Here is a 56,577-nt window from a genome sequence, read left to right as displayed (position 1 = left end):
TCGACGGCGCTCTCGGGATGGCCTATGGCGTCATTTCTTCGACAGTGCTCCTCGCCTTCGGAGTTCCGCCGGCGCAGGCATCCGCCTCAGCACACGCTGCTGAATTGTTCACCACCGCCGCTTCGGGTTCGGCTCATCTTTATCACCGCAATATCGACTGGAAACTCTTCTGGCGGCTGATCCCCTTTGGCATCGCCGGCGGTGCGCTTGGCGCGTTTGTGCTCACCTCGTTCGACGGCGATCAGGCCAAGCCCTTTGTGACAGCCTATCTGGCGGTCATCGGTAGTTGGCTGCTGTATCGTTCCTTTCATCGTATCCCCACCAATCCTGTGAAGCTGAAAATCGTGGCGCCTCTGGGTGCGATCGCCGGCTTTCTGGACGCCGCAGGCGGAGGCGGCTGGGGTCCTGTTGCCACGACCGGCCTGCTCGGCGCCGGTGGACGACCCCGGTTCGTGATCGGCACCGTCAATGCGAGCGAATTCCTGATTGCGCTTTCGGTATCGCTCAGCTTCCTTGCCGCGATTTTGACTGGCCACTGGGAGGAAGCCGGAGAACTGCGGCAGTACCTGACATCTGTTGCTGGATTGATCGTTGGCGGCGTTTTTGCCGCGCCGATGGCGGGATGGGTGGTCAAGGCGTTGAAGGAAAGGACACTGCTTCGATTGGTCGGATCTTTGATCACCGCGTTGGCAGGCTACCAGACACTCGAACTCGCTGGAGCGTTCTGAAGCGGCTTGGGTGACCGATCTGGATGCAGACCTCGGACTTACGGAGCGTCCTCGCCGGGTGCTGCTGATCCTAGAGCGAGCAGCAACTAACGTGGAGGCCGCGGTGAGCAATGCCTATATCCAGTGTATCGCTTAACCAGACAATCACCGGGTGATGCAATCACTGGCTTCCGTCACTTTCGAAGGATCGCGCTGCCGACCGGCTTGCGGAAGATATCCGCAGGCATCGTCAGAGCCATCTTTCACCCGCAGAACCGCAGGGCTTCGGCTATGAGCACTTCGCGCTCCCTGAGTGCCGAGTGGCCCATATCGCCCGCTGCAACCCTTGGATCTTCGGTGCGCACGAAAGGGATCGAACGGGAGGCGCGCGCCCGCTTGCCCTGGGCTGTAAGGAAATATCTCAAGGCCGAGACGGGCCGCCTCCTTTTGCGAATGCCGGAAGAAGAGGCCGAAGCGTTCCAACTCGCTTCCGAGAAGATTTCGAAAACCGTTGAAACCATCGAAGCGCTGCCCGTGCTCCCGCGCGAGGTTGAGGACATTCTCGCCCTATCATCGCGCGAACGGCACAAGTGGCTGAAGGACGGCCGGCTGCAAAGCATCGGCACGCGCACCTTGAAAATGCGCGGGCGCTCGAAAGCCGTTACCTTTCACGTTTTCGATCCCAAACACATCGAGGACGTGCTTGACCGCGATCTGCCGAACATCTGGCGGGAGCAGGATGCGGAGGAGGCCGCCCGCAACCGCCGACGCGGTGCGAACAAGGCTGCGCGGACCCGCGCAGACAAGCTTTCGCAAAGGCGCGGCAAAACTGGTACCGATGGCACCAAGTTGGATGGATGGGACGCCTTCGAGGACGAAGGTCTGCTGCGCTGACTTCGTTCTCCCGACACTATCGTTCGTGTCGGGCGCATCTGTCGAACAACACACGACGTCTCGGCAAGCGGACGCTTCCCAATGCCCGCCCTTGTAGAACCCGCGGAGATCGGAGGGGCCAGCGGTGCATGACGCAGCACTCCACCTACATCGCGGATCAGGGGCTTCTTTAGGCGAGACTGAGGCGCGGAGTGTGGACCTGTCGTTATTGGTCTGAACCAATTCGTCGAACAGATGTTTACGCATTGGCCGGGAACATTGCGGAGGCCGCGATCAGGCGCTGGCTCGCCTAAGTAGCCAGGCGACTGACATTGCTCCGCCAAATCACAGCCAGACGAAGTGATTTCTGGACACGCTTCCAGATCGCAAGATTGGTTGGGTACCTCCGGCGTGAGCGCGAGAAGCCTGAAGCGGGGCGGAAAGAGAGCAAAGATGTTCACACCGTTCAAGGTGGAATGGACGGGTGCGGCCGTCGATGCATTGAGGGCGCAGATCCGGTCGTATCGTTTCCCCGATCAGCCGGACGATGGCGGCTGGTCCTACGGATGTGACCCCCAGATGCTGCGCGATCTTTGTACCTATTGGACTGATCACTTCGACTTTGATGCGGCTGTCGGAGAGCTCAACCGCTTTGCGCAATTCACGGCGAAAGTCGACGGGCTAACACTCCACTTCGTCCACATTCAGGGAGAGGCTCTCGGCAAGCGCCCACTGCTTCTGATCCATGGCTGGCCGGGCTCCACTTACGAGTTCTGGCCTGCAGTGGAAGCCCTGGCATTTCCATCGCGCAATGGTGGTCGTGCCGAGGATGCGTTCGACGTGGTCATCCCTTCATTGCCGGGATATGGCTTCTCCGCCAAGCCGAAACGGCCGATCGGCCCACAGCGCATCGGCACGTTGTTCGACAAGCTGATGCGCGATGTTCTGGGATATCATCACTATCTCGTCCACGGAACCGACTGGGGCGTCCTGATTGGTGCATGGATGGCGCTGAACCAGTCGCAATCGGTCCGCGGCCTACACATTGATTATCTGGGGACCGTCCCCGAAGACGCGCCGCAAGATGAAGCCGAACTGCGCTGGATGCAGGCTTATGCCGAGCGCGAGAAGTCGCTTGGAGCCTATTCACACCTTCAGTCCACCCGAGTGCAATCGCTCGCCTATGCGATGCATGGCCAGCCCGTCGCCCAGGCCGCCTGGATCCTCGAGCGTTTCCACGATTGGGCGGACCTGGGCGGACAATCGCTCATCGAGTCATTCGGTCGCGACAGATTGCTCACCAGCATCATGCTTTATGTGATGACCGATACGTTCGTGACATCGACCTGGCTGTATACCGCATCGGAAGAAGAGAAGAGCAAGGTGCTGCCGAAGGGCCGACGGATCGAGGTGCCCACGGGCTATGCCTCCTGGCCCGACCCGCGGCACCCGGCCCCGCCACGCTCCCTTGTCGAGCGCGCTTGCGATCTGATCCACTGGAGCGAGCAACCGCGCGGCGGCCACTTCCCTCCCACCGAGGAGCCTGATGCCTTCGTCACCGATTTGCGGGCATGGGCAAGGATCGTCCCGTGAACGGCATCATGCCCGTTGCGCCGCTTTTATCCCCTGCGAGCCATAGCGAAACCCCATTTGCCATCGGATAGGTCACTTTCAACGATACCTTGCGCGGAGCTTCCAGCTCACCACGCGCTCTCATTGTTTGGCCCCATTCGATCGTCCGATCAGATCGCGTCACACCTGTTACTCACGCCTCCTCCCGTGCGGCAGTAAATTTGTCTCAGGGTCAACGCCCAATCAGAAGAGCCACATGCGGCCAACCGCCGTGGCAACCGCGATTAGGAGGATAGGATGTCCGCAACCCTTTCAAATAGAAGCTCTTGGTCCCTGTCGACCTGGCTATCGATCGCCTCGCTTACTTTCGGCAGCTTTGCGCTCATCAGCAGCGAACTGCTGCCCATGGCGGTCCTAACCCCAATGGCAGCCGATCTCGGTGTCACGGAGGGCGCCGCCGGTCAGGCGGTAACCCTGACCGCTCTGTTTGCCGGCGTCGCAGCGCCCACAGTGGCGCTCATCATCGGTCGTATAGACCGTAAGTTGATCAATCTGGCCCTCTGCGTTCTGGTGATCGCGTCCAACACCGCAGTGGCCTTCACATCCGATTATTTCGTGCTGCTGACCGCGCGCATGCTCCTGGGCATTGCCATTGGTGGGTTCTTCGCCCTGGCCGGCGCGACTGTCGTCCGGCTTGTCACCCTTGAGGACATGGGGAAAGGCATGTCGATCGTCTTCATGGGGCTCTCAGCGGGGCTCGTTGTCGCTCCAGCGCTTGCTACCTTGATCGGAGAAACGTTCGGCTGGAGAATGGCGTTCATGACAGCGGCCGGGTGCGGTTTGCTCGCGCTGCTTTTGCAGAGCGTTTGCCTGCCAAGCGTGCCGGCCACGAGCGCGACAAGCCTTTCTAGCCTGTCGGGGCTGCTGAAACGGCGGCCCGTACGGGTGGGGTTGGTCGTTGGGCTGCTCTTCTTCGGAGGTGAAGTAAGCGGGTTCACCTTCATGCGACCCTATCTTGAGACCAATGGCGGGCTCAGTGCGGCGTCCATCGCTCCCGTCCTGTTGGTACTGGGTCTCGCCAGTTTGCTGGGGAGCGCGGTCGCCGGAGTGTTTGCAGATCGTATGCTGCGCGAAGGATTTGGCGCCACGTTCCTGATGTTGGCGATCGCCACTATCGGTCTGTTGGCGTTCAGCAGCGTCTACGTTGCGATCTTCGTCTTTGCCGCGGCCTGGGGGCTTGCCATAGGCGCCGGACCGGTAATGACCCAGACGTGGATGGGGCGTTCCGCGCCCGATGAGCTTGAGGGTGTCGGTGGACTCTTTCTGGCTGTCATTCAGTTCGGTATCACTATGGGCGCGATCGCTGGCGGTATCGCTGTGGATCTCGTCGGGACGAGCGCTCCGCTCTACGTGACTGCCACCTGTGCCATTCTCGCGGCCGTGCTGATCGCAACGCGACAGGTCCCCGACGGGGTATCGCAAAAAACTGCGTCAGCTTTGGCCCCTGCCGAGTGAGCAAGGATGCGGCCAGCATCGTAGCCGCGCCTCCTCATCCATTCAAACCGGTAGGAGGCCGAGGCATTCGGCCTCGCTCCCGAGAAGATTTCGTGCTGTCGGAACCATCGAAGCACTGCCTGGGCACCCGCGGGGTTGAGCACATCCTCGCGTTGTCGTCACGCGTGCTTTGACCGCGATGGCAAAGGCCGTGGCCGATGTTTGGGCAGCTGTCGGGTTTGCGGCGAGCATCGCAAAGCACGACGGACCTCGGAAACCAGCACACATCTGGCGGGTGTGCGGATCTCCCACCTCTTACGCCACGACCCTGAGCAGAGCGGCGTTCCTTCTCAGACGCTTGTACTCGCGCTGAGCCCCGAGAAATGTCTTCTCAATGCGTGGAAGCTGCCTCACCGTTATTTGCAGATTTTCCGGAGGCTGCCGACACATGCTGTGCTGCAAGAAACATCAGCGTCGATGCAGCTGTGCGCCGATTCCAGCCGGCGGTCTCGGCCATGTCCAGCAAACTGGTCAACAGCGGTTTCAGCGCGCTTCTGCATTCCGTTTCATAGGCAAGGAATTCATTCGCCGCACGGGTCGGCGGCGGCACGGATCCGATACTGGTCATCTTGTTCATGGGAACTCTCGAGCTGTAGCGAAAGCCCGCTCCCGTTGAGGGGAGCGGGCCCTTTGTCGAAGCGCTAGAAATCCATACCGGCGCCGGCAGGAACGGCGGGTGCCGCTTCCTTCTTCGGCTTCTCGGCCACCATCGCCTCGGTGGTCACCAGCAAGCCTGCGACGGATGCGGCGTCCTGCAACGCGGTGCGAACAACCTTGGCAGGGTCGATCACACCGTGCTTGTAGAGGTCGCCATATTCGCCGGTCTGAGCGTTCCATCCCCAGGCGAATTCCGTCTTTTCGCGCAGCTTGCCGACGACAATCGAGCCTTCCGCACCAGCATTCTCAGCAATCTGGCGAGCCGGCGCCTCGATGGCACGACGAATGATGTCGATGCCATATTTCTGGTCGGCGTTGTCAGCCACCAAAGTGTCGAGCGCCTTGACGGCCCTCAGCAGCGCGACGCCGCCGCCAGGTAGTATGCCCTCTTCCACTGCGGCGCGGGTGGCATGCAAGGCGTCGTCGACGCGATCCTTTTTCTCCTTGACCTCGACTTCCGTCGCGCCGCCGACGCGGATCACTGCGACGCCGCCGGCCAGCTTGGCAAGCCGTTCCTGGAGTTTCTCGCGGTCGTAGTCGGACGTGGTCTCTTCGATCTGTGCTTTGATCTGAGCCACACGACCCTGGATTTCTTCCTTCCGACCCGCGCCGTCGACGATGGTGGTGTTTTCCTTCTCGATCGTCACCTTCTTGGCGCGGCCGAGCATCTGAAGCGTGACATTCTCGAGCTTGATGCCCAGGTCCTCGCTGATCGCCGTGCCGCCGGTAAGGATCGCTATGTCTTCCAGCATGGCTTTGCGACGATCGCCGAAGCCAGGCGCTTTGACGGCAGCGACTTTCAGGCCGCCGCGCAGCTTGTTCACGACGAGAGTCGCCAACGCCTCGCCTTCGACGTCCTCGGCGACAATGACCAGCGGCTTCCCGGACTGGACCACGGCCTCGAGCACGGGGAGCATCGCCTGCAGATTGCCCAGCTTCTTCTCATGGATGAGCACATAAGGCTCCTCCAGTTCGACCCGCATCTTGTCCTGGTTGGTGACGAAATAAGGGCTGAGATAGCCGCGATCGAACTGCATGCCTTCGACCACTTCCAGCTCAGTCTCGGCGGTCTTGGCTTCCTCGACGGTGATGACACCTTCGTTGCCAACCTTCTGCATGGCCTCGGCCAGGAAGCGGCCAATCTCTGCATCGCCGTTGGCCGAGATCGTGCCGACCTGGGCAATTTCATCATTCTTGGTGATCTTGCGGGCATTGGACTTCAATTCGGCGACGACGGCGTCGACTGCCTTGTCGATGCCGCGCTTGAGATCCATGGGATTCATACCGGAAGCCACTGCCTTGGCGCCCTCTCGGACGATAGCCTGGGCCAACACAGTGGCGGTCGTGGTGCCGTCGCCGGCCAGGTCGTTGGTCTTGGAGGCAACTTCGCGCACCATCTGCGCGCCCATGTTCTCGAACTTGTCCTCCAGTTCGATCTCCTTGGCGACGGTGACGCCGTCCTTGGTGATGCGAGGGGCCCCAAACGATTTGTCAATGACGACGTTACGGCCCTTGGGACCGAGGGTCACCTTCACCGCGTTGGCGAGGATATCGACGCCGCGCAGCATGCGTTCACGCGCATCGGAATTGAATTTAACTTCCTTGGCAGCCATTGGATAACTCCTTCAATAGGCAGCTGTCGTTGACTGGTTGGTTTTGAGATCGCAGCCCGGTCTCAGGCTGCTTTCTTCAGCGCGGCGGCGTTCTCGATGACGCCCATCACATCGCTTTCCTTCATGATGATGAGATCCTCGCCATTCAGCTTGATCTCGGTGCCCGACCACTTCCCAAACAGGATGCGGTCGCCGACTTTGACGTCGAGCTCAACGAGCTTGCCGCTTTCGTCGCGGGCGCCGGGGCCAACGGCGATGACTTCGCCTTCCTGCGGTTTTTCCTTGGCGGTATCGGGGATGATGATTCCGCCGGCCGTTTTTTCGTCGGCCTCGATGCGGCGGACCAGGACGCGGTCATGCAATGGACGGAACGTCATTTCGTTCTCCTTCTGGACAAACAGATCTTGAGGTTCCTCCACACCGGACCGGCAATATCGGGCCGGTGCGGGGTGCCGCGACCCTTCCGGCATCGCGTGCGCATATCGAGCTAGTTTTGCGATTTTGCGGTTTCAAGAGGGCGCTTGAAAAATTTTAGCACTCGCATCGACAGAGTGCTAGCACACTGAAAACATAGGATTAACTGAACCGTAGCCTGAAATTTCGGCTTGAAAATTCTGAGCGGTTTAACAAAATTATTCGCACCTCGCTTCGGCGGGGCGATGAAGCTGGGAACCCGCATAAGGAGCTTTGGAAGACGGAGGATCACGATGAACCGACACGTATCAACGCAGATCATTCCTTCTCTTGTCCCCAGGACGTCCGACCTCGCGTTTGACAGGCTGTTGTCGCCGGCGAGGCATTTCAAGCACCCTATTGACGTCCTGAGGGACGACACACTCGATTTACAAGAAAAGAAAGCGATTCTGTCGTCCTGGGCTTCTGATGCCTGTGCCGTCGAATCCGCCCCGGCTTTACGACGTCTCCCGGGGGCTGATCAGCCGGTCTCCTTCGACCTGATCATGGACGCGTTAAGTCGGCTCGACATGGCGACTTCAGTGAACTCGGCGGGAACACAACACCCCGCCTTCGATCGACTGGATGCGTAACGCTAAGGAGAGACAGATGACCAAAGCGGTCAGCAGGGAATTTCGCCTGCAGATGGAGGGATACGGTCTGACGACCGCCGAAATCCACTACCGTCTTCCCGACCACCCCAGTATTCTGCAGCTTTATGTCTGGCAGGAATACGATCTGGCGCCCCACTTTCCGGAGCTGAAGGGCTTCCTCGGATATTGGGAAAGCGCGTTGGAGGGCGCCTTACACTCCGTGCGGGTCGCCCATCACCGCCTCATCAGGCCATCGGAATGGCGCGCCGTCGACGGCGTCATCGGGCTGCATTGAACGTCACTTCTGTCCACGGCGCGGCGATCGGCCTGATGAGGCGTCGCCTGCGGATGGGGCGCGATTCTCGCGCGAGCAATCCGGCCCGGTGAGCGGCCTTTGCGAAAGCCCTATGTGCATCACGCGCACTACGCCAGCCATCCAGTGCATCGCGACAGGCACGTTCCGCCGCACGCCAGCTTCGTCCGCGCGCCCATTCGGGCCATTGCTGCTCCAGGCACTCAAGCGCCTCGAAGCTGCTGGCCACATTGCGTGACGCCTTGGGAAGATTGAGGCTAATTGGTTCAGGAAACCAAACGTCGTTCATCACTTCCTCCGTCTTTTTCAACGTCTTTTGCGAGCAAGCAATCGTCTGGCGTCATCGACGCCGTCTACTCTGCAGATGGGAAGCCTGCGCTGAACGTCAAGACTGCAACTGTCTGCCAAGCGCAGGTCCCGTGCAGGGCTTCGCAGTAAATATTCAAGGGACCGGGTATCGGCTTGAACATTTTGACTGCCAGGGCGGATCGGCAGGCAATCGGACGACGGTCGGGTATGCTTCTTGATCATCGTCCAGCGCTCATCTGATGACCCAGCGCAGGTCCGGTATGAAGATGGCAGCCTAACGAAGATCGCTCTGGCAGCCTCCGGCGACCAGGATACGCGACACTCATCCGATCTTATCTTTTTAGTCTTGCGTGATCTCTCATCACTCGCTCGCACACTGCGTCCCTGATCTGGTGGGTGGACGCAGTTCCCTTGAGGTCGGCGCTGAGCAGACCATCCGCAAGGCAGGCTTCCGTAACGCTCCGAATATGATCGGCCGCACGGCTGAGTCTTTCATCTTCGTGCTTATGCCCCAACCATTCGAGCATTGCCGCCGCAGAGAGGATCGTTCCATAGGGATTGGCGATGCCTTTTCCCGCGATATCCGGTGCGGATCCATGCGCAGCCTGGAAGAACCCCTTTGCCTCCCCGATCTCGGCCGACGGTGCCATACCCATGCCGCCGACCGTCGCAGCCGCCAGGTCCGACAAGATATCCCCGAACATGTTCTCGGTGACGATTACGTTGAAATGCGCGGGCCTCAGGACAAGATGCATGGCCATGGCGTCGACCAGCACATGCTCCGTTGCAACGTCAGGATAGTCCGCAGCCACTTCATCGAACACCGCCCTGAAGAACGCATAGCTACGAAGGACGTTTGCCTTGTCGCAACAGGTCACCCGGCGCACGCCGTCCTCCGGCGCGCCCTTGGATTGCCGGGCCAGTTCGAAGCCTTTGCGGACAATGCGTTCTATGCCCTTACGCGTCTGCACGAGCGTGTCGACCGCGACTTCCCCGCGCAACAGCGCTCCTGCCCCGCGGGCGGCGTAAAGACCTTCGCTGTTTTCACGCAGGATGATGTAGTCGATATCGCCAGCCCCGACGCCGCGCAGCGGGCTGGTCACGCCTTTGAAGAGGCGAACGGGGCGAATGTTGGCGTAAAGATCGAGCTCGAAACGCAGCCTCAGCGTAAAATCCAATCCAGCTTCCGTTCCATCCGCACGCACCACACCCGGAATACCGCCGGCTCCATGAAGGATGGCATCCGCGTCCCGACATGCCTGGAAGGTCGACGCCGGAAAACTGTCACCGGTCCTCATGAAATGTTCGGCTCCAGCGGGATATTCGGTGAAGCGCAAGGGGCCGTCCGACCCAAGCGCCGCCCTCACGACCTCGACAGCAGCGCCACAGACTTCCGGACCGATACCGTCGCCATGAACGACAGCAATTTCGTAGACATCTTTCATTGCCGAGCCACACTAGAGTTCAGATGCACTTGCCGCCGTCCACGTTGAGATCGACACCGGTAATCATGCTGGCTTCATCGGAGCAAAGGAAAGCGGCTGCGTTGCCCATGTCCTGCGGCGTCGAAAGCCGGCCGATTGGAATGGTGGCAACCACACGCGCACGGTTCTCTTCTCCGGAGCCAATGAAGGTGGACAGGAGCGGCGTATCGCCCGCAACCGGGTTGATGGCGTTGACGCGAATGCCGAAGGGCGCGAGTTCCACCGCCATCGCCCGGGTCGCGGCGATCGCCCATCCTTTCGAGGCATTGTACCAGGTCAGGTTCGGCCGAGGTGAAACGCCGCCGGTCGAGGCAACATTGAGAATGACGCCGGCTTTGACCGACTTGAAATGCGGCACCACGGCGCGGGCGCCATTGTAGATCGAGCGCATGTTGACGCTGGCGATGCGGTCGAACAAGCCTTCGTCCATTGTCTCCAGCGGCAGCGGTGGCTGTGCGACACCGGCATTGTTGACCAAAATGTCGAGACCACCGAAGGCGGAGCGGGCCAGATCGGCTGCCATCGCGAAGCTCTCGAGCGTCGAGACATCGCCTGTGATCGGTCGCACCTTGTCGCGGGCCTCGCGGGCCACACGAGCTGCAGCGTCCTCATCGCGGTCCATCAACACCACCGACGCACCCTCGGCGACGAACTTCATGACGATGCCTTCGCCAAATCCCGAACCGCCACCCGTCACGATGGCGACCTTGCCAGCAAGCCTCATATTCGATCCTCCGTTGCCGGCAACATCGGGGAAGACGTGCGCGTTGCACAGTTTGATTATCTGAACGCCCTTTTAGCTTTCCTTGTTTGAGCTCCTGCACCTGCGGGGGAATAGTCGCTGTAGTTGCGAGGAGAAGCAGATGACCCTGAACTTCGATCCGGGAGCGATGGCCAAGGCTCTCTACCATGGCGAGTTCCGGCCAATGTTCATCGGCGGCAAATGGGTCGCGGCTCAGTCCGAGCAGGAAATGCAGGCGTTGAACCCTGCCACCGGCGAAGTGCTGGGCACCGTGCCGCGCGGCGGAGCCGCGGATGTCGATGCGGCGGTGGCTGCGGCGCGTGCGGCTTTCGAAGGCCCGTGGTCCAAATTCTCACCTTACGAGCGACAATGCGTACTGCTCAAGATCGCCGACCTGTTCGAGAAGCACTGGGAAGAGCTCAGCGTTTCCGACACGCTCGACATGGGGCTGCCAATCACCCGGACTGTCGCCAACCGGCGTCGCGTGATTGGCATGCTGCGTTTCTATGCCGGCATGGCGACGGCACTGCATGGCGAAACGGTCGACAACTCCATTCCCGGCGAAATCGTCACATTCACGCGGCGCGAACCGGTCGGCGTGGTTGGTGCGATCATTCCCTGGAACGCTCCGACAGCTGCCTCGATCTGGAAAATCGCGCCAGCATTGGCCACCGGCTGCACCGTCGTGCTGAAACCCTCGGAGGACGCTTCGCTCACACCGCTTCTGATTGCTCGCTTGATGCAGGAAGCAGGTGTGCCGGATGGTGTAGTCAATGTAGTGACCGGGACAGGCGCAGAGGCGGGCGCTCGGCTTGCCGAACACCCCGACGTCAACAAGATCGTCTTCACCGGCTCGACACTGACAGGGCAGGCGATCGCGCGCGCCGGTGTAACCAACCTCAAGCGCGTTTCGCTCGAACTTGGCGGAAAGTCCCCGATCATCGTCTGCCGTGACGCCGATATCGACAAAGCAGTTCCGATTGCAGCGATGGCGGTGTTCGTGCATTCCGGCCAGATTTGCATCGCCGGTTCACGCTTGTTCGTGGCGCGAGAGATCCATGATGAATTCGTGCGGCGGGTCGCCGAATTTGCCGGCAGGCTGCGCATCGGCCACGGCATCGAGGCGGATACCGAAATCGGCCCCCTGATCAATGCGAGGCAGGCCGACAAGGTGGCAGGCTACATAAAGGCCGGCAACGAAGAGGGCGCCAGACTGGTTGCCGGCGGTTCACGCTTGGAAGGCACGGTTTATGACGGCGGCAACTTCATCGCACCTACCGTGTTTGGTTCCGTGTCCGACCAGATGACGATCGCTCGGGAAGAGATTTTTGGCCCTGTGATCTCGGCCATGCCGTTCGACACGATCGATGAAGCAGTCATGCGGGCCAATGCAACGCCTTATGGCCTCGCTGCGGGGATTTTCACGAACAATCTCGGAACCGCCCATAAACTCTCCCGCCGCATCAAGGCGGGATCGGTCTGGATCAACATGTATCATGCGCTGGATCCGGCTGTGCCGTTCGGCGGAATGAAGATGTCCGGCTACGGCCGCGAGGGCGGCACCGAACATCTTCATGAATATCTCGAAACAAAATCGGTCTGGATCCAGACCGATTAGAGCCGAAGAGTCATTGGGCAAGTTCGCGCAGATTGGTGCGGATCAGGTTCATCAACTGTTCGGAGAAGGAATGGTGCACATAGCCCCGAGCCGTGATGATGCCTACCGCACGGTGCGCATCGCTGTGATCGATCGGCACCACGCGCATGCGCTCGTCGTTGCGCGATATGGCGATGCCGGGCACCACGCAGACGCCTAGACCCGACGACACCAGCGCCACCGCTGTTTGTGCGCTCTCGACTTCATATTGCGGCTTGAGTTCGATGCCTTCCGCTGCCGTCAGCCGGTCGACGAGACCTCGCACGGCGGTCTTGCGATTCAGCAGGATCAGCGGGAAGCGCAGAAGATCGGACAGAGGCAGCTTCTGCTCACCGCCATATATTTCCGTCGGGATGCAGGCCATCAATGGATCGTCCAGGATCGACTCGAACTGGAAGTCGTTGAGGTTCGGCAGCTCCGGGCCGATATAGAACTCGACTTCTTGCTGCTGCAAGAGCCCGAGGGCGCCCTGCGGCGGGGTCTCGATCACCTCGACGACCGAGCGTGGATAACGCAGCTTGAAGGTTGCCAGAATGTCTCCCAGCCGGCTCGCAGCGAGCGTCGGAGCGCAGGCAATCTGGACCTTGCCCTTGCGTCGAGCTGCAATTTCGGTCAGCCGGTCGAGGCTCCCCTGGACCTGCGACATCGCATTGGCGATCTGTTCGAAGAGCACCTGCCCCTCGGGCGTCAGGCTTGCGCGCTGGGCAGTGCGGATGAACAGGCTGATGCCGATCTGCTCTTCGAGATCGCGTATCTGCATGCTGACGGCCGATGGGGACCGGTTGCTCTCCTCGGCAGCACGGCGGAAGCTTCCGTTTTCTGCTGCGAGCAGAAACGTCTGCAGAAGTTTCAGATTGATGCTCGACATGTCCGCCCGGTAATGATCTCGCCCTGAACCATTGAGACCCGCGAATGGTTGAAAGGCAATAGGCCTGCCCGAGGGACGACCATAGGCTGCGTTCGGATCGATAGGCCGTCCGGCCTACGCCGATCAATGGACGGCAGCGAACATGACACGTTCTTCGCTGGCGTCCGAAAGCATCATCTCCTCGACGACGCGGCCCCGCTTGACGACGAGGATTCGATCCGAAACCGCAAGGATTTCCGGCAGATAAGATGAGATGACGACGACGGCCATGCCTTGATCGGCGAGTTCGCTGATGAGTTGGTGGATCTCGACGATGGCGCCGACATCGACGCCACGTGTCGGCTCATCGAAGATCACCAGCTTGGGCTGCTGGATTAGCGATTTGGCGATCACCACCTTTTGCTGATTGCCGCCGGAAAGCTCGATCATCTTGGCTCGGTCGCTGATCTGCTTCAGTCTGAGCCGCTCGCCCCATTCCTTGGCGAGCTCCTTGGCGCGCGCCATGGAAACCATCGCTACCGGGTTCGACTTGTCTGTCAGTTCGCCGATCTGCAGGTTCTCACCCGCCGTCATCGTCTCGAAGAAGCCATCGACCTTGCGGTCCTCCGTCACATAGACGATGCCGTCACGCACCGCAGGCCTCGGCACGCGGTAGCGCACCGATTTGCCGAGCAAGCGGATTTCACCGCCGTGGAAGATGTTGCGCTTCAAGAGCCCGGCAACGACCTTTGCCATTTCGGTGCGTCCGGCGCCGACCAATCCGAACATGCCGGTGACTTGTCCGGAAAACACGGAGAAGGACGAGTTGCGCACGAGGCCGGCGCAAGAGAGGTTCTCCACCGACAGCACCTTGTCGCCATAAGGACGCGCGCTGCGCTTCACGTCGCCATGCAGTGTTTCGGTGAGCGTCCGCCCGACCATGGCCTGGACGATCGAGGCGCGGGTGAAGCCCTTGGCGTCTCCCGATGCGACGATCTCGCCGTCGCGCATGACGGTGATGCGGTTGGCAACGGCGAGCGCTTCCTCAAGCGCATGGGTGATGAAGATGATGGCGATCCCCTCTTTGACCAACCGCTGTAAGAGGTTGAAGAAATGTCGTTTCTCTTCTGGCGTCAGCGTCGCGGTCGGCTCGTCGAAGATGATGACTCGAGCCTTGTGGTGGACCGCACGCGCGATTTCCACCATCTGCTTGTGCGCCGCACCGAGCGTGCTGACTTGCGCGGTCGGATCGACCTGGAAGCCCATTCCCGCGAGGAATTGGCGGGCCTGGATGTGGAGACCCCGGAGGCGGTTGAACATTTTCTCTTCGCCGAGATAGAGGTTCTGCGCCACGGTCATGGCTGGCACCAGATTGGTCTCCTGGAACACCATGGCGATGCCGGCGCGTAGCGCCTCTGCAGGGGTCGCGAAAGACACTTCCTTGCCATCAAAGAGAAGTTTGCCCTCGGTCAGCTTAAACACGCCGGCCATGACCTTGGTCAGTGTCGACTTGCCGGCTCCGTTTTCACCGAGGAGCGCATGGATTTCGCCGCGATGCAGATCGAAATCGACGTTCTTGAAAGCCGGAATGCGCGAGAAAGCCTTGGTCGCAGCCCTGAGTTCGATGATGTTGGCGTCCGACATCGTTTAACCCCGCTTGCCGCTTGCGACCTTTGACAGGCGCACGATCCTGGCCCCTCCACGAGAGGCGACAAAGAGATCGTCGCCCCATTCGCATGCACTAAGCGTCCCATGCACGACGCCATCGGCTCGCGAATGGAAGCTCGACAGCGGTTTCATATTCTGGTCGCAATGGACCACAAGGCCGTAGGACCTGGTGACCGCGTAAGGCTTCAAGACGTTCATCTGCTTGAGCTGGCTGCCTTGCATCGGCTCGCGGTAGTCTCGCCACGAACTGAGCGATGGCGCCATCCAGTAAGCTTCCGGTACTTCGGCCAGCATGCGTTTGCGGTATTTCTCCTCGCGCAGGATGAATTCCACCAGCTGGTTGCGTACGGAATAGAATGTCAGCCAATAGCCGGCATTGAAGGCGGGCGCGATGCGGGCCGGATAGGCCGGAAGATGGTCGAGCACAGGAACCGTTGACCTGGTGGCGAGGTCGACCGCCAGCACGCGATGGCGCCAGGCTTCGGTGATATAGATGCGATTGGAGCCGGTGGTTGCGATGCCGGCAGGCCAGGCGAGACTGTCACGGATCAATTCCAGCTTTCCGCTCTTCAGGTCGAGCCGCCAGATCGACCCGGAAGCACCTTTCTGCATAAGGTCGCGGCGCCACGCATTCGCTGGCAACGAGGCTGCCCCATTCGCCGCCAACACGGTATTGCTGTCGAGGAAAGTGAGGGCAGTGACGCAGGTCAGCCTGCCAGCTTCATCGCCCGTCGCCACTCGTCCGTCATGGAGGCCGCCGCGAATGACAACGCCGCTGCCATCCACGGCCAGCGCGGTCATGCCGCGGGCATGGGCGAGCGCGGTGATCTCGCCCGAAAATTCCTGCAGCACTTCCGCTTTGCCTGCAATGTCGAAACGCAGCAGCCGGTTCGCGCTGCTCGCCAGCATGCCCTTTTCGGTGTGAACGAGGTTGTCAGCCTCCGCGAGGCTGGCCAATAACTGTGCCTCCTCCAGTTCCTGGTTGGGCAGCAGCGGTCCGTCAAGCGTGGGCACGGTCACAGCCCAGTCGCCCCGGCCGAGGAAGCGGTCAAAAAACCGGCTTACGGCGTTCATGACTTCTCACCCCAATAGGAATCCGAACTGAACCAGTCCGGGTCGGCGCCCTGCGATGGCAGTGTTCCCATGCGGTTGTTGAAGATGCCGCAGAGATACAGGACGCCCTTGTGTTCACGCATCGAGGTGATCATCGGATGTTTCTCGCCGGCTTGATCCCATAGGCTTTCGAGGATCTGGCCCGTCTCGTCGAAGCGCAGCACGCAGCCGGTATTGAGGTTCGGCATCAGCCAGGCATCCTCCGATACGCGTCTCGCCATCCGACGGCGGAAACCCGGCATCTCCAGCGAGAGATCCAGCGCCGGCGTGCGCATGCCCATCAGTGCCAGCCAATAGGTTCCGTCCGAGGCCCGGTTGATGTTATCCGGATAGCCGGGCAACCCCTCGATGACCCGTTCGACTGTGCCTTTCTTCGGGCCGTCGAAATAGTAGCGGCTGATACGACAGGCCCAGCTTTCGGCAAACAGCACGGACTGCCCGTCGAAGGCAGTGCAGATGCCATTGGGGAAGACCAGGTTCGACAACAGTGTCCGCGTCGAGCCGGAGCGGGGATCGTGGACGATGATGCGCCCATTGCCGCGACTCTCGAGCGCATCGGCATACCAGTCGTGCATCTCGAAGCGCACGGTGGCTTCGGAAAAGACGATGCGTCCGTCGGGCAGGATGTCACAATCGTCGGCGAGTTTCATGGTGGAGTCGTCGACGACCGAGGTCAGCGAGCGGTTGGTCTCGGCGGTCAGCAGCTTGACCTCTCCCTCCGGAGAGACCTGATAGAGCCCCATGCCGGCAACGCAGATAACCAGGTTGTCGTCACGGTCAAAGGCCATGCCGAGCGGGGACCCGCCGATATGGGCGAACACCTCGCTCTCGGTATAATGCGGCGGCTTGAAGCGCAGGATGTCGCCCTGGCGGCTGCCGGTATAGAGGCGATCCTGGCGGTCGAAGATCACGTCCTCGGCGCCGTCCAGGAAACCGAGGCCGATGACGCCGACATCCTTCAGCCGGTCGTTCACTGCCATCGGAGCGCCAGGTTCGGTGGAGATCGCCTGCGGCATCTTGGCGAAGGTCGGCGAGATATAAACGCTGCGCAGGATCTTGTGTCGGTTCTTCACCCAACGCACGTCGAGAAGCACCGACAGCAGCAGCACCAGACCAAGGATCAGATAGTTCACGGGGCCAGGCACAGCGAGCGCGAGCAGGCTGTTCGACAGCACGAGCACAAAGATCGTTCCCATCAACGCCTTGGCAACCGAGCCGCGACCGCCGCCCAGTGAGATACCGCCAAGCACAGTCGCCGTCAGCACCTGCAATTCGAGCCCGGTGCCGATATCGGAAGCCGCACTGCCGATGCGGGCCGAGAAGAAGAAACCGGAAAGCGCGACGAGCACCGAGCAGAGAACATACGCGCTGAACAGAGTGAAACGCACATTGATGCCGGCATTGTAGGCGGAACGGCGCGCGCCACCGACCGCAAACAGGCGCCAGCCATAGCGGGTGCGCGAAAGGACCAGGTGAAGCAGCAGCGCAATCAGCGCGAACACGACGAACGAAGCCGGCATTCCCCAGATCGTACCGAAACCGAGAAAATCATATGCGGGTGAATCCGGCCCGCTGGTGACAATGGCGGTTGAAACCTGCGGAAAAACGATATCGAAGGTCGACCGGTAGATGATTAGCGTGACGAGCGTGGTCAGGAATGCGCGCATGCGCAGGAAACCGACCAGGAGGCCGTTGATGGCGCCACAGACCAGCCCCAGGCCGAGGCAAGCCAGCAGCCCGGTCCCAAAGCTCCATTGTTCGACATTCATGCCGAAGAGCGTAACAAGCACGGCCAGTGCGAAGGTCGAGCCGACGGACAGATCGATACCGCCAGACACCATGACGATGGTCATGCCGAGCACGACCAGGCCGAGTTCCGCTGTCTGGCCACTGAGATTGGTCAAAGTCGCGAGATCGAAGAAACCCGGCACGATCGAACCGAAAATCGCGCACAAAATCACCAACGCCGTGAACGGGATGACGCTGTCGATCCACTTCTTGGTCAAGATCTCCCCGACCACGTGGTCGGGGAGCACGCGATAGCGCCAGCGCACAAGGCTTTCGGCCATGCTCATCAAGAAAATCCGTTACTTGAGGTCGTCCAGCTTCCAGCAGTTCCTGCCGACGGCGTTGTCCTTGTCGACGCGCGTGATGGGGCCGAAGAATATGGTCTTCTCGCTTCCTGCCTGCCGTTCGGGGCGCTGCAGCAACTCGGAGATCTGCTGTGCAGCGATCTCGCCCTGGATAGGTGCGTTGAAATTGAAGATTACGTCGAGCAGGCCGTTCTTGATGCTTTCGCAGCCCGTTGCGCTGCCTGCGCCGTTTGTGACGATCGTCACCTGGTCCTGCTTTCCGGCAGCCGCGACGGCGGCTCCCGCGCCAACTTCGGCATTGTCCCAGATGCCCATGATGCCGCAAAGATCCGGATGCTGCTGAAGAACGGTCTCGGTGATCTGACGAGCTTTTTCGCTCATGTAATCGGCCGGCTGGTCGGAGACGAGCTGCAGTTCGGGATTGGCCTTCAGCACCTCGTCGATGCCGGTGCGCATGTAGATGTTGGCAGCGCCTGTCTGAACTCCGGCGAGCCAGACCACTTTATGCGACACTGCGTTCGGCCCGGTGCAATGCTTGGCCAGTTCGCCCATTTCCAGGCGTCCCATCTCGATCCAGTCGTTGCCGACATAACTGTCGGTCTGCGTCGCCGACTGCATGTTGACCTGCAGCACCTTGATGCCGCTGGCCTGCGCCTGCTTGAGTAGACGTGCATAAGTCTGCACATCCGGGTTCTGCACGATGATGAGGTCCGGCTTCTCGGCAATAGCGCCCTGCATGGCGCGGATGCCGGCATTGGTGTCGCCGTTGGGATCACGCACTTCGAGGGTGAAACCATAGCGGGCGGCATGGCGCTGCCACACCGTCACCCAGGCTTGATTGAGGTCCATCCCCTGCGAGATCGGCACGAAGATGACCTTCTTGCCCTTCACCGCCTCAAGATACGCCGCGCGACCGACCTGATCTGTTTCCTGGGCGGTGGCAAGCTTTGCTCCACCGAGGAGTGTTAGCGCCGTCAGGCACGCCAACAGGCCATTCTTGAAAAGCATCGTGATTCCTCCCTGGTTTCTTGATGTTCTTGGTCAGATGTCGCCGCTCTGCGAGGTCTGCTCGTCGCGCGGGTTGATAATGGCGTCGATGGCAAGGGCGCTCAGAAGGATCACGCTCTTGATCAGATTCTGGCTGGTATAGCTGAAGTTGAGGATCGTCATTCCGTTGGTGAGGATGCCGACCAGGATGGTCCCGGCGATGACATTGCGAACGCCGCCCTGCCCTCCTGAAAGGCCGATTCCTCCAAGGACGACCACCAGGAGCACGTCATAGATCAGGCTTGAATTGTAGAGACGTGTGTCGATGCCGGTGACCAGGCCGGTCATGATGATGCCGGCGGTAAAGGCGATGAGCGCGCTGATGACATATTGTGTCACGATGATCGGGCGCGTCGGCAGCCCAGTTGTGCGGGCCGCGTTCGGGTTGTCGCCCGTGGCATAAACCAATCGGCCAAAGCGCGTTTTTCTCAGGAAGAAAGCCATCAGCGCCGCTACACATGCGAACATGACGACGGACATCGGTATGCCGAAGACGCTTCCGTTGCCGACGAATTTGAGCCAGGCGATGTTGGGCGGCGCATAGAGGACGTCGGAGGCGAAGACGATGCGTCCGGACCCATAAACCGATGACGCGATCGCCAGGGTCGCGAAGATCGGGGGTATTTCTGCAACAGCCACCATGATCCCGGTGAACAGACCGATCGCGGCCGCGAGGAGAGCGCCGCAAATCACCGCCAAGGTGAAGTCGACGCCCCAGCTGGAGACCCAGATGCTGAAGGCAACGCCGACGACCATCACGGCCACCATGGTCAGATCGATACCCCGACCGACCACGATAAAGCCCATTCCAACGGCCAGCGTACCGAGGATGGACACGTTCTTGAGGATGGCGATGACATTTCCCTGGCTAAGGAAATTGTTCAGGGTCGCCGAGAAGACGGCGAAGAGAATGACTGAGATCGCAATGACGACGAGTTCCTGGGAGATCTGCACGCTCCCAATCCTGCCGCCGGGTTTGCCCCTGCCAGCCAATTCGATCCTCCCTTCCCCGGCACCGCGCCGCAGCTCATCCGAGCCGCCTTGGCGCTTTTTGGTCTTTACCCTGGAGCCGGACTACCTCCGGAAGAACCATTGCGGGTAGAAGAGGCTGGAGCAATTTCGATTTTCTGACACGCTGTGCAGTTCGTGATCAGACGGAGGACGGCATCGATTGGGATCCACCAATGACCCGCCGCCGCGCTGCGAAACGGCGGTCAAAGACGCAGGACAACCTGCGGTCAGGTTCAAGGCTGTTCCAACAGCGCAGGATCGCCACCGGCGACGGACGCGCTTCATTTGGAGCGGCACGCTGCAACCGGATCGCGCTCCGCTCCAAATGTTCTCCCTTTTCTAGCCGTGCCGGATTTCCGTGCCGAGCACCTTCAGACATTCGCGGATGAAAGCTGCGAGAGCGGTCCAGCCTTTGGCCGACACCATCGTGCCGTCAACATATGCCTCGGTCGGCGACAGGTCGACATAAGTGCCGCCTGCGAGTGTGACTTCCGGCTCGCAGGCCCCCAGCGCTGCAACCTTCTTGCCGCGCACCACGCCGTCGACTGCGATCAGTATCTGCACCCCGTGGCAAATGGTGAAGATCGGCTTCCTGGTCTCGTGGAAATGACGCACGATGGCCTGAACACGCTTGTCGGTGCGGATATATTCCGGCCCCCGCCCGCCGGCACAATAGACAGCGTCATACTGATCGAGTTGTTTCTCCGCATCGGAGAATGTCTTGTTGATCAACGCATAGTGGCCAAGCTTCTCGGTGTAGGTCTGATCGCCCTCGAAATCGTGCAGCGAAGTCTTGATCAGATCGCCAGCATTCTTGTCGGGGCAAACGACATGGACGGTGTGGCCGACCGCCTCCATTGCCTGCTGATAGACGTAGATCTCATACTCCTCGGTGAATTCACCGGTCAGCATCAATATCTTCTTGGCTGGCATGACTTATCCTTTTGATTTTTGGGATGCCAAGGCGCACGAACGCGCCCTGGCTGTCGCGAACTGGATCACCGGGCTCAGAATGGAGAGTCCGGGAAGTAGTATTCCTTGGCGTTGGCTTGGGTTATCAGCGGCGCGTCGAGTTTGACGTGGCCGCGGACCGGCGCCTGACCGACAAGATTGGCCACCGTCATGTATACGGCCGTCTTGATCATCGAAGGCGGGTAAGGCGTCTCGACCGGCGTCATGGCATCGCCATCGATCACTTTCTTGACGATGTCCTTCATCCCGTTGCCGCCAAGCGCCAGCTTGATGTCTGTCCGCCCGGACTGCTTGACCGCCTCCAGAACGCCGAGAAGCATGTCGTCGTCATTGGCCCATACTGCGTCGATGTGCGGATGTTTGGCGAGATAATCCTGCATCAGCTTGAAAGCCTGGTCACTGTTCCAATGCGCATACTGGATATCGAGCACCTTCAGATCGGTTCCCTTGATGGTGTCCTCGAAACCTTTGATGCGCTCGTCGTCGATAACGGTTGGAATCCCGCGAAGCACCACCACGTTACCCTTCCCGCCAAGCTTTTCGATCATGAACTTCGCGGTATTGGCGCCGACGGCAATGTTGTCGCCGGCAAGGTAAAGATCCTGGATCGAGGCATCGGTCAGACCGCGATCGACCACGGTGATGAAGGTCCCCATATCCTTGATGGCCTTGACCGGCTGAGTCAGCTCTTCGGAGGTGTAAGGCAGGATGACCAACGCATTCAGTTTGCGGCTCGCGGAAAGATCCTCCAGCGCACTGACCTGGTCGGCCGCTGACGGCGAGGTCTTCACGACAACCTCGACATCCGGAAACGCGGCGTTGATTTCCTTGGCGGCCGCCTGCGCGTGGTAGACCACACCGGCCGTCCAGCCGTGGTCTGCGGCAGGAATGGAAACGGCGATCACCTTTTTATCCGCCGCCAGCGCCTGGCTGGCGACCATCAAGGCGCCGACCGCCACGGCCGCAATCCATTTTCTATTAAACATTACTACCTCCCAGAATGGACCGATCAACTTTGGCGCCCGCCCGGTCCCGAGACGGGCTATCTGGAAAATCGCTGCACGAGCATGGCGATGATGATGATGACGCCCTGGACCGCAGCAACGAGGTATTCGGAGACGAAATCCGACAACACCATCAGGTTGGCGATCAACTCAAGGATCACGGCACCGGCGATGGTGCCCCATATGCGCCCCTTGCCGCCGCGCAGGGCTGTCCCGCCAATGACGACTGCGGTGATGACCTGCAGTTCCCAGAGCTGGCCGGTTGTCGGAGTGGCGGCGCCGAGTCGGGGCACATAGCAGACGGCTGCAATCGCCACGCATGCTCCCTGGATGACATAGGCCACGGTGCGTGTCTTGATGACGGAGATGCCCGAATAGCGGGCGACATCCTCATTCGCCCCCACGGCAGCGCATTTGCGTCCATATTTGGTCTTGTAGAGGACAAACGCGCCGAGCAAGGCGACGACAGCGGAGATCAGGATCGGCACCGGAATGCCGCCCAGCGTTCCGAAATAAACCGGTCTGTAGGCCTCCCGCAGCGACCGGTCGATCGGGATCGTGCCTCCGTCGGTCATGTAGGTGATCAGTGCCCGGAAGATGCCCATGGTGCCGAGCGTGGCGATGAATGGCTCGATCCTGCCTACCGTAACGATGAGACCATTGGCCAGGCCGCACAGCAGCCCCGCCAGCAGGGCGATCGCCATCCCCACCGGAATGGCCCAGAGACCAAGTCCCGGCACCATCATGTTCATGAACATGATGGTGATGCCTGCGATGAAGGCAACCATCGAACCGACGGATAGGTCCAGCCCGCCAGATGAAATCACGAATGTCGCACCAACGGCGATGATGGCGACATAGGCGCTGCGCGTAATCACGTTGCCGAGGTTGGTCGTGGAGAGGAAATCCGGATTGACCGCGAACCCGACCACCAGCAGCACCGCAAGAGCGAGGAACGGACCGGCGTCCGTCCATGAGAATTGGAATTGCCGATCGTTTCTCGCCGGCGCGGACTGGGTAAGCGCTGTCACTGTGTTCCTCCCTGGGCGACGTGCGCCCGCTCGCTCGTCGCAAGCAGCGCGATGTTGCTCTCGGTCATCGTCTCGCCCCAGACCTCGCCGCTGATGACCCCTTCGCGCATGACCAGGACGCGGTCGCATATCCCGATCAGTTCCTGCATCTCCGAAGAGATGACGATGCAGGCTTTGCCCTGCCCCACGAGGTCTTGAATGAAGCTGTAGATCTGCGCCTTGTTGGCAATATCGATGCCGCGCGTCGGCTCGTCGATGATAACGACGGACGGATTGGTCAGAAGCACCTTGGCAAGCAACAATTTCTGCTGGTTGCCGCCGGAGAGTTGCCCTGCCTTGACGCCGAGGCTCTTCAGCCGGATGTCGTAGTCGGCCACTGCCTGCGTCAGCGCCTCCGCTTCGCGGGCACGCCGCAGGATGATGCCGGGATGGAAGCTGGCGAGCGCCGACAGCGTGAGATTTGGCCCGAGCCGCTCCTGAAGGAGCAATCCTTTGCCTTTGCGGTCCTCGGTGAGATAGCCGATGCCGGCGTCTACGGCTTCGCGCTGCGAATGTATCTGGATCGGAGAGCCGTTGAGTTCGATCACCGCCGTTCCCGGCCGAAGTCCCAGAATGCCTTCGAAGAGCTCCGTCCGGCCGGCCCCGATCATGCCGGCGAAGCCAAGGATCTCGCCCTTGTGCACCGTGAACGACACGTCCTGTGCGAAGCCTGGAACCACAGCGTTTCGAACGCTCAACATCGGCTGGTCGGTGCGCACCGCCTGCCTTTGAGGGTAGAGAGCGGCAAGTTCGCGGCCCACCATCACCCGCGCCATCTCGGTCTGGGTCAGCATGTGGCCTGGATATGTGCCGACCATCTTGCCGTCGCGTAGCACCGTGACCTTGTCAGCGAGGCGCTGCACCTCGTCGAGACGATGGCTGATATAAAGGACCGCGATGCCCCGCGCCTTGAGTTCGAAAATAACAGCGAGGAGGCGCTCGACTTCTTCGCCGGTCAGCACCGCCGTGGGTTCGTCGAAGATGACCACTTTGTGCTCATCGAGGAGGGCTCGTGCAATCTGCACGAGTTGGCGATCCGCCAGTGAGATGGCGCCGACAAGAGCCGTAGGCGATACTTCGCAGCCAAGTTCGGCCAGCTTTGCCGCTGCGACACGACGCATGCGCACGTCATCGACGATGCCGCCTCTGGTGAGTTCGCGGCCGAGAAAGAGGTTGTCGGTGACGGTGAGCGCCTCGGCCAGCAATATTTCCTGATGCACAAGGGCAATGCCCGCCGCCTGGGCCTGGTCGGGCTTGGTAAAGTGCACCCGGCCTCCCGCCATCGACAATGTGCCTTCGGTCGGCTCGACATAGCCGGAAAGCAGCCGCATGAATGTCGACTTGCCCGCGCCGTTCTCACCGATGATCGCGTGGATTTCGCCCGGCAGAATATCCAGCGTGACGTCCGACAATACGGTAACGGTGCCGTATCGCTTGGAAATGCCTTCAGCGCGGAGCACCGCCGGACCGACCGGAACTCCGGCGACCGGCGCGACAGCGTGATCTCCTTCGAGGCGAGCGGCAATGGACATCGGCGCGATTACTCGAAAGCAGGCAGGAGCCGGTCCCGCGAATTCTCGATGTGCACACGCATCGCCTTCTCGGCGGCGCGCGCATCGCCTGCGGCGAAAGCGGCAAGAATCGCCTCGTGTTCGTCCAGCGCTTCTTCGGTAACGCGCGCGTGGAACATCAGGCGGAAGATGTGGAAATGGGTATGCTGATGGTTCAGCGTTTCACGGATGAGTTCGTTCTGCGCGAACTCCATGATCTTGTCGTGGAAGATCGCATCCTGCCGCGCAAAATTCGAGTAGCGCAGCCGCTCGTCCTTGCCGACCCGCCTGGCCATGACGCCTGCTGCTTCTCGTAGAACGGCAAGACGTTCGTCATCCAGCGCAGCCGTGGCCTTGGCTGCGGCGGCAGGCTCGAGCAGAAGTCGCAGTTCGTAAAGCTCGTCGAACCGGCGCCGTGTGATTTGCGGAGCGGCGCGATAGCCGATCAGGTGGGTCTTCAGCACCAACCCCTCGCCCTCGAGCCGGCCGAGTGCTTCGCGGATAGGCGTGTGAGAGACGCTGAATTCCTTGACCAGATTATCGACAGTGATCCGCGACCCTGGAGCGATCTTCAACGACATGAGCTGCGCGAAGATTGCCTCATAGACATCCTCGGCCAGGCTGTTGGCCCGCTGGATGCGGCCGCCCATGCGACCGTCGCCATCAACCGCCAGATCGGAATTTTGCATCGTTATTACCTCTTGACAGAAGCGAGCCCTAACACGATGCTCCGACCAATTCAATACTATATCCTATACGATTTTATAGAGGATATGAGAATGCGATAGTACCCGCAGGGCAACCCGTCGGCTTGAATATCGAAGGCACGGCCCCTGGCAGAGCAAACCTGCCTGCCACCAAGAGAAGCTCCGCAACGAGCTCGTTACTTATCTTTTCGAAGGACACCGGTTCATGACTATGTTTGCCGCCGCGCGCCTGCCACGCGAGATCCTGTTCGGCAAAGGCCAGCGCCATGCGCTGCCTGCCATTGCCGCCCGATATGGCGGCCGTGCATTCATCTGCACCGATGAGCGTCTCTCGAAGACGGCCGAGTTCGCCGAACTGCTCGCCGGATTGGCGGCTGCCCGGGTGGAGACGCTCGTCTATGACAAAACCCTGCCTGACGTGCCCCGCGACAGCGTCGCCGACTGCATTGCGGAGACGAAGAACTTCAAGCCGGACATGGTGATTGGTATCGGCGGCGGTAGTTGCCTGGATATGGCCAAATGCGCCGCGCTTTTGCTCAGCCACGGCGGAAAGCTGCAGGACTATTACGGCGAGTTCAAGGTGCCAGGCCCCACCCTCCCCGTGATTGCGGTGCCGACCACGGCCGGTACCGGATCGGAGGTGACCCCGGTCGCCGTGATTTCGGATCCGGAGCGAACGCTCAAGGTAGGCATCTCCAGCCCTCACCTGATCGCCGCGGTGGCGCTTTGCGACCCGGATCTGACGGCAACGTGTCCGCCGTCTCTGATAGCCGTCGCCGGTGCCGACGCGCTGACGCATGCGATCGAAGCCTTCACCGCCGCAAAACGCGGCGCTGACGCCAGCCTGCCGCAACAACATGTCTTCATCGGCAAGAGCACGTTGACGGATCATTTCTCCCTGCTGGCAATCAGGCTTTTGGGACGCAGCCTGGAAGCAGCCTATCGCGACGGATCGAACGAGAATGCGCGCGCCGATGTCATGATGGGAGCGCTGGCCGCCGGCTGCGCTTTCGGCACGGCGGGGACCGCCGCTGCCCATGCCGTGCAATATCCGGTCGGCGCACTCACGCATACGCCGCACGGGCTGGGTGTCGCAACGATGCTGCCTTATGTGATGCGCTATAACCTCGCCGCCGCAGCCGCCGAAATCGCCGAGGTCGGCGCCGCCCTCGGCCTTCCTCGCCAGGACGGCAACATCAACGGATTGGCAGAAGCGGCGATCCAGGAAGTTGCCCGGCTGTTCAATGCCATAGGCATCACTCGGACGCTGGCTGAGCTCGGCCTCTCCGAGGACCATATCGATTGGACGGCTGAACAGGCGCTCGGCATCGACCGACTGATCAAGAACAACCCCCGTTCATTCGACATCGTGGCGATGCGGCGCTTGGTCAGAGCGGCCTACGAGGGCGACATGGCCGCCAGCGCGATGTGAAACCTACAACCATCGCCCCGTAAACACTTTTCCGAACCATTCGATCAGGGTCCCGAACATGTCCGACTACACCACGCTCTCCCATGGCCTCTATATCGGTGGAAAATGGCGGCCCTCATCGGATGGCCGTGTCATCGAAGTGGTCAACCCTTCCACCGAAGCGGTGATCGCGACCGTTCCCGACGCCACGCTTGCCGACGCGGACGCGGCCGTGGACGCAGCCGCCGCCGCAGCAACGAGTTGGCAGGCGACCCCGCCGCGCAGACGATCCGAAATCCTGCGGCGCTGCTTCGAACTGATGACCGAACGGGCAGAAACATTGGCCGCGTTGATTTCCCTGGAAAACGGCAAGGCTCTGCGCGACGCGCGCGGCGAAGTCGCCTATGCGGCCGAGTTTTTCCGCTGGAATGCCGAGGAAGCGGTTCGCATCAGCGGCGAGTTCGGTCTTGCGCCGTCGGGCGCGAACCGGATCGTCGTCGATTACCAGCCTATAGGCATCTGTGTTTTGACAACACCCTGGAATTTTCCGGCTGCCATGGCAACACGCAAGATTGCCCCGGCGCTCGCCGCAGGCTGCACCGTGATCCTCAAGCCTGCCAGCGAGACACCGCTGACAGCCTATGCGCTCGCAGCGATCTATGAAGAGGCTGGCGTACCCCCCGGCGTTGTCAACGTGCTCTCGACCTCGAACCCGGGCCCGGTGACGGCAGCCATGCTGGCCGATCCGCGCGTGCGGAAATTATCGTTCACCGGCTCAACCGGCGTGGGCCGGATCCTTCTTGCCGAGGCAGCAAAACATGTCATTTCCTGCTCGATGGAACTGGGCGGGAATGCGCCGTTCATCGTCTTTGACGACGCCGATCTCGAAGCAGCGCTTGACGGCGCAATGGTCGCCAAGATGCGTAACGCCGGCGAGGCCTGCACGGCGGCCAATCGTTTCTACGTGCAGGCCGGCATCCACGATGCTTTCGCTGAAGGGCTTCGCAAACGCATGGCCGCGCTCAACATCGGTCCGGGTACGGATTCGGAGACCGAATGCGGCCCGATGATCACCCGAAAGGCGGTGGACAAGATCGACCGGCTCGTCCAGGACGCCGTTGCCCGGGGGGCGAAAATCCTCTGCGGCGGAATCCGGCCTGGAGGCGCGGGTTATTTCTATCCGCCCACGGTGCTCAGCGATGTCCCGGCCGACGCGGTCATGGCTCACGAGGAGATCTTTGGCCCCGTGGCTCCCATCAGTCGTTTCGAAGCCGAATCCGAAGCGATCGCAAAAGCGAACGAGACCGAATACGGGCTTGCCGCCTACATCTATACACGCGACCTGTCGAAAGGGATGCGCGTGGCATCGAAGATCGAGTCAGGCATGATAGCCCTCAATCGCGGCCTGATGTCGGACCCGGCCGCACCCTTCGGCGGTGTCAAGCAGAGCGGACTGGGACGTGAAGGCGGACAGAAGCACGGCATAGCCGAGTTCATGGAGGCCAAGTATATCGCCGTGACAATGTGAGCAAACAGATGCCGAAAGATCCGTTCCGCATTCGCGATCATGTCGCCGAGTTCGATGACATTGTCGCCGAAATCGTGCGCCGGAGCGCAGAGACCAGGGCGAAAACCCCAATGACCGCCGATATCTCCTATGGCCCGGATCGCACCGAAACGGTCGACCTGTTTTTTCCGAAGAACAGACGCGATGGCCTGCCGGTGCATTTGTTCATTCACGGCGGCTACTGGCGGATGTTCTCGAAGGGCGACTATTCCTATGTCGCCGACACCATCACAGATGCGGGAGCGATCGCGGTCATTGTGGACTATGCGTTGATGCCGTCGGTGAGGATGGCCAGGATCGTCGACCAGATCCGGCGCGCCCGCCTCTGGATAGCCGACCATATTGCGGATTACGGTGGCGACCCCCGCCAGCTCACCGTGAGCGGTCACTCGGCCGGAGCGCATCTTGCGACGATGCTTTTTGACGACGAGGAACGGCCATCCGGCATCAAAGGCGCTCTTCTGCTTGGCGGGATTTACGATTTGAAGCCCTTACAGACCTCGTTTCTGGCCGCTGAGATCGCCATCACCGACGAAGAGGTCGATCGCTTCTCGCCCATCAATCATCGCTTCGATCGCAGCGTTGCTCCCATGGTCTTGGTCGGTGCCGACGAAACGGAGCCCTTCCACCAGCAAGCAAATGTGTTTGCAGACCATTTGACGGGTCAGGGCCTGGCTGTTTCCCGTGGCACTCTCGCCGCCGCAAATCACATGAGTAGCGTGCGGGATCTCGGCTTGGCGGGTACAGAAGCTTCGACTGCCTTGATCCGGTTGTTGGACGGATGATGTCGCCCTTGCCAGCTGGTTTCATATCCGGCGATGGCAGGCCCTTCGTCAGCCCAAAGAGCCAATTCAAACTTCGATGTATCTGCGTGCCATCGCTCTCATATGTCACAGGCTGGCCGAACCACCTGCCCACCTGCGTATAGTCACGCCGGGCTTCGCATTCCTGACCGCCCACCACAGGCAGCTAATAAAGCGTTCTTTTATATTCATCTTCCAGATCTTCATCGATTTTGCGCATCTCGTCGTTGTCGATTGGCGCTCCGGTTGTTTCGTCGAGGATTATTTTAATAAGAGACGGCATTTCCGTCCGGTTCTGGAAATGATCCGGGTTCCACAAATGAGAGCGCCGGAATGCTTTGGCGCAATGCATGAACACCTCGGTCACCTCCACCACAATCGCAAGCTTGGGAGCGCGGCCATTGACGCTCATGCTGTTCATGAGTTCGGGGTCCGTCACCAAAGTGGCGCGTCCGTTCACGCGCAATGTGTCATCAAACCCTGGAACGATGAACAGCAATCCAACGTTCGGATTGGCCAGGATGTTTACCAGGCTGTCGAGACGATTGTTGCCGGGCCGGTCTGGAATAGCCAGCGTGCGCTCGTCAAGAATCTTGACAAAGCCGACAGGATCGCCGCGAGGGCTGACATCGGCTTTGCCATCAAGATCCTGTGTGCCGATGCACAGGAACGGCGACCGCCTTATGAACTCTTGCGCATGGGGTCCCAGGGTCTTCTGGAATTTCTGTTTGGCCAGGGCATGCGTCGCTTCAAACAAGCCTCGAAGAGACGTTTCATCTGTTATGATGAATTCCGGTTTGAAAGCCGAATCCTTCATTATTTCCCCCTCTAATTCTGCGAACTCATCCGGCCGCCACCCAGGCGGCAAAAGTGTTTCTACAGCCATACTGAGGTACGTACATCATAGTCGATATGAGATTTTGATTGCGGTCAAGACGCCTGCACCTTCCCTGCAGACGCCCCGCGAACTATTCGTGCATCGACCCGGAAGCATGCGGGCCCTGTTAAATCGCGGCGAAGCCCGACATATGGCCTCACGAACAATGATGGATGTGAGCAGTTGGAAGCAACCGCCAAGCTCGCATTGGGAACTCGAGCAGATCTGTTGCCTGGCAGCGCGTGAAAAGTCGTGCGCGCCAATCCTAGAGCGTTTCCGTTTTTCACGGAAACGCGGAAACGCTCTAAGTTTTTGTTTTCGTCGCATTATTGTAACGCCAAGTGATTCTACTTGGCTACAAAATGCTCTAGACCACGGCCGTCGAACGGGCGCGTCTCTGCAATTCCGCTTGCACAGCGGACTGCAGACCGAGGATCTCTGTTCGGATCGCTTCGTCGGCGACACCGTCCGCGCGCAAGCCGGCGACGATGCCGGCAATGCGCTCTCGCCAGAACGTATTGGCGTTCGGACCGTGCACGACCTCCAAATCATCAGCGAGCGAGCGGACCAAGGTGGCGCGCGAGTGGAGCGGGAAAGGAATCAGTTCAGCCATATCCGCACCATTGGCGAATGATGGTTTACCGATGGTGAACCGACCAAGAAGATCTGACCGTACGAAGGCGAACAGCTTTCGCCTCCGTGTATGCGTAACGATCTTTCAGACGCTCCCAGGTGATCTGGAGTGCCTTGCACTCAGCCACGTTCGCATGCGAGCGCCCGTCGCATCGCGGCAGACCTAGAGCGTTTCCGCGTTTCCGTACTGTAGGAAACGCGGAATGCTCTAAGGTTTTGTTTTCGCGGCATTTTTGTAACGCCAAGTGATTCCACTTGGCTACAAAATGTTCTAATGCCGGACCATGCCGGCATCGACGTTGAGTGTCTGCCCGGTGATCCAGCGTGCGTCGTCGGAGGCGAGGAAGGACACCACGTCGGCGATATGCTCGGGCTGGCCCTTGCCTTTCATGGCCTGCAGCATCTCCACGAAACCGAACGCCTCATTGTGCGGGCTTGCCTTGACGCCGTCGCTTTCGATCAGGCCCGGCGTCACCGCATTGGCGGTGATGTTGTATTTGCCGAGTTCCGTCGCCAGCGCCCGGGTGAAACCGATGACGCCGCCCTTGGCCGCCACATAGGCTGCCATGTTGGGTGTGCCGGCGAAGAAGGTGTTTGAGGCGATGCTGATCACGCGCCCGGCCTTGTTAGCGGCCCGCATCTGGTCGGTCGCCGCGCGGCTGACGATGAAGGTCCCCGTCAAATTGACGTCGATGATCTTACGCCAGTGGTCGAGGTCGACGTCGTCCCATGCAATGAACGGCACGATGCTGGCGTTGTTGACCAGAATGTCGACGCCGTCGGACAACGCCTGGATCTCGGCAAAGAGCGCCTTTACCGACGCCGGATCCGAGATGTCGGCGGCGATGGCTTTGGCCTTTCCGCCGATTGCGGCGGCGGCAGCCTTGGCGCCCTCGGCGTTGACATCGCTGACGATGACGGTCGCGCCGTCCGCTGCCAGCCGCGCCGCGATCGCCTTGCCGATGCCCTGTGCGGCACCTGTCACCAGCGCCGTCTTTCCCGCAAGCCGTTCAGTCATGAAATCTCTCCCTTATGCCCATTCCGATGATGTTCAGGCGTCGGCGTCGATAACGGCCAGCGCCGCATCGATGCCCTTGCCGATTGCAAGCTTCTGGCCGGCCGCGTTCATGGCGCCGCCCAGCGCTGTCAGCGCCGCAATCGCATAGATCGGCTGCGCCGTCGGGCCCATATGGCCGATGCGCGTCAGCTTCCCCAGCGTCTCACCGCGACCCGACGAGAACACCACGCCGTAGCGGGCGCGTGCGGCTTGCCGCAGCGCTTTCTCGTCGACACCGTCCGGAGTGCGCACGGCGGTCGTGGTGGGCGATGCGATCTCCTCGCTGGCAGCCCAGATCGACAGGCCCATCGCGGCGACGCCCGCACGCATGGCCTTTGCCGTCAGCGCGTGGCGCGCCCACACCGCTTCCGGCCCCTCTTCGAGATAGAGGTCGAGCGCGGCATCGAGCCCGTTGATCTCCGCGACCGAGGGCGTGAAGGGAAAAGGTTGTTCGCGCGACCAGGCGTTCTCCCAGTCGACGATACTGAGCATCGAGGCGCGCGGCGCCGCCTGATTGGCCTTCATCTTGGCCCAGCCGCGCTGGCTGATGCCCATCAGCGTCAGACCGGGAGGTGCTCCAAGGCATTTGTTCGGGCCGGTGACATAGATGTCGGCCTTGCAGTCTTCCGGATGCGTCTTCATCCCGCCGAAAGATGAGACGGCGTCGACAATCAGATAGGCGCCATGCGCCGAGACCAGCGCACCGATGGCATCTATGGGGTTGATGGTGCCCGACGGCGTGTCGTGGTGGCAGACCGACACGACGGTGATCTCGGGATGCTTCTTCAGCATGTCGGCAACTGCCTGCGGGTCGATCGCCTCGTTATAAGGCACTTCGATTTCGAGCAGGTTGGGCGAGTAACGTTTCGCCCAGTAGCCGAAGCCCTTGCCGTAGACGCCTGAAGCCAGGTTCAGCACGACGTCGTCGGGCGTGATCAGCGATGCTGCCGCGGCTTCCAGGCCGAGGACCGGTTCGCCGTGCAGGATCACCGGCTTGGTCGACAGCCGCATCGCCTTCTGTGCCTTGTCGACCACTTGCTCGTAGAAGAGCTGGAACGCCGGGTCGTAGTCGTAGAGCACCGTGCGGCCAAGGCTGCGCAGCACCTTTGCATAAGCATCTACCGGCCCCGCGGTCAGGGTGATCACAGGATCGGCGTGTTCGGGATAACGCATTTCTCTCTCTCCGGATCTGCGTAAAAACAAAAGTGAGAGCAGTTCCGCGTTTCCGCGAAAACGGAAACGCTCCAGTGGCGGTCAGCCGTAGAACTGCGTGCCGGTCTTGTAGGTTTTGAAGTTCTCCATGTCGTGCGAGTACATCAGCTCAGCACCGTGATCCTCGGCCAGCTTCTTGACCTTGCGCATCGAATTGACGCCGGCGACCGGGTCGATATGGAAAGCTGCCTGGCACAGAGTCTCCAGGCTCTTCTGCGTATAGGCGGCGTCGATCGTGAATAGGATCGGCTGACGCTTGGGGAACTCGACGAGAAGGCTGTAGTGGCCGATCGAATGGCCGGGCGTCGAGATCAGCTTGACGCCCTTGGCGAGTTCGACGTCGCCGTCGATCCCTTCGAAGGTCGAGTTGGCGCGTGTGGTGCCTTCCAGGAGCTGTGCGGTGGCGCCGCGTGCCTCCGCCGCTTCGGCCGAGAAGCTCAGGTCCGAATAACCGAGATGTTCGAACGGCTGCGGATTGCAGGCTTGCGGTACCTCCGTACGGTGGCAGATCTTCTTGGCGTGCGGGAAATATTTGTTGCCGCCGCAATGGTCGAAATGGAAATGCGAATTGACGACGACGTCGATGTCCTTCGGCTCCAGCCCGAGCAACGCCAGCGCGCCCGGGATCGTCTGGTGCTTTTCCTGGATCGGCTTCTCGAAGGGCAACACCTTCATGACATGGTCGTAGTCGAAGCCGGTGTCGATGAGGAAGCGGCCTTCCGCATGTTCGATCAGGATCGAATAGACCGGAAAGCGGACTTCGCCGCCCGGACCACGATTCCAGAACACGTGATAGCCGTCGAGGACGAGCGAGCCGCCGTCGAGCAGGTAGACCTTGGTATCCGACATTCTTGCCTCCTGTGTTGGCGCGGCTCCCGTCCGCGCATCCGTTATCGTCAGCGCGCGCCGCGCTCGTAGGGAATTCCCAGGGCCGCCGGCAGGCTTGCCCGCCGCCCGAACAGCACCAGCATGATCATCACCGCCAGGAACGGCAGCATCTGGATGACGTCGGTCGGGATGTTGATGCCTGCCACCTGCATGGCTGTCGTCAGCGACAGGCAGACGCCGAACAGCAGCGCGCCGAACAGCACCCAGACCGGCCGTCCACGCGCCAGCATAGCCAGAACGATGCCGAGGAAGCCGGCGCCGTTGGTGATGAAGGGAATGAACAGGCCCGCGCCGACATTGGCGAGATAGGCGCCGCCGAGCCCCGCCAATGCGCCAGTCGACAGCACGGCGATGGTTCGCGTCTTGACCACATCGATACCGGCGACGTCGAGCGCAGCCGGCTTGTCGCCGGCGGCTTGCAGATTAAGGCCGAGCTGGGTGCGCCGGTAGAGGTAGCGCATGGCAAACACCAGCGCGACGGCCAGGTAGACGATCAAGTGATGTTTGAAAAATGCCGGCCCGATCACGGGAATATCCGCCAACGTCGGAATTACCGTGGGGTTCGGAGCCGGCAAACGGGGATAGCTGCGCGAGAACTGGAAGTGGTGCAGTAGCGCCGTCAGGCCTTCGAGGCCGAGCGTCAGCGCGATGCCGATGACGATCTGGTTCAGCCCGATGCGCACGCACAACAGCGCCATGACCAGCGCCACCGCCATGCCGCCGGCAACACCTGTGAGGAAGCCCAGCCACAGCGAGCCGGAATAGAAAGCGCCGACGAAGCCGAGATACGCGCCGGCCAGCATCATGCCTTCGATGCCGATGTTGAGCACACCGGCCTTTTCCGACATCTGCTCGCCGAGCCCTGCGAGCAGAAGCGGGATGGCCGCCGTGACGGCACCGAACAGCAGCGCACTGAGAAAGACTTCGCTGAGCAGCCCGGTCATGCGTCAAGCCTTTCTCGACTGGTTGTAGCGGTGGTCGACATATTCGGCGAGCGCGAGCACGATCAGCACGATGGAGACCAGCACGAGCGTGAAATGATTGGGCACGCCGAGCCGCCGCGCCGCGCTCTCGCCGCCGATCGACAGCACCGAAAGCAGGAACACGAAGCCGATCGCCGCAAAGCCGTTCATCCGGGCGAGGAACACGGCCGGAATGACCGCCAGTCCGTAGGCGGGGTTCCAGTCGGCGCGGACATTGCCTTGCACGCCGATGATGTCGACAGCGCCGGCAAGCCCGGCAAGCCCGGCCGAAATGGCGAAGACGGCAATGGTCAGGCCAGGCACACCGAGCCCGGCGTGAACCGCCGCTCGCGGATTGGCGCCGACGACCCTCAGCTTCAGTCCGAAAGCCGTCCGCGTCATCACCAGATGCACGATGATGATCGCCGCCAGTCCGAGCACCAGGCCGCTGGTGATCGTGGTGTCGAACAGCCGCGGCAGCCGGTCTTCCACCGGCAGCGTGCGGGTCTGCGGCACGGTCGTGCCAGGATCGCGGAACACCAGCTTGACCAGCACATTGGCGAGCGACGTGCCGAGGAACGTCATCATCAGCGTGGTGATGATCTCGTTGACGCCTTGGTAGGCGCGCAGCAGCGCCGGCACCAGCGACCAGATCATCGCGACGAGTGTGGCGGCGAGGAACGCGCAGAACAACGCCAGCCAGGCCGGCATGATCTCGACGAAGAACGGCGCGCTAGCCGCCGCCGTGACGGCGCCAAGCAGGAACTGGCCGTCGCCGCCGAGGTTCCACATGCCGGCGCGGAAGGCCACGATCAGGCCGGCGGCAAGAAACAGGAGCGGCGCCATGCGCGTCAGCGTCTGCTGGATACCGAGTGGCGAGAGCAGCCCTTTCTCCAGCACGTAGCCGTAATAAGCGAGAGGATCGACGCCAACGACGAGAAGGATACAGCCAGCAAGGACGAGCGCCACGAGGATCGGGCCGACCGTCATCATGAGCCGGCGCAGCATGTCGCGGCGCGTGCCGACGTTGCTGGTGGCATCGAGGGCCGTGGCGCCAGCGGAGGGTGCGGTGTCGATACTCATGCGGCTAGTCCGATCATCAGGCGGCCGACCCTGGTGCGGGCATCCTCGGCATTGGCGACAGTACCGACCAGCGAACCATTGGCCATCACGGCAATGCGGTTGCAGATGCTGAGCAATTCCTCGAGGTCGGTGGAGATCAGCAGCACGGCGAGGCCGCGTTGGGCGGCATCGCCGATGCGTTGGCGCGACGCCAGCGTATTGGCGAGGTCGAGCCCATAGGTGGGCTTGTTGAAGATCACCACCTTGGCGCCCTCGGCCAGTTCGCGTGCCAGGAGAACCTTCTGGATGTTGCCGCCCGAGAGCCGCGCGACGGGCGTCTTCAGGCTCGGCGTGCGCACGTCATATTCGCGGACCAGCTCGCCGGCGCGCCTGTCGATCTCGGTGCGCTGTTCGACGCCGTTGCGCCAGAATGGTGCCGCGCCGACCTGCTTGAGGAAGAAGTTGATCGAGACTGGGAACGTGCCGACGGTGCCTTCGCCCAGCCGGTCGTCGGTCAGGTAGCGCAGGCCCAGCCGACTGCGTTCGCTCACGCTCAGCGTCTCGATGGCGGCGCCTGCCAGCCGCACCGAACCGCCGGTCGCGGCTCGTTGGCCGGCCAATGCTTCGGCCAGTTGCTTCTGGCCATTGCCGTCGATGCCGGCGATGCCGAGTATCTCGCCCGGACGGATATCGAAGGAGATCGCCGACAGGCCCGGCGCATTCTCTGTCGCCGCCACTTCCAGATCGGCGACCTGAAGCAGCGGGGCCGCCTCGGCGCGGACCGAGCCAAGGGGACGTTCAGCGGCTTCCGGGTCGTCCTTCCGCTTGCCGAACATCAGTTCGACGATCTCGGAGATGATCTCCTGCTCGCCGAGTGCGCGAAAACGTTCCGGCGGGATCTCGCCGACCTTGCGGCCTAGCTTCAGCACCGAGATGCGGTCGCCGAAGGCGGCTGCTTCCTTGAGCTTGTGGGTGATGAAGACGATCGCCAGTCCCTGTTCGACGAGGCGTCGCATCAGCGCCCCAAGTTCCTCGATGCCTTGCGGTGTCAACATCGAGGTGGATTCGTCGAGGATGAGCAGCCGGCTGTTGCGCACCATGGCGCGCACGATCTCGACCTGCTGCTGTTCGCCGAGCGAAAGCTCCGAAACCCTGGCATGCAGTTTCACGACTATGCCGAGGCTCTTGCTGATCTCGGCGACGCGCGCCTCGAGTTCCTCGGTCCTGGGGCGTTGCCACCAGGGTCCGCCAAGCAGAAGGTTTTCCGCCACTGTCAATGTCGGCACCAGCATCATGTGCTGGAACACGGTGCCGATTCCGAGCGCCAGCGCCTGGCGCGGCGAGGTGATCGGCGTTGGCTTGCCGTCGACCAGGATGCGTCCTTCATCAGGCTGCTGCAGGCCGGACAGCATGCCGATCAGTGTGGATTTGCCCGCCCCGTTCTCGCCGAGCAGCACATGCACTTCGCCGGGACGGATCGACAGGTCGATGCTGTCATTGGCGACGATGCCCGGAAAGCGTTTGGTCACGCCTTCGAGTGCGACGATGTCGCCGACGGGCGACGGAGTGGTATTGCTCATCTAAGCCCAGCCCTGAAAAAGGGGAATCGTCCGAAGGGGCGACCGGCCGCCCCTTCGGCAACTGACTTCTCGCCGCCTTACTGGGCGACGCTTGTCATCAGCGCCCTGACGGCGGCGGCGTCGTAGATCGGTTCGACCTTGATCTTGCCGGAGATGACGTCCTCGCGCACGGCCTGGATCTCGGACCAGACATTGTCCGGGATCGCGGCGGTCTTCAGCAGTTTCACGGAATCGTCCTTGAGGCCAATCGTGTAGTGCTTGCTGCCGAAGCTGTCGGCCTTGAGGTCGGCGATCATCGCGGCGTAGACCGGCTCGATGTTCCACACCACCGAGGACAGCAGGAAGCCCTTGTCGATCGGTGACTTGTCGCCGATGACGTCGATGAAATAGACCTTGCCGCCATCTGCGGCCTTGGTCGTCTCGACCGCCTGCAGCATGCCGAAGCTCGAACCGTTGCCCTGGCCGAAGATGATGTCGGCGCCCGAGGCGATCACGCTTTCAGCGACGCGCTTGCCGCCGGCCGCATCGCTGTAGGCGGCGGGCCCGATCACTGCATAGGTGATCTTGACGTCCGGGTTCTCCGCCTTCACGCCCTGTGCGAAAGCCGCCGACTGCGAGTTCCAGGATGGCGGCTCGCCGGAGACCACGATGCCGACCGACTTCGAACGCGACATCTTTGCGGCGAGACGGCCGGCGAGATAAGCGCCTTCATGGCCACTCAGCGTGTAGTCGGCGACGAGGCCCTTCTCCAGGCCGTTCGGCGTATCCACGATCGCCACCGGAACCTTGGTCTCCTTGGCGATCTCGGGCGCGGAAGTATTGTAGCCACTGGCATGCGCGATCAGCAGACTGGCGCCGTCGGCGGCGAGTTCCCGCAGCGTCGGACGGACGTCGCCATAGCCGAGGCCCTGGGCCACGACCACTTCGACCCCGGCGGCCTTGCCGGCCGCCTTGGCGGCATCGATGCCCTGCTGGTTCCAGCCGTAATCCGTACCCTCTTCGGGCGTCAGGATGGCAATCGACTTGACTTCACCGGCAAGTGCGCCGCCTATCAATACGCCACCAAGTATAATTGCACTTACGCTGCTTTTCAGAAGCTTTAACATGTTACCCTCTTTTGTTGTCTTCCCATGGATATTCTTATTGTCATTACGAAGAAGAGAGATAGACTTCGAAATAAATTGCATCCGGAGCCTATTCGAAGTGAAGATCCGTTATGTCCTCCCGTTAGCGCTGGCGTTCACGTCCTTTGCCAACGCGGTTGAATTGCACCATGTCACCGTCCGCACCGGTACCGATGGGCTCGCCATGGTGCCGTTGACGATCTCGAATTCGGGCAAGGACGGCCTGTCTTGCAACGCCGACTTCGCCCACTGGTATTCGGCCGAGATTGCGACGGTCGAACCGGGCGGGAGCACCCGTGTCGAACTCTGGTTCGACGCCGCGACCGGCACCTTCGCCATCCTTAACGACAAGCGCGAAAACCTTCCGGTCGAGCGCTTGTGGTGTGGCCTGTCGGGTCGCGCATATGCGACCCGCATGCAGATCGCACTCGACCGCACGGATGCAGAGAAGGGCACGCGCACCGTATCCTGCGGTTTGGAGCAGGACGATGTAGTGTGTCGATGATCCGCGCCCCGGGACATCCCGCCTAGTCCTTCGCCAGGAATTTGTCGGTGAAGACATCGTCCGCCGACAGCGCTTCCTTGAGCACGCCCTGATCGCTGAGCGTCTTCAGCGTCTCTTCCCACTGCGTCTTGCTCATCCAGCCGAGCCCGTGTTCTTTGGTCTCAGTGCTGGTGAAGGTCGAAGCGATGTCGGCATTGATCTGTGCCAGCAGCACGTCCTTCTTCTCGGCGTAGCCGGGCGCCGCCTTGGCTGTGATCTCGGCGGCCTCTTCCGGATGGGCAACGACATAGTCGAAGGCTTCCCGGTAGGCCTTGACGAAGCGACGGACGACGTCGGGCTTGTCCTTGATCATCTTTTCCGAGGTGAACAGGCCGGAGCCGTAGGCCTTCCAGCCATGGTCGGCGCCCATCATGATGCTGAGCGAACCGGGGCCGCCTGCCTTGGCTTCCAGTTCGGGAACTTCGGCATCGACATAGCCGACCACCGTCTGCACCCGTCCGAGCAGCAGGTAGCTCTCATAGGGCGGCGACACGCTGTTCAGCGTCATGTCCTTCTCGGTCAGCCCGTTGGCGGCCAGGAACCCCCTGAAGAAGATGTAGGTCGATCCGGCCGGATGGATGCCGATGGTCAGCCCCTTGAGGTCTTCCGGTTTGGTGAGCTTCAACGTCTTGGCGAGCGAGATGATCGCCAGCGGCGAGCGTTGGTTGACGGCAGCGAGCGCCACCACCGGCACCTTTTGCGAGCGCGCGACGGCGAGCGTCGGCAGATCGCCGAAACCGAAGTCGGCGTTCTCGTTGCCCACCAGCCGCATGGCGTCCGGCGAACCCGAGCCCTTGCGGATCTCGGCGAGATCGATGTCGTTCTTGGCGAAGAAGCCCTTTTCCTTGCCCACGAAGAACATTGCGTGGTTGCCGCGCACCACCCAGTCGAGCTGGACGTTGACGGTGTCGGCGGCAAGTGCGGCGCCGGAGAAGCCAAGCGCGCCGGTAAAAGCCGCAAGCGTGGCTGCCTTGATGAGCGAGCGTCTCAGCATTGTTCGATCCTTCCCTTTTCTGCCCCTAGGCGTGACTGAATTTCGGTGCCCACGGCACCACGATGCGTTCGAGGATCTCGGCCGCGTAGTAGAAGGCGATGCCGAGCACGGAAACGAGCAGCAGCGCCGCAAAGACCAGTGCGGTGTCGAGCTGGGTCGAGGCGAACTGGATGACGTAGCCCAGCCCGTCCGAGGCGCCGGCGAATTCACCGACGATGGCGCCGATTACGCTGAGCGTGGCGGCGATCTTGGTGCCCGCCATCAGGTTCGGCAGCGAATGCGGGACGCGGATCCTGAACAGGATCTGGGTGCGGCTGGCGCCGACCGAGTTCATCAGCGACAGCAGGGAGCGGTCCACCGACTGCATGCCCGCCAGCATCGACAGCGTCACCGGGAAGAAGGCGATGACCAGGATCAGGCCGATCTTGGGCGCCAGCCCGTAGCCGAACCAGAGGATGAAGATCGGCGCGAGCGCCACCTTCGGCACGTTCTGGAACAGCACCACCAGCGGATAGAGTGCCCGGCCCAGCCAGTCGAAACGCACGATGACCAGCGCGATGGCGACGCCGACCACGACCGAGACCACGAAGCCGAGCAGGATCTCGGCCGCGGTCACCAGAGTGGCCTGCATCAGCGTTCCCCATTGCGCGACCAGCGATCGCCCGATCTCCGACGGAGCCGGGATGATGAAGGGCGATATGGCAAAAATCCGCACGATCGCTTCCCAGGCCACGATCGTGCCCACAAGGAGAATGACCGCCGGCAGCCAGCTGCTCGTCGCGGCGGCAAGACTGGATGCCAGCCGGGGTTCGGAGGTGATGGTTTGATCGCTCATGACGCGTCTCCCGGTTGATGGCCGGCGCGCAGCATCGTGCGCAGTTGCACGACCAGCCGGACGAATTCCGGATCTTCCGTTACCGCCAGGTCGCGCGGGTAAGGCAGGTCGATGTCGATGCTGCCGGTGATGCGTCCGGGCTTGATGCCGAGCGCGTGGACATGGCGCGAGAGGTGGATGGCTTCATCGATCGAGTGGGTCACGAGCACGATCGTCTTGCCGGTGCGCTGCCAGATTTCCAGCAGCGACTGGCCCATCGAGTCGCGGGTGATGGCATCGAGCGCGCCGAAGGGCTCGTCCATCAAGAGCACTGCCGGGTCAAGCGCGAGCGCACGGGCGATGGCCACGCGCTGCCGCATGCCGCCCGACAGTTCGTTCGGACGCTTGTGGGCGGCATCGCCGAGGCCCACCAGTTCCAACATTTCCTGTCCCCGTGCCCGAAGCTCGGCGCGCGAGAGCGACTTGTCGGCGATGGAAAGCAGCATCGACGCATTGTCGACGGCGTTCTTCCACGGCAGCAGATTGGCGTCCTGGAAGACGACGCCGATCATACGCTTACGCGCGGCCTCGACCGGCGAAAGCCCGTCGATCGATACGCTGCCGCTGGTCGGTTGCTCCAGCCCGGCCAGAACCTTGAGCAAGGTGCTCTTGCCGCAGCCGGAGGGCCCGATCAGCGAGACGAAGAACCCCTTCGGCACCGACAAATCGATGTTCTGGAGCACCAGTTGCCGGGCGTAGACCACCGAGACGCCTTTGACGGAGATGAGGTCGTCATGGCGGATATGGGCCGGCTTGCCGCCAGCTGCCCGGATCGTGTCAATGCGCATGACGTCTACCTCCGTGCGTTGCGGCGTGCCGCGCACGCATCATCCCGGTTGTCTGTGGGTCGTGGACCATCGGCTACTCCCGGCCTTCCAGGATACGCCGCACGGCGACGAGCTTGCGTGCCCGCTCAGCCTGCAGTGCCTTTGTCTGCTCGGGCGTGTAGGAGAACATGCCTTCGCCCGACTTGATGCCGAGCTTCGACGCGCCAGTCTTCTCCAGCACCATCGGGGCGACATCGCCACGATTGGAAAGATCGGCATTCAGGAAAGACGAGACGGATTTGTAGATATCCAATCCCGCCATATCGAGCAGAGCCATCGGCCCGACGACGGCGATCTTGTAGCCGATGCCCCAGGACACGCAGGTGTCGAGGTCTTCCGGCTCGATCACGCCGCGTTCGACCAGATCGACCGCTTCGCGCAGTAGCGCATAGAGCACGCGGTTCTCGACAAAGCCCGGCACATCCTTCTTCACCACCACCGGCAGCAGGCCGATAGAGCGGATGAGGTCGCGGATGGTCTCCACGATCTGCGGCGCCGTCTTCTCGCCGCCGATCACCTCGATCATCGGGATGATGTGCGGCGGATTCGACCAGTGCATACCCACCATCCGTTCGGGATGTGAGATATGCGCCTGCAGCTGGGTGATCGGAATGCCGGACGTATCCGATGCCACGATCGTGTCCGATGCGATCAGGCCGTCGATGGCGCGATAGACCTCGGCCTTGATCGCGATGTTCTCAGGAACGTTCTCGATGACGAGGTCAACGCCTGCGACTGCCTCGGCGATATCGTCGGTGAAGCGAACGGTTCCGGCACCGGCGGCCGCGATGCCGAGAGCATCGAGAACACCTTCGGCGGTGCCCAGCATGGTGCGCGCGCGCTCGATCGCTGCCGGGGCGACGTCATAGGCTGTCACCTGCAGGCCGCCCCTGGCGAGCCTGGCGGCCATGCCCGGCCCCATGGTGCCCAGACCGATGATGGCGATACGTTGGATCATCACGCTGCCCTGCTTTCGATTGTTGCTTTCGATGCCGCGATGAGGTCGGCAGCCTTCTCGGCGATCATGATCACCGCCGCATTGATGTTGCCGCAGACCAGGTCGGGCATGACCGAAGCGTCAACCACGCGCAGGCCGTCGACGCCGCGGATGCGCAGTTCCGGGTCGACGACAGAGGCTTCGTCGACGCCCATCCGGCAAGTTCCGGCCGGGTGATGCACGGTGATGGAGGTCTTGCGGATATGTTCGTCGATCTCGTCGTCGCTCTGGCACTTCGGGCCGGGAAAGAATTCAGCTTCGACGAAGGGCTGCATGGAAGGCTGGGCCGCCAGGTTCCTTGCCACCCGAAAGCCGGCCCGCAACGATTGCCAGTCCTTCGGCGAGGCCAGGAAATTCTGGTGGATCAGCGGCGCCGCGGCAGGATCGGCCGAGGCCAGTTTCACGGTTCCCCGGCTTTCGGGCTGCGTTGCCACGATGCGTGTCGCGAAGCCATCCGCAAACGGCGCCTTGAACGGCTGCAAATATGGCCATGCGGCGAGCGGGGCTGCGGTGAACAGCAATTGCACATCCGGCAGCGGCCGTTCCGGATCGCTTTTCAGGAAGGCCACGACTCCGCCCGGCACATCCCCGGAAAAGCCGCTCCCCGTCAGATAAGTCTTGAGGAAATCCAGCCCAATCCGGTCGGCGCGCATATTGTGCAGGAACGGGCCCGGGGTCTTGCGACGGTACATCAGGATGACCGAGACGTGATCCTGCAGGTTCTTGCCGACCGAAGGCAGGTTGACCCGCGTCTGGATGCCATGTGCCGAAAGCTCGTCCGATGCCCCGATTCCGGACAGCATCAGCAACTGCGGCGTGTTGATGACGCCGCCCGAGAGCAGGACTTCCCTGCGGGCGATGACCGTCCGTTCGGCGCCGCGATGCCTTATCGTCACCCCTTTGGCGCGCGTGCCTTCCAGAACGATCTTCGTCGCCATCGCTTCGGTCAGCACGGTCAGGTTGGGCCGCTTCAGGGCCGGCCGCAGATAGGCGGACGCGGCCGAGCTGCGCCGGCCCTTGGCGATCGTCATCTGCAGGCGTCCGAAACCTTCCTGCTGCTCGCCATTGTAGTCGCTGGTCTGCGCATAGCCGGCCTGTACGCTGGCCTGCGCGAAGGCCTCGATCAGCGTGTCCTTATAGCGGCAGAACTGCGTGCTGAGCGGCCCGCTGCCGCCACGGAAGCGGCTCTCGCCGCCCTCCCAGCTTTCCTGCTTGCGGAAATAGGGCAAAACCTTCTCATACGACCAGTCGCTGAGCCCACTGGCGGCCCAGCGGTCGTAGTCGCCGCGGTTTCCCCGTACATAGGCCATGGCGTTGGTCGACGACGATCCGCCGATGACCTTGCCGCGCGCACATTCGACCCGGCGCCCGCCGACATTGTCTTCCGGTTCACAGAAATACATCCAGTCATGGCGGCGCTCGGTCAGGATCTTGCCCCATCCGAGCGGGATATGGATCATCGGGTCACGATCCCAGCCGCCGGCCTCGATCAGCAGGACGGTACATTGCGGGTCGGCGCTCAGCCGGTTGGCGAGCACGCAACCGGCCGATCCGGCCCCAACGATGATGTAGTCGTAGCTTTGTGCGTGCGGCATGGTTCTACTGCTTTCGCCTGACGCTTCTTGCCCCGGAGCGTTGTTCAAGAACGGGGCTGGATACACTGGCAGGGCCCTTATCCTGCCAGGGTGTTCAAAGACCTGCTGGCGCTAGGCCAGGCCCTTTTCCTTGAGGCGCTGCGACCAGTGATCCCATCCCCGGTCGATCTGTTTGCCGACAAGAGCCCCCGCCGTCTTCACCTCGCCGGGCGTCAGATACTTGATCTTGCCGATCTGAAGTCCGGCCGTGAGCGCCTTGGCTTCCTGCTCGAGATAAAAAGCCCGGAACACGACCTCGCGGACGGAACTGCCGACGTTCACCACGCCATGGCGTGCCATCAGGACCACCGTATGATCACCGAGGCTTTCGGCGATATCCGCGCAGACGCTGTGGCCGCCACCGAAAAGATCGGTCTCGTCACCCTGCTTGTCGCGGATCTCATAGACGGGGACGGCCTCACCCATGAATGCGCCCATATGCGTGACCGGGCGCAGCGGCGTGTCGGTAAAGCAGTATGGGAGCACGGCAGGCGAATGGCTGTGGAGCACGCACTGAACGTCCGGCCGCGCCTTGTAGATTTCGCTGTGGATGTAGCGCTCCAGATAGGACGGCCGGTTGTCGGACGTTTCGCCTTCGAGATTGAAACGCAGGATGTCGTCGACCGTTATCAGGCTGGGAGCAAGCTTCTGCGCGAGGAAGAAGCTTTGCGGATCCTCCGGGTCACGCGCACTGATATGCCCGAACGTATCCAGAATGCCCTCGTTCAGCAGGATCTTGGTCGCCGTGACCAACTCCTGGAAGACCTTCTGGCGCGTGGCGTTGCTGTCCGTCATTCTTATTCTCCCATTCCGCAGCGGCCGCGATCGTTTTTATTGTTGTTGTTCGATCGCGGGTGGCGCTGTTCACTTGTTTTCGTAGATGCCGACGATCCGGTTCTGCTCAATGATGTTGCCGGCATATTTCTGCAGGAACTCTTCCCGGGTGGGCGTCCCTTCGACCTTGGTGTCCAGGGCATAGACCCAGAAATAATAGTGGTGCTCGCCATGGCCGGCGGGCGGCTGTGGGCCATAATATTGCTTGTCGCCCGCGCCATTGGGCCCGACACGGAACTTCTGCTGCGCGTCTGAAAGGTCGGTGGTCGACGGATCGATGCCGTAGACGACCCAATGCGTGAAACCGTTGGCCAAGGGCGCGTCGGGGTCGTGGCAGATCACTGCGAGCTCTTTCGTGCCGGCTGGGACGCCGCTGACGGTCAGCCTGGGCAAAACGTTGCCCTTGTCGCCGGCATGCTCGTCGCGCAGTTTCCCGAGCGGCTGGAAATCCGGGGACGTGATCTTGAGGTCCTTGATGTTCAGAGGCATGGAATATGTCCTTTCGAATTAGGCAGTGGCCGCGAGATCGGCGACGGTCTTGCCGCCGACGCGCTGATGCACGCGCGGACCCGATGCAACGGCGACGCAGATCAGAAGTTCGTCCGGGCGGGGGCCATCCGGCACAGAGAAGGTGACCGCGTCATAGTGGGAACGGATATAGAGCTCGTCCTTGTGGGCGAGAGGGATATCGATGGCCGTGCCGGCAGCTGCGACCTTGCTGACCGACGAGATCCAGGCCTTACCGCCTCCCACCTGTTGCCGCAGCGGATCGCCGAACAGCGTGGTGATGCAGGCGACGACATGCTCTTGTTCGCCGGCCGTTCCGGCGATGCCGCCCTTGCCGTAGCTGTTGACCGGCCGGTTGCCGAGCAGTGCCACGGCCCGTTCGCCGAGCGCATGGCCGATCGCCGGGCTGGGGTTCACGATATCAGAAAGGTCGCTGACAAATTTGCCGGCAAATGGATTGCGGATAACGACGCCTACCGCCACTTTGACGAGCGTGTCGCCGGGCTCCCCGCCGTCATGCCGGATTTCATGGACAGTCGAATACCAGCCCCGCACGTCGTAATTTTTTTCAACTTCCAATGAATGGTTCATTCTAATCTCCCGAGGAGAGCACGGCTTCGCCGCACCAATTGATTTGTTGGGCCCGCTCGAAAATTATTGCGGCCATGAGAAAACGCGGCGCAGCGGGTCGTAACGCGCTGCTTCCAGGGCCGCCGGCGTGAACATGTTCCCCTTCGAGAGCGAACGGTTAGCCGCATAGTCGCCGGACAGTGCCTGGCAGCGATCGGTGATCGGGCGCATGCGCTTCTCCCAATCGACGAGTGCATCTTCGACGGAAGATCCTGTCTCCAGGTCCTGCGAAAGGCTGAAGGCGTTGACCATCGCACAACCGGCGCCCTGGGCTAGAGCTGGGCACATGGCGTGCGCGGCGTCACCGACAAGGGCGACCCTGCCTCGCGTCCAGCTGTCCAGCTTGGTCGTCTCGTATTTGTCGTAGCGGGCGCTCTTCAGCTTCGCCGCCTCGATCAGGCACGGTTCCAGGAAGGGGAACATCTCGACCCAGACCTCGAGGTCGATCGGCACGGCCGAGCCGCGCGGATCGGCGGCTGGCGCCATCAGGCCGAGATAGAGTTCGTTCTCGTTGCAAGGCGAATAAAGGATGCGCTGGACGCGCGGCCAGAAGTTCCACATGTCGATGGTGTTGTCCCACTCGCCATGGCCGAGTTCCTTCTTCTTGCGCGGGACGATCAACCGGATGAGGCCGTCCTTCGAAATCCACCGATCCTGTTTGAAGCCGATGGAGTCCCTCACCTTTGAGCCGACGCCGTCGGCACCAACGATCAGATCGGCTTCGAGCACCTCCCCGGTCTGCAGGGTGAGGCGACCGCTTGGGTCGGCGGCGACCGCTTCGGAATTGACGCGGATGTCGACGCCCAGCGCGCGGGCACGGTTGACCAGCGCATCATGCAGATGGCTGCGGGTCATGATGCGCCAGGGCAGGCCGTTGAACGTCTCCTTGGAAACGGACTTGTTGTGCATCCAGGTCTCGTAGGTCGGAGGTGTGTGCGAGCCCTGGAGAACCTCGTCCAGCGCACCCAGTCCCTCGAGCACGCGAAGGCCGTTGTGCCAGAGATAGATGCCTGCGCCGAAGGCCCTCAGCTCTGAGCTCTTTTCGTGCAGCCTGACGTCCCAACCGTTCTGCCTGAGCGCGATCGCGGCCGTCAGGCCGGCAAAGCCGCCGCCCGCGACCTCGGCACGACGCGTCTTGCCCGGAATGTTGTTTATAGTGGCCATTTTCTATCCTGATCCTGCATGCAAGAAGACGGTTGGTTAGGCCGTCAGGCGTCGATGAAATTGGTGATGGCTTTCAGCGTGATCTCGGGCGAGACCTCGTTGACGTAATGGTCGGCGTCGGGGACGACGACCACCGGCAGGTCCGGCCGCAGCCGGCTTGTCTTTGCCAGTGCCGCTGCCGAGACCAGCTTGCTTTGTTCGCCGCGGACGATGAGGACGGGTCTGGTCACGTCGCGATAGGTCTGCGTCAGGTCTGCGCGCAGGCCCTCGGCGGTCTGCGCCATGGCAGTGGGCGACGCCAGGGGACGCAAGCCTCCCTCGACCTGCCGATAGCCGCTTTCGGCCCTGATCCTGATCGCGTCGGCGGGAATGTTCGGATAGCGGGCGGCCAGATAGGCTTCGACGACCTTGGTGTTCTCGAAAAGCCGGTCGCCCGCGTTCACCCGGGTCTCCAGCGCGTCCAGCACCTCGGTTTCGATATAGGGGGTGAAGTCGATGGCGACGACCGACCGCACCAGCTCCGGGTTACGTGCGGCGGCCGTGACGGAATTCCTGGAGCCGAGCGAATGGCCGACGAGGATGGCAGGGCCCCGGTCGAGTGTGCGGATCAGGGCAGCGATATCGTCCGCATAGTCATTCGCCTCGTATCCGCTTTCCGGCTTGTCGCTGAGGCCATGCCCCCGCTGGTCGACCGCGATGGTCGTGAAGCGGTGCGAGAGGCGCGCCATCAACGGTTCGAAGACCGCGGAGTTGGAGGTGATGCCGTGAAAGAACAGCATCAATGGGCCGGTTCCCTTTCCACGCACATTCAAGGCGATGCGGCCCGTATCGATGCGTCGCGAATCCGACTGATGTGAAAGCATGTCTGCCGCCATGTTTATGGTCCTTGTTCTTGCGGCCTGTCTTTCTCAAGAGGATCATATTAGCTGGAGGTCGTCAACAGGATTGTCTGACATTCTTGCAATCTTGATAATTGACAATCTGGCTATTCCTGCTGTCCAATAAGTGCGACGTCGCATATGATGCGTCCGATCGTGACCCCGAGCCCAAGAGACGTAATCAATGCCGGCAGATCTGAATTTGCGGATTTCCCCACGGACGGTTCAGCAGGAGACGGTCGACAAGTTGCGGCTCGCCATCCTGTCCGGACTGTTCCAACCGGGAAGCCGCCTCGTCGAAAGCCAACTGTGCGCACAACTCGGCATCAGCCGTCCTTCTCTGCGAGAAGCGTTGCGCAGCCTCGAGGCCGAACGCCTGATCGAGATCGTCCCCAACCGCGGGCCGTCGATACCGGCGCTTTCGTGGGAAGAGGCGACCGCAATCTACGAGGTTCGAGAGCTGCTGGAAGTCGAAGCGGCGGGTCGATGCGCGTCACGGATTCCCGCGGAACAGTTGCGCGAGCTCGAAAGATCTCTTCTCGCCTTCGAAGAAGCCGCTGCCAGCCATGACAGTCTGGCCCAGGTCACGACCGCCGCGGACTTCTATTCGATCATACTGGCGAACTGCGGCAATCCAATCCTGGAGGAGGTACATCGTGGCCTGGTGGCCAGGATAAGCTTTTTTCGAGGGCGGTCGATGTCATTGGAGGGTCGGGCGCAAAGCAGTCTAGCGGAAATGCGGGACATCTATGAATCTATTGCCGCCGGCGACGAGAAAGCTGCCCGCAAGGCCTCGAAGAAGCACCTGTTGAAGGCGAAGGCGGCGGCGAAGGTCGCCATGGAGAACGGGGTCTAGGTTCGCGGGGCTCCGGCCTCAAATCACGAAATCCAGCGTCACGTTTCGCAAACCGCCGAACGCAAGTCGGTTGAGCGAGCCCTACCCTGCTGCGTTGGACATGCCGGCTATCGAAGCACGCGCAATAGGAGTTGTGATGATTGTTGAGCAGGAAACGAATGCCGATGTCGTCATCGTCGGCGGCGGCTCGGCTGGCGCACTGCTCGCCGCGCGCCTGAGCGAGGAGCCGGCCCGTCGCGTCCTGCTGGTCGAGGCAGGCGAAGAAGCCAACGATCCGGATATCTGGAACCCCGCCGCCTGGCCGGCCCTCCAGGGCCGAAACTATGACTGGGACTATCATACCGAGCCGCAAGCCGGGACGGCGGGCCGGGTGCATCGCTGGGCGCGCGGGCGGCTGGTCGGCGGCTCCAGCTGCCTGCATGCGATGGGCTATATGCGCGGCCATCCTACGGACTATCAGGCATGGGTCGAGGCAACGGGCGATCGCCGGTGGAGCTGGGAGGGACTGCTGCCGGCGTTCCAGGCCATCGAAGATCACCCGCATGGCGGCAACGGTCTTTACGGCAAGGGCGGGCCGATGCCCGTCTACCTGCCGACGGACGAAGTCAGTCCGGTCGCACGCGCCTTCATCGAAGCCGGCGCTTCGCTCGGCCTGCCGCGCCTCGAAGGACACAACAGCGGGCAGATGATCGGCGTTACCCCGAACTCGCTGAACATCCGCGGGGGGCGGCGGATCACGGTGGCCGACGCCTGGCTGACGGCGGCTGTCCGAAGCCGGACGAACCTGACGGTATTGACCGGATCCCGGGTGCGACGACTTATCCTGGGCGACAATCGGGTGCACAACCTCGAAGTCGTGGGACGACAAGGCGGCTCCAAGCAGATCTTTGCAGATCGGGTGGTGCTGTGTGCCGGCGCGCTGGAGAGCCCGGCCTTGCTGATGCGCTCGGGCATCGGCCCCAGAGATGTGCTCTCAGCCGCAGGCGTCGCTTGTTCCATCGATGTGCCGGAAATCGGGCGCAACCTCCAAGACCACCTCTTGGGCGCCGGAAACCTTTATGCGGCCCGCAAACCCGTGCCGCCATCGCGTCTCCAGCATTCCGAGTCGATGGCCTATATGCGCGCTGGCGATTTCACCGCCACGGGACAGCCCGAGATCGTCGTTGGCTGCGGCATCGCGCCGATCGTGTCCGAATGCTTCCAGGCGCCGTCCGCTGGCACGGCCTATTCACTGCTGTTCGGGGTCACCCATCCGAGCAGCCGCGGCACCCTGCGCATAAGCGGACCCGAGCTCGGCGACCGGCTGATCATCGATCCTGCCTATCTGCAGACCGGTCGCGACCGAGACCTGTTTCGCCGGGCGCTCGAAGCGGCAAGGGAGATCGGCCATCGCAACGAGCTCGCCGATTGGCGCGAGCGTGAACTCCTGCCAGTGTCTTTCAAGGACAGGGCCGAGATCGACGATTTCATCGCGCGGGCAGTAATTACCCACCATCACCCCTGCGGCACTTGCAGGATGGGTCGGGACACCGACGCTCCCGTCGATGCGGACTTGCGGCTCAAAGCGCTCGACAATCTGTTTGTCGTCGACGCCTCGGTCATGCCGACCCTCACCGCAGGCCCCATCCACGCTGCCGTGCTGGCCATCGCCGAGACCTTCGCACGCAGCATGGATGCAGAGAACTGAGACCCGGCGATCTCCGAGCTCTAAGACTGATGACCGGTGGAAGTCTTAAAACCGGCCGCAGGCTGACGTTCGCTCAGAAGATAAGCATGGTTCCGTCCCATTGCAGCCTAAGCGTCCTCGTAAATACAGCCTATCCGACAGGGAGGTAGATTCTGTCCCCCGCGAAAAGGAGGGACGGATCGGGGATGTGCCAGCCACGCGCTTTTCCAAAGCATTCGAGCGCCGTTTTGGCCTCTCGCCACGACTGTTTCGCGAGATGCACGGAGAAATTTGACCAGCGCGCAATTGCCGGGCAAACGCTGCGGCGAGGCGCAAGCGAATGCGTCAGGATCGGAGAGCCGCGCGATGACACTGACGGTGTACAAGTTTGAGGTCATCGAAGGCCAGGAATGGATCTTTCCGATCGACGATGACGACTACGAGTTCTTCTCTGCAATGGACGGACGCGTCATTCGGGACTGGTCTGCCCCTGCCATGAAGTTGGACACGACGGATCGGACCTATTCCGATTTCCCATGGTTGGGTGAGCACGTGCCGATCCTGAAAAAACCCGCGCTGGATGCATTGGCACCGGTTCTGGCGAAATACGGACAGCTTCTGCCCGTTCAGGGGGAAGAGGCATGGCTCTTTAACGCTACGACCGTTCTCGACGCACTCGATCCCGACCAGTCACGCATCGTCTATTTCGACAATGGCGATATCCTCGATATAGAGCGCTCGGTTTTCAGGAAAGAGGTTATCGGAAGCACTGAGATCTTCAAACTGCCCATGAGGGCTTCGGCGGTCTATGTCACTGACGGTTTCGTTGAACAGGTCCGCAACGCCGGGCTTCGCGGTGTCTCGTTCGCTCCAGTGTGGACGTATGGGAAGGAATGAACAAAGCGTGGTCACCATCGAAGACGGATATGTGATTTGTAACTCCCGATGCCCCAGATGGGGTTCGCATCTCCAGCCTTCGCCGCGCTACATATAAGCTGCCTTGGAGATGCGTCGGGGGGGAATCAGGCGTTTCAGGGTATGCCCGGTCGATCACCAGTCGACCGGGCGAGTTTTTCGCGTGGGAGAACGCAGAAAGGGAACCGCGCCATTGTTCAGTGTGAAGGAAAATCACCTCGCCCAGGAAGGCAGGGCGGATCGACCGAACCTCAGATTCTTCGATCCCTGGGAGCGCAAACTGGCCTTCGACCAGGACCACAACGATCGAATGGCTCCCACTCTATCTGGTGAGAATCGAGTCCGCACGAACGGCGACGACCGTTGAACACCACCGGCATGTTGGACGATTATTCGGCGGCGAAACGCCCCGACCGCTGTTCGACACGGTTCTCTCTCCAACCCAAAGCCGGCGCGATGTGTTCGACCACATCGGACAGGATCTGCTCATAGTCTTCGTGGCGGAAGCTGTAGGGCAGTTCGAGGCGCAATTCCTCCACCTCAGCGACGACGGGATCGCGGAGCAGCGCTTCAACGATCGCTTCCGATGGACCCACCAGGTCACGAGCAAACAGCGTCCGCCGCTCCCCATGTGGTTTGCCCGTTCGCGCATCGCGACCCTCGGCATAGGCACGATAGCGCTGGCGCGTCGTCACATCCGCGCCATCGAACGGCACGATGACACGGCCGAGCGCGACGCGGCCTTGACCGGACTGCGCCTTGAAGACCTCCAATTGCCGAAGCTGGGCTACGAAGAAATCATCTGTACCCTCGCCTGAAGTCACATTACCGATCAGGAGATTGAGGCCGTTGCGACCTGCCCATTCGGCGGAGCGCAACGAACCGCCGCCATACCAGATCCGCTCTGAAAGACCCGCTGCATAAGGCTGGAGCCTTGGCGCGACGCGCCCGCCGGGAAATTCGACGATCGCGCCCGGCTCGCCAATCGGCTCGCCCTGGAGGTTGCGGACAAAACGCAGCACCCTTTCATGTGAAAAGTCGAAACTGCGCCAGTCGCCGTCGAAAACCAGCGGCCCCAGCGTTTCAGCATGCGGCGGCATGCCGGCACTCAATCCGACATTGAGCCGTCCGCGCGACAGGACGTCAACCGTCGAAAGATCTTCCGCCAGCCGATAGGGGCTTTCATATCCGATCGGGATCACCGCGGTGCCGAGTTCGATCCTGCGGGTGCGCTGGCTGGCCGCCGCCAGAAAGGCCGCGGCAGAAGAGATGCCGGGTTCCAGATGGCGCTGCCTGACCCAGGCGCTATCAAAACCAATGTCCTCGCCGAATTCGAACAGTTGCAGCGTCTTCTCGAAGCCGGCGGCCGGATCGTTGTCCGGATAATTGCCTGGCGTAAGAAAAGCGAGGCGCCGGATGGCCTGCGTCATCGACAGCCTCCGCAGCGGAGTGGACGTTTCCACATCAGACCGAGCCTCAATATTTCGGCAGGCCGGGCGGATTGGTCCGCGACTGTGGGATCGCCTCGGGTCCCAGGTTCCATTTGTCGAGAACCTGCTTGTATTTGCCGTCCTTGATCGCTTCGTTGAGCGCCGCCGTGACGACATCGGCGATACCGCTGCCGCGGCGCGTCACCACGCCGACATCCGTGGTCAGGGGCCATCCGGCGTTGACGGTGCCCACCAGACGCGTCTCGCCGGTCACCGCCGCCTGGTAAGACTGCACCGCATTGACGCTGAAGACCGCGTCTGCCCGCCCGGAACGGAGCGCCAGGCTGGACGCCGCCTCATCGTCGAACAGGATGACTTCGGCCGGTTTCAATCCGGCCTCCTGGTTGCGCCGATCCCATTCCACGATGATCTTTTCCTGTATGGTGCCCGGATCGGTGATGATCTTCAGCCCGGCGATGTCCTTCGGTTCGGCGATCTTCTGGATCGGGCTGTCCTTGCGAACGTAGAAGCCGTGCAACCCCTGCCGATAGCTTGAAAAATCATATTTGAGCTTGCGCTCCTCGGTCACGCCGACGTTGGAAATGACCGCATCGAATTTGCCGGAGACAAGGCCGAGCGGCCAGTCCTCCCAGGCGACGGCCACGAGTTTCAGTGGCCGACCGATCTTGTCGGCGACGAGCTGGGCGATATCAGGATCGGCACCGATAACGGTCGCAGCATCTGTCGCGTAGCTGGCTATCGGCGGAACGCCGGACGGCGCCACCGCGACCGTGAACACGCCGTCATCCACGAAATGGAAGTCCTTGGGGATGCTCCTCACCAGGGCATCGTCCTTGTCGGCGCGCACGCGGCCGCTCTGTTGCGGACTGAGGTCGAACTGGGTGGTGGCTGAGGCGCCCGCTGCCACAAGGAGCGTGGCGAAGAAAACGGGAGCAAGGAGGCGCGTTCTGGAAAGCATGGAGGAACTCGCATGGGAAGATTGACAGGGAAGCTGGCCGCAGGCGCAAGCACCGCCTGCTGCCAAAGTCTCGCTCAGCTGTTGGGTTTGGGCAGGCCGAGAGGATTGGTGGCCGACTTGGCGATCGCCTCCTCGGTCAGGCTCCACTTTTTCAGCACCTCGCCATATTTGCCCCTGGCAATCAGTTCATTGATCGCAACAGTCACGGGATCAGCCAGCCCGCTGCCTTTGCGCGTGGCCACCGCGATCTCGGCCGTGCGCGGCCAGCCGCCACTGACGACGCCGACCAGCTTGGTTCCACCATTCACCGCAGCGCCATAGGCTAGCGTTGCGTTCGGATTGAACTCGGCATCCGCCCTGCCCGATTTGATCGCGAGCTGACTGGCGGCAGAGTCGTCATAATACTGGACTTCGACAGGCTTCAGCCCGGCCGCGACATTCTCCCGGTCCCACTCCAGCAGGATCTTCTCCTGATTGGTGCCGGCACCGGTTATGATCTTCAGCCCGGCGACGTCCTTAGGCTCCTTGATCGAAGTGATCGGGCTGTCCTTCTTCACGTAGAAGCCCAGCACGTCCTGCCGATAGGTGGAGAAGTCGAACTTCTCCTTGCGCTCTTCGGTCACCGTGACGTTGGAAATGACGGCATCGAACTTGCCGGAGGACAGACCGAGTGGCCAATCCTCCCAGGCAACGGCGACAAGGTTGAGCTTGAGACCAAGCGTTTCTGCAAGCAGCACGGCGAGGTCCGGATCGGTGCCGACGACCGCCTTTGCATCCGTGGCATAGGTGGCGACCGGCGGATCCCACGGATTGATCCCGATTGTCAAAACACCGGGCTCGACGAACTTGTAGTCCTTCGGGATCGCGGCGATCGCCTTGTCGCTCTTTTCGGCATGAACACGCGTCGGCTGTTCCGGGCTGAGATCGAACTCGGCGGCCAGGGAAGTCGTCGCCCACAGCCCGAGGCCGACGAGGCCCACTGTCAAAACTGAAAATCGACTGCGATGGAATGTCATGTGACTGCTCCTATCTAGGGACGTGCGAAACCTTGCCTGCCGACGGGACAGGCGCGCCAGAGCTCCGCACTTGTGACCGGCGCCGGGAAAGATTGCGGGTTAGAGAACCTTTGCCAGGAAGGCTCGTGTGCGGGGATGCGCCGGATCGCTGAAGAGTTTCGCCGGCGGCGCCACCTCAACCACCTTGCCGCTTTCCATGAACACGACGGTGTCGGCGATCTCGCGGGCAAAGCCGATTTCATGGGTGACGATCACCAGGGTCGTGCCGGAGTCGGCGAGTTCCTTGATGACGTCGAGAACTTCGCCGACAAGCTCCGGGTCAAGCGCCGAGGTTGGCTCGTCGAACAAGAGAACCTTGGGTCTCAGCGCCAACGCCCGGGCAATCGCCACGCGCTGCTGTTGGCCACCCGACAGGTGGCGCGGATAGGCATCGGCTTTATCGGAGAGGCCGATGCGGGCCAGGAGATCGAGCGCGGTTCCGATCGCCTCGGCGCGCGGAATGCCCTGCACCGAGACCGGTGCTTCGATGATGTTTTCCACTACTGTCAGATGCGGGAACAGATTGAAGTTCTGGAACACCATGCCGACGGCCGAACGGCGGCGGCGGATGGCGCCTTCCTTCAGTTCATAAAGCACGTTGCCGTCGCGCTCATAGCCGATCAGTTCATCGTCGATCGAAATGAAACCCTCATCGGCCCGCTCAAGATGGTTGATCGTGCGCAGCAAGGTCGATTTGCCGGCGCCCGACGGACCGATGATGGCAGTGACCGTTCCCGGCGCAAGGGTGAGATTGACCTGGTCAAGCACGGTCGTGGTGCCGAAACGCTTGCTGACATCGCGGATCTCGATGCGGCCGGCGCCATGGTTGCCCAAATTGACGCCAGCCAGCGGTTTGCGGATAACGTCCTGCTTCGTCTCTGACGTGACCGGCTTCCCGACGCGCACCGATCCGAACGGCAGGAATGAAGCGAGCCGCCTGAACACCGGGCTCGGTGCATTGCGGGTGGCACCCTTGGAGTAGTGCTGTTCGATGGCGATCTGGATGAG

Annotated in this window: 54 protein-coding genes (2 of these 54 cut by a window edge); 14 read left to right on the top strand and 40 right to left on the bottom strand. The window is 61.5% G+C overall.

The annotated features are described in order from the left end of the window. From L4923_RS08670 to L4923_RS08655, 4 genes are all read left to right on the top strand, one after another. Positions 1 to 728, top strand: the 3' portion of a protein-coding gene (locus L4923_RS08670) for a sulfite exporter TauE/SafE family protein (RefSeq protein WP_239363668.1). 49 nt of this gene lie to the left of the window's left edge; the window shows 728 of its 777 coding nt (coding positions 50-777); its start codon lies beyond the left edge, outside the window; it ends in the stop codon at positions 726 to 728. Positions 729 to 998: 270 nt separating this feature from the next. Then, positions 999 to 1,601, top strand: a complete 603-nt coding sequence (locus L4923_RS08665) for a hypothetical protein (protein WP_239363665.1) — start codon at positions 999 to 1,001, stop codon at positions 1,599 to 1,601. A 432-nt stretch (positions 1,602 to 2,033) separates the two neighbouring features. After that, a complete protein-coding gene (locus L4923_RS08660) occupies positions 2,034 to 3,173 on the top strand; it encodes an epoxide hydrolase family protein (protein WP_239363662.1) in 1,140 nt (379 codons plus the stop codon). A 276-nt stretch (positions 3,174 to 3,449) separates the two neighbouring features. Further along, entirely contained in the window at positions 3,450 to 4,667 is a 1,218-nt protein-coding gene (locus tag L4923_RS08655; protein WP_239363660.1) for an MFS transporter, read from the top strand. A 370-nt stretch (positions 4,668 to 5,037) separates the two neighbouring features. Here the strand turns inward: L4923_RS08655 and L4923_RS08650 are convergent, their stop codons facing one another. From L4923_RS08650 to groES, 3 genes are all read right to left on the bottom strand, one after another. Continuing rightward, positions 5,038 to 5,283 carry a hypothetical protein gene (locus L4923_RS08650; protein ID WP_239363657.1) on the bottom strand — a complete coding sequence of 82 codons (246 nt, stop codon included), beginning with the start codon at positions 5,281 to 5,283 and terminating at the stop codon, positions 5,038 to 5,040. 64 nt (positions 5,284 to 5,347) lie between these two features. Then, positions 5,348 to 6,976 carry a chaperonin GroEL gene (gene groL, locus L4923_RS08645; protein WP_239363652.1) on the bottom strand — a complete coding sequence of 543 codons (1,629 nt, stop codon included), beginning with the start codon at positions 6,974 to 6,976 and terminating at the stop codon, positions 5,348 to 5,350. Between the two features lie 62 nt (positions 6,977 to 7,038). After that, complete coding sequence (gene groES, locus L4923_RS08640) at positions 7,039 to 7,353, bottom strand: co-chaperone GroES (protein ID WP_239363642.1); 315 nt, start codon at positions 7,351 to 7,353, stop codon at positions 7,039 to 7,041. A gap of 330 nt (positions 7,354 to 7,683) precedes the next feature. On the opposite strand from groES, the gene L4923_RS08635 reads away from it, so the two are divergent. Then, entirely contained in the window at positions 7,684 to 8,022 is a 339-nt protein-coding gene (locus tag L4923_RS08635) for a hypothetical protein (RefSeq protein ID WP_239363639.1), read from the top strand. 16 nt (positions 8,023 to 8,038) lie between these two features. Beyond that, positions 8,039 to 8,317 carry an usg protein gene (locus tag L4923_RS08630; RefSeq protein WP_239363636.1) on the top strand — a complete coding sequence of 93 codons (279 nt, stop codon included), beginning with the start codon at positions 8,039 to 8,041 and terminating at the stop codon, positions 8,315 to 8,317. Here L4923_RS08630 and L4923_RS08625 read toward each other — a convergent pair. From L4923_RS08625 to L4923_RS08615, 3 genes are all read right to left on the bottom strand, one after another. Continuing rightward, positions 8,301 to 8,624 (bottom strand): DUF982 domain-containing protein, encoded by a 324-nt coding sequence (locus tag L4923_RS08625; RefSeq protein WP_239363633.1) that lies wholly within the window; start codon positions 8,622 to 8,624, stop codon positions 8,301 to 8,303. The genes L4923_RS08630 and L4923_RS08625 overlap by 17 nt on opposite strands. 352 nt (positions 8,625 to 8,976) lie before the next feature. Beyond that, positions 8,977 to 10,089, bottom strand: a complete 1,113-nt coding sequence (locus L4923_RS08620) for an isocitrate/isopropylmalate dehydrogenase family protein (protein WP_239363629.1) — start codon at positions 10,087 to 10,089, stop codon at positions 8,977 to 8,979. Positions 10,090 to 10,108: 19 nt separating this feature from the next. Then, entirely contained in the window at positions 10,109 to 10,852 is a 744-nt protein-coding gene (locus tag L4923_RS08615; protein ID WP_239363628.1) for a glucose 1-dehydrogenase, read from the bottom strand. Between the two features lie 139 nt (positions 10,853 to 10,991). On the opposite strand from L4923_RS08615, the gene L4923_RS08610 reads away from it, so the two are divergent. After that, entirely contained in the window at positions 10,992 to 12,488 is a 1,497-nt protein-coding gene (locus tag L4923_RS08610) for an aldehyde dehydrogenase family protein (protein WP_239363627.1), read from the top strand. Positions 12,489 to 12,498: 10 nt separating this feature from the next. Here the strand turns inward: L4923_RS08610 and L4923_RS08605 are convergent, their stop codons facing one another. From L4923_RS08605 to L4923_RS08555, 11 genes are all read right to left on the bottom strand, one after another. After that, the gene (locus L4923_RS08605; RefSeq protein ID WP_239363626.1) at positions 12,499 to 13,395 is read right to left on the bottom strand and encodes a LysR family transcriptional regulator; all 897 of its coding nucleotides are present in this window, start codon (positions 13,393 to 13,395) and stop codon (positions 12,499 to 12,501) included. A 123-nt stretch (positions 13,396 to 13,518) separates the two neighbouring features. Continuing rightward, positions 13,519 to 15,018 (bottom strand): sugar ABC transporter ATP-binding protein, encoded by a 1,500-nt coding sequence (locus L4923_RS08600; RefSeq protein ID WP_239363624.1) that lies wholly within the window; start codon positions 15,016 to 15,018, stop codon positions 13,519 to 13,521. Positions 15,019 to 15,021: 3 nt separating this feature from the next. Next, positions 15,022 to 16,116: an SMP-30/gluconolactonase/LRE family protein gene (locus tag L4923_RS08595; protein ID WP_239363622.1), complete on the bottom strand. Its 1,095-nt coding sequence runs from the start codon at positions 16,114 to 16,116 to the stop codon at positions 15,022 to 15,024. Beyond that, positions 16,113 to 18,230: an ABC transporter permease gene (locus tag L4923_RS08590; RefSeq protein WP_239363619.1), complete on the bottom strand. Its 2,118-nt coding sequence runs from the start codon at positions 18,228 to 18,230 to the stop codon at positions 16,113 to 16,115. Before L4923_RS08590 ends, L4923_RS08595 begins: the two co-directional genes overlap by 4 nt. Positions 18,231 to 18,242: 12 nt before the next feature. Then, positions 18,243 to 19,256 carry a sugar ABC transporter substrate-binding protein gene (locus tag L4923_RS08585; protein ID WP_239363617.1) on the bottom strand — a complete coding sequence of 338 codons (1,014 nt, stop codon included), beginning with the start codon at positions 19,254 to 19,256 and terminating at the stop codon, positions 18,243 to 18,245. A 33-nt stretch (positions 19,257 to 19,289) separates the two neighbouring features. Further along, on the bottom strand, positions 19,290 to 20,249 hold the full coding sequence (locus L4923_RS08580; RefSeq protein WP_239363615.1) for an ABC transporter permease: 960 nt from the start codon (positions 20,247 to 20,249) through the stop codon (positions 19,290 to 19,292). A gap of 396 nt (positions 20,250 to 20,645) precedes the next feature. Further along, positions 20,646 to 21,239 (bottom strand): DJ-1/PfpI family protein, encoded by a 594-nt coding sequence (locus L4923_RS08575; RefSeq protein ID WP_239363612.1) that lies wholly within the window; start codon positions 21,237 to 21,239, stop codon positions 20,646 to 20,648. A gap of 74 nt (positions 21,240 to 21,313) precedes the next feature. Continuing rightward, entirely contained in the window at positions 21,314 to 22,264 is a 951-nt protein-coding gene (locus L4923_RS08570) for a substrate-binding domain-containing protein (RefSeq protein WP_239363609.1), read from the bottom strand. A 56-nt stretch (positions 22,265 to 22,320) separates the two neighbouring features. Next, on the bottom strand, positions 22,321 to 23,313 hold the full coding sequence (locus L4923_RS08565) for an ABC transporter permease (RefSeq protein WP_239363606.1): 993 nt from the start codon (positions 23,311 to 23,313) through the stop codon (positions 22,321 to 22,323). Then, positions 23,310 to 24,884 carry a sugar ABC transporter ATP-binding protein gene (locus tag L4923_RS08560; RefSeq protein WP_239363603.1) on the bottom strand — a complete coding sequence of 525 codons (1,575 nt, stop codon included), beginning with the start codon at positions 24,882 to 24,884 and terminating at the stop codon, positions 23,310 to 23,312. The genes L4923_RS08565 and L4923_RS08560 overlap by 4 nt, the downstream gene beginning before the upstream one ends. An 8-nt stretch (positions 24,885 to 24,892) precedes the next feature. Next, positions 24,893 to 25,591: a GntR family transcriptional regulator gene (locus L4923_RS08555; RefSeq protein ID WP_239363600.1), complete on the bottom strand. Its 699-nt coding sequence runs from the start codon at positions 25,589 to 25,591 to the stop codon at positions 24,893 to 24,895. Between the two features lie 223 nt (positions 25,592 to 25,814). Here L4923_RS08555 and L4923_RS08550 point away from each other — a divergent pair, with 223 nt between their 5' ends. From L4923_RS08550 to L4923_RS08540, 3 genes are read left to right on the top strand one after another with little or no spacing between them, the layout of a single operon-like run. Then, entirely contained in the window at positions 25,815 to 27,041 is a 1,227-nt protein-coding gene (locus tag L4923_RS08550) for an iron-containing alcohol dehydrogenase (RefSeq protein WP_239363597.1), read from the top strand. A gap of 58 nt (positions 27,042 to 27,099) precedes the next feature. Further along, positions 27,100 to 28,548: an NAD-dependent succinate-semialdehyde dehydrogenase gene (locus tag L4923_RS08545; protein ID WP_239363594.1), complete on the top strand. Its 1,449-nt coding sequence runs from the start codon at positions 27,100 to 27,102 to the stop codon at positions 28,546 to 28,548. Between the two features lie 8 nt (positions 28,549 to 28,556). Then, positions 28,557 to 29,372, top strand: coding sequence for an alpha/beta hydrolase (locus L4923_RS08540; RefSeq protein ID WP_239363591.1), 816 nt, complete (start codon positions 28,557 to 28,559; stop codon positions 29,370 to 29,372). A 184-nt stretch (positions 29,373 to 29,556) separates the two neighbouring features. Here L4923_RS08540 and L4923_RS08535 read toward each other — a convergent pair whose 3' ends face one another. The 9 genes from L4923_RS08535 to L4923_RS08495 form a co-directional block, all read right to left on the bottom strand. Continuing rightward, positions 29,557 to 30,207 (bottom strand): pyridoxamine 5'-phosphate oxidase family protein, encoded by a 651-nt coding sequence (locus L4923_RS08535; protein ID WP_239363588.1) that lies wholly within the window; start codon positions 30,205 to 30,207, stop codon positions 29,557 to 29,559. A gap of 427 nt (positions 30,208 to 30,634) precedes the next feature. After that, positions 30,635 to 30,880, bottom strand: coding sequence for a DUF6074 family protein (locus L4923_RS08530; protein ID WP_239363585.1), 246 nt, complete (start codon positions 30,878 to 30,880; stop codon positions 30,635 to 30,637). Between the two features lie 291 nt (positions 30,881 to 31,171). After that, positions 31,172 to 31,918, bottom strand: coding sequence for a pyridoxal 4-dehydrogenase, SDR-type (pldH, locus tag L4923_RS08525; protein WP_239363578.1), 747 nt, complete (start codon positions 31,916 to 31,918; stop codon positions 31,172 to 31,174). 33 nt (positions 31,919 to 31,951) lie between these two features. Next, entirely contained in the window at positions 31,952 to 33,130 is a 1,179-nt protein-coding gene (gene ppaT / locus L4923_RS08520) for a pyridoxamine--pyruvate transaminase (RefSeq protein ID WP_239363575.1), read from the bottom strand. A gap of 81 nt (positions 33,131 to 33,211) precedes the next feature. Beyond that, positions 33,212 to 34,018: a 4-pyridoxolactonase gene (gene pldA, locus L4923_RS08515; RefSeq protein WP_239363572.1), complete on the bottom strand. Its 807-nt coding sequence runs from the start codon at positions 34,016 to 34,018 to the stop codon at positions 33,212 to 33,214. A 47-nt stretch (positions 34,019 to 34,065) separates the two neighbouring features. Then, positions 34,066 to 35,001, bottom strand: a complete 936-nt coding sequence (locus L4923_RS08510) for a putative B6 ABC transporter permease subunit 1 (protein ID WP_239363571.1) — start codon at positions 34,999 to 35,001, stop codon at positions 34,066 to 34,068. 3 nt (positions 35,002 to 35,004) lie between these two features. Further along, entirely contained in the window at positions 35,005 to 36,102 is a 1,098-nt protein-coding gene (locus L4923_RS08505) for a putative B6 ABC transporter permease subunit 2 (RefSeq protein WP_239363570.1), read from the bottom strand. Then, complete coding sequence (locus L4923_RS08500) at positions 36,099 to 37,661, bottom strand: putative B6 ABC transporter ATP-binding protein (protein WP_239363562.1); 1,563 nt, start codon at positions 37,659 to 37,661, stop codon at positions 36,099 to 36,101. Before L4923_RS08500 ends, L4923_RS08505 begins: the two co-directional genes overlap by 4 nt. Before the next feature lie 77 nt (positions 37,662 to 37,738). Next, positions 37,739 to 38,767 carry a putative B6 ABC transporter substrate-binding protein gene (locus tag L4923_RS08495; RefSeq protein ID WP_239363559.1) on the bottom strand — a complete coding sequence of 343 codons (1,029 nt, stop codon included), beginning with the start codon at positions 38,765 to 38,767 and terminating at the stop codon, positions 37,739 to 37,741. A gap of 97 nt (positions 38,768 to 38,864) precedes the next feature. Here L4923_RS08495 and L4923_RS08490 point away from each other — a divergent pair, with 97 nt between their 5' ends. Next, the gene (locus L4923_RS08490) at positions 38,865 to 39,290 is read left to right on the top strand and encodes a hypothetical protein (RefSeq protein WP_239363555.1); all 426 of its coding nucleotides are present in this window, start codon (positions 38,865 to 38,867) and stop codon (positions 39,288 to 39,290) included. 22 nt (positions 39,291 to 39,312) lie between these two features. Here the strand turns inward: L4923_RS08490 and L4923_RS08485 are convergent, their stop codons facing one another. The 10 genes from L4923_RS08485 to L4923_RS08440 form a co-directional block, all read right to left on the bottom strand. Beyond that, a complete protein-coding gene (locus tag L4923_RS08485) occupies positions 39,313 to 40,323 on the bottom strand; it encodes an ABC transporter substrate-binding protein (RefSeq protein WP_239363554.1) in 1,011 nt (336 codons plus the stop codon). Positions 40,324 to 40,348: 25 nt separating this feature from the next. Then, positions 40,349 to 41,158: an ABC transporter permease gene (locus L4923_RS08480; RefSeq protein ID WP_239363553.1), complete on the bottom strand. Its 810-nt coding sequence runs from the start codon at positions 41,156 to 41,158 to the stop codon at positions 40,349 to 40,351. Continuing rightward, positions 41,155 to 41,985, bottom strand: a complete 831-nt coding sequence (locus L4923_RS08475) for an ABC transporter ATP-binding protein (RefSeq protein ID WP_239363551.1) — start codon at positions 41,983 to 41,985, stop codon at positions 41,155 to 41,157. The genes L4923_RS08480 and L4923_RS08475 overlap by 4 nt, the downstream gene beginning before the upstream one ends. Positions 41,986 to 42,058: 73 nt before the next feature. Further along, the gene (gene fhmpcd1 / locus L4923_RS08470; protein ID WP_239363549.1) at positions 42,059 to 42,982 is read right to left on the bottom strand and encodes a 5-formyl-3-hydroxy-2-methylpyridine 4-carboxylate 5-dehydrogenase; all 924 of its coding nucleotides are present in this window, start codon (positions 42,980 to 42,982) and stop codon (positions 42,059 to 42,061) included. Further along, complete coding sequence (locus L4923_RS08465) at positions 42,982 to 44,616, bottom strand: GMC family oxidoreductase (RefSeq protein ID WP_239363547.1); 1,635 nt, start codon at positions 44,614 to 44,616, stop codon at positions 42,982 to 42,984. Before L4923_RS08465 ends, fhmpcd1 begins: the two co-directional genes overlap by 1 nt. A gap of 111 nt (positions 44,617 to 44,727) precedes the next feature. Further along, the gene (locus tag L4923_RS08460) at positions 44,728 to 45,450 is read right to left on the bottom strand and encodes a class II aldolase/adducin family protein (RefSeq protein WP_239363544.1); all 723 of its coding nucleotides are present in this window, start codon (positions 45,448 to 45,450) and stop codon (positions 44,728 to 44,730) included. 69 nt (positions 45,451 to 45,519) lie between these two features. Then, a complete protein-coding gene (locus L4923_RS08455) occupies positions 45,520 to 45,978 on the bottom strand; it encodes a YbhB/YbcL family Raf kinase inhibitor-like protein (RefSeq protein WP_239363541.1) in 459 nt (152 codons plus the stop codon). Between the two features lie 18 nt (positions 45,979 to 45,996). Next, the gene (locus L4923_RS08450) at positions 45,997 to 46,587 is read right to left on the bottom strand and encodes an amino acid synthesis family protein (RefSeq protein ID WP_239363538.1); all 591 of its coding nucleotides are present in this window, start codon (positions 46,585 to 46,587) and stop codon (positions 45,997 to 45,999) included. Between the two features lie 63 nt (positions 46,588 to 46,650). After that, entirely contained in the window at positions 46,651 to 47,790 is a 1,140-nt protein-coding gene (locus L4923_RS08445; RefSeq protein WP_239363534.1) for an FAD-dependent oxidoreductase, read from the bottom strand. A gap of 44 nt (positions 47,791 to 47,834) precedes the next feature. Next, positions 47,835 to 48,665, bottom strand: a complete 831-nt coding sequence (locus L4923_RS08440; RefSeq protein WP_275448317.1) for an alpha/beta fold hydrolase — start codon at positions 48,663 to 48,665, stop codon at positions 47,835 to 47,837. A gap of 187 nt (positions 48,666 to 48,852) precedes the next feature. On the opposite strand from L4923_RS08440, the gene L4923_RS08435 reads away from it, so the two are divergent. The 3 genes from L4923_RS08435 to L4923_RS08425 all read left to right on the top strand — a co-directional run bounded on the left by L4923_RS08435 (position 48,853) and on the right by L4923_RS08425 (position 52,087). Then, entirely contained in the window at positions 48,853 to 49,524 is a 672-nt protein-coding gene (locus L4923_RS08435; protein ID WP_239363531.1) for a GntR family transcriptional regulator, read from the top strand. A gap of 136 nt (positions 49,525 to 49,660) precedes the next feature. After that, positions 49,661 to 51,211 carry a GMC family oxidoreductase gene (locus tag L4923_RS08430; protein WP_239363529.1) on the top strand — a complete coding sequence of 517 codons (1,551 nt, stop codon included), beginning with the start codon at positions 49,661 to 49,663 and terminating at the stop codon, positions 51,209 to 51,211. Positions 51,212 to 51,556: 345 nt separating this feature from the next. Then, a complete protein-coding gene (locus L4923_RS08425) occupies positions 51,557 to 52,087 on the top strand; it encodes an imm11 family protein (RefSeq protein ID WP_239363528.1) in 531 nt (176 codons plus the stop codon). 407 nt (positions 52,088 to 52,494) lie between these two features. Here the strand turns inward: L4923_RS08425 and L4923_RS08420 are convergent, their stop codons facing one another. From L4923_RS08420 to L4923_RS30915, 4 genes are all read right to left on the bottom strand, one after another. Further along, on the bottom strand, positions 52,495 to 53,535 hold the full coding sequence (locus L4923_RS08420) for an LLM class flavin-dependent oxidoreductase (protein WP_239363526.1): 1,041 nt from the start codon (positions 53,533 to 53,535) through the stop codon (positions 52,495 to 52,497). Positions 53,536 to 53,581: 46 nt separating this feature from the next. Further along, positions 53,582 to 54,514: an ABC transporter substrate-binding protein gene (locus tag L4923_RS08415; protein ID WP_239363523.1), complete on the bottom strand. Its 933-nt coding sequence runs from the start codon at positions 54,512 to 54,514 to the stop codon at positions 53,582 to 53,584. Between the two features lie 74 nt (positions 54,515 to 54,588). After that, the gene (locus L4923_RS08410; protein WP_239363520.1) at positions 54,589 to 55,530 is read right to left on the bottom strand and encodes an ABC transporter substrate-binding protein; all 942 of its coding nucleotides are present in this window, start codon (positions 55,528 to 55,530) and stop codon (positions 54,589 to 54,591) included. Positions 55,531 to 55,629: 99 nt separating this feature from the next. Beyond that, positions 55,630 to 56,577, bottom strand: partial view of an amino acid ABC transporter permease/ATP-binding protein gene (locus L4923_RS30915; protein ID WP_425530920.1) — the 3' portion only. The gene runs 843 nt beyond the window's last position; 948 of the gene's 1,791 nt are visible here — the last part of the coding sequence; its start codon lies off the right edge, out of view — the gene reads right to left on this strand; its stop codon occupies positions 55,630 to 55,632.

This window comes from Terribium retamae (genome assembly GCF_022347545.1).
Classification (GTDB): Bacteria; Pseudomonadota; Alphaproteobacteria; order Rhizobiales; family Rhizobiaceae; genus Mesorhizobium; species Mesorhizobium retamae.
Note: the sequence above shows the minus strand (reverse complement) of the source record. Positions and strands in the feature narration are given on the sequence as shown.

Bases quoted from the DNA above. Each gene is read 5' to 3' on its own strand.
- L4923_RS08665 (WP_239363665.1), top strand. From the start codon at position 999: ATGAGCACTTCGCGCTCCCTGAGTGCCGAGTGGCCCATATCGCCCGCT.
- L4923_RS08660 (WP_239363662.1), top strand. From the start codon at position 2,034: ATGTTCACACCGTTCAAGGTGGAATGGACGGGTGCGGCCGTCGATGCA.
- L4923_RS08655 (WP_239363660.1), top strand. From the start codon at position 3,450: ATGTCCGCAACCCTTTCAAATAGAAGCTCTTGGTCCCTGTCGACCTGG.
- L4923_RS08650 (WP_239363657.1), bottom strand. From the start codon at position 5,283: ATGAACAAGATGACCAGTATCGGATCCGTGCCGCCGCCGACCCGTGCG.
- groL (WP_239363652.1), bottom strand. From the start codon at position 6,976: ATGGCTGCCAAGGAAGTTAAATTCAATTCCGATGCGCGTGAACGCATG.
- groES (WP_239363642.1), bottom strand. From the start codon at position 7,353: ATGACGTTCCGTCCATTGCATGACCGCGTCCTGGTCCGCCGCATCGAG.
- L4923_RS08635 (WP_239363639.1), top strand. From the start codon at position 7,684: ATGAACCGACACGTATCAACGCAGATCATTCCTTCTCTTGTCCCCAGG.
- L4923_RS08630 (WP_239363636.1), top strand. From the start codon at position 8,039: ATGACCAAAGCGGTCAGCAGGGAATTTCGCCTGCAGATGGAGGGATAC.
- L4923_RS08625 (WP_239363633.1), bottom strand. From the start codon at position 8,624: ATGAACGACGTTTGGTTTCCTGAACCAATTAGCCTCAATCTTCCCAAG.
- L4923_RS08620 (WP_239363629.1), bottom strand. From the start codon at position 10,089: ATGAAAGATGTCTACGAAATTGCTGTCGTTCATGGCGACGGTATCGGT.
- L4923_RS08615 (WP_239363628.1), bottom strand. From the start codon at position 10,852: ATGAGGCTTGCTGGCAAGGTCGCCATCGTGACGGGTGGCGGTTCGGGA.
- L4923_RS08610 (WP_239363627.1), top strand. From the start codon at position 10,992: ATGACCCTGAACTTCGATCCGGGAGCGATGGCCAAGGCTCTCTACCAT.
- L4923_RS08605 (WP_239363626.1), bottom strand. From the start codon at position 13,395: ATGTCGAGCATCAATCTGAAACTTCTGCAGACGTTTCTGCTCGCAGCA.
- L4923_RS08600 (WP_239363624.1), bottom strand. From the start codon at position 15,018: ATGTCGGACGCCAACATCATCGAACTCAGGGCTGCGACCAAGGCTTTC.
- L4923_RS08595 (WP_239363622.1), bottom strand. From the start codon at position 16,116: ATGAACGCCGTAAGCCGGTTTTTTGACCGCTTCCTCGGCCGGGGCGAC.
- L4923_RS08590 (WP_239363619.1), bottom strand. From the start codon at position 18,230: ATGAGCATGGCCGAAAGCCTTGTGCGCTGGCGCTATCGCGTGCTCCCC.
- L4923_RS08585 (WP_239363617.1), bottom strand. From the start codon at position 19,256: ATGCTTTTCAAGAATGGCCTGTTGGCGTGCCTGACGGCGCTAACACTC.
- L4923_RS08575 (WP_239363612.1), bottom strand. From the start codon at position 21,239: ATGCCAGCCAAGAAGATATTGATGCTGACCGGTGAATTCACCGAGGAG.
- L4923_RS08570 (WP_239363609.1), bottom strand. From the start codon at position 22,264: ATGTTTAATAGAAAATGGATTGCGGCCGTGGCGGTCGGCGCCTTGATG.
- L4923_RS08560 (WP_239363603.1), bottom strand. From the start codon at position 24,884: ATGTCCATTGCCGCTCGCCTCGAAGGAGATCACGCTGTCGCGCCGGTC.
- L4923_RS08555 (WP_239363600.1), bottom strand. From the start codon at position 25,591: ATGCAAAATTCCGATCTGGCGGTTGATGGCGACGGTCGCATGGGCGGC.
- L4923_RS08550 (WP_239363597.1), top strand. From the start codon at position 25,815: ATGACTATGTTTGCCGCCGCGCGCCTGCCACGCGAGATCCTGTTCGGC.
- L4923_RS08545 (WP_239363594.1), top strand. From the start codon at position 27,100: ATGTCCGACTACACCACGCTCTCCCATGGCCTCTATATCGGTGGAAAA.
- L4923_RS08540 (WP_239363591.1), top strand. From the start codon at position 28,557: ATGCCGAAAGATCCGTTCCGCATTCGCGATCATGTCGCCGAGTTCGAT.
- L4923_RS08535 (WP_239363588.1), bottom strand. From the start codon at position 30,207: ATGAAGGATTCGGCTTTCAAACCGGAATTCATCATAACAGATGAAACG.
- L4923_RS08530 (WP_239363585.1), bottom strand. From the start codon at position 30,880: ATGGCTGAACTGATTCCTTTCCCGCTCCACTCGCGCGCCACCTTGGTC.
- pldH (WP_239363578.1), bottom strand. From the start codon at position 31,918: ATGACTGAACGGCTTGCGGGAAAGACGGCGCTGGTGACAGGTGCCGCA.
- ppaT (WP_239363575.1), bottom strand. From the start codon at position 33,130: ATGCGTTATCCCGAACACGCCGATCCTGTGATCACCCTGACCGCGGGG.
- pldA (WP_239363572.1), bottom strand. From the start codon at position 34,018: ATGTCGGATACCAAGGTCTACCTGCTCGACGGCGGCTCGCTCGTCCTC.
- L4923_RS08510 (WP_239363571.1), bottom strand. From the start codon at position 35,001: ATGACCGGGCTGCTCAGCGAAGTCTTTCTCAGTGCGCTGCTGTTCGGT.
- L4923_RS08505 (WP_239363570.1), bottom strand. From the start codon at position 36,102: ATGAGTATCGACACCGCACCCTCCGCTGGCGCCACGGCCCTCGATGCC.
- L4923_RS08500 (WP_239363562.1), bottom strand. From the start codon at position 37,661: ATGAGCAATACCACTCCGTCGCCCGTCGGCGACATCGTCGCACTCGAA.
- L4923_RS08495 (WP_239363559.1), bottom strand. From the start codon at position 38,767: ATGTTAAAGCTTCTGAAAAGCAGCGTAAGTGCAATTATACTTGGTGGC.
- L4923_RS08485 (WP_239363554.1), bottom strand. From the start codon at position 40,323: ATGCTGAGACGCTCGCTCATCAAGGCAGCCACGCTTGCGGCTTTTACC.
- L4923_RS08480 (WP_239363553.1), bottom strand. From the start codon at position 41,158: ATGAGCGATCAAACCATCACCTCCGAACCCCGGCTGGCATCCAGTCTT.
- L4923_RS08475 (WP_239363551.1), bottom strand. From the start codon at position 41,985: ATGCGCATTGACACGATCCGGGCAGCTGGCGGCAAGCCGGCCCATATC.
- fhmpcd1 (WP_239363549.1), bottom strand. From the start codon at position 42,982: ATGATCCAACGTATCGCCATCATCGGTCTGGGCACCATGGGGCCGGGC.
- L4923_RS08465 (WP_239363547.1), bottom strand. From the start codon at position 44,616: ATGCCGCACGCACAAAGCTACGACTACATCATCGTTGGGGCCGGATCG.
- L4923_RS08460 (WP_239363544.1), bottom strand. From the start codon at position 45,450: ATGACGGACAGCAACGCCACGCGCCAGAAGGTCTTCCAGGAGTTGGTC.
- L4923_RS08455 (WP_239363541.1), bottom strand. From the start codon at position 45,978: ATGCCTCTGAACATCAAGGACCTCAAGATCACGTCCCCGGATTTCCAG.
- L4923_RS08450 (WP_239363538.1), bottom strand. From the start codon at position 46,587: ATGAACCATTCATTGGAAGTTGAAAAAAATTACGACGTGCGGGGCTGG.
- L4923_RS08445 (WP_239363534.1), bottom strand. From the start codon at position 47,790: ATGGCCACTATAAACAACATTCCGGGCAAGACGCGTCGTGCCGAGGTC.
- L4923_RS08440 (WP_275448317.1), bottom strand. From the start codon at position 48,665: ATGGCGGCAGACATGCTTTCACATCAGTCGGATTCGCGACGCATCGAT.
- L4923_RS08435 (WP_239363531.1), top strand. From the start codon at position 48,853: ATGCCGGCAGATCTGAATTTGCGGATTTCCCCACGGACGGTTCAGCAG.
- L4923_RS08430 (WP_239363529.1), top strand. From the start codon at position 49,661: ATGATTGTTGAGCAGGAAACGAATGCCGATGTCGTCATCGTCGGCGGC.
- L4923_RS08425 (WP_239363528.1), top strand. From the start codon at position 51,557: ATGACACTGACGGTGTACAAGTTTGAGGTCATCGAAGGCCAGGAATGG.
- L4923_RS08420 (WP_239363526.1), bottom strand. From the start codon at position 53,535: ATGACGCAGGCCATCCGGCGCCTCGCTTTTCTTACGCCAGGCAATTAT.
- L4923_RS08415 (WP_239363523.1), bottom strand. From the start codon at position 54,514: ATGCTTTCCAGAACGCGCCTCCTTGCTCCCGTTTTCTTCGCCACGCTC.
- L4923_RS08410 (WP_239363520.1), bottom strand. From the start codon at position 55,530: ATGACATTCCATCGCAGTCGATTTTCAGTTTTGACAGTGGGCCTCGTC.